Source organism: Arsenicibacter sp. R0_47 (genome assembly GCF_057652235.1).
In genome coordinates this window covers 1-57,671 of record NZ_JBYFCJ010000017.1, presented here as the reverse complement: position 1 = coordinate 57,671, position 57,671 = coordinate 1, and the positions used below count along the sequence as shown (strand labels likewise).

Genomic DNA, 57,671 nt, shown 5'->3' with positions numbered 1-57,671 from the left:
AAAAGCAGAGCAGAAGGTAGCTATTGAGTCTTATTCAGCTTTGGCATCCGTTTTGACGCTGCTTAATGCCGAAGAAACAGAAATTGAAATCGAAGAAACGCATGAACGGATCCGGATTCCGTTACGGGCTTTGCAGTTATTAAGTGAAATTCTCAAGGCAATGAGTGAAGGAAAGCCAATGTCTATTGTTCCGGTTGCGGCAGAGGTAACAACACAGAAAGCCGCTGAAATCCTTGGTTGTTCCAGACCTCATCTGGTTAAGCTCCTGGAAGAAGGGAAAATAGCCTTCACGAAAGTAGGTAAACACCGGCGAATTTTGCTGGAAGATGTGATAACGTATAAGCAACAGATGAAAGAAGAACAGAGGAAACACATTATCGATATAATGAATTTTGACGAAGAAATAGGGCTTTATGATTCATAGTGTGCGGTTTACGGCTGTTCTTGATACAAATGTGGTTTTTCCGGTTGTTATCAGGGATTTACTGTTTTGGTTTGCATATTATGATTTATATACGCCAAAGTGGAGCCGTACTATTTTTGATGAGTGGCAAGAGGTTATGATACGAAAAGGCATATCTGAGCCGGAGGCAGCTAAACGGGTAAATAAAGCTAATCTTGCATTCCCTGATGCCCTGGTACGGAATTATGAAAGCCTGATTCCCACATTAGCCTTACCGGATGAAAAAGACAGGCATGTGTTGGCTGCTGCTATTAGAGCGAATGCGAACATAATTGTAACCAATAACCTCAAAGATTTCCCGGACGAGTATTTAGCAACTTTTGATCTTAAAGCCGTTGCTGCAGATGATTTCCTGACAGACATTATTGATTTGAATCATGACAAGGCATTGCGGGCATTTAAGGAGTTAGTATTAAATAAGCGTAATCCGGCAATGGACGAGTTTGCGGTATTAGAAAGTTTCAGGCGTAACGGGTTGGTTAATACGGCAAATTATCTGCACGCACTTCTATAAGCCTAATGGCGATCATTTTTTTCAATAATTACCTCAATTGCCTTCACCGGCACAGGATCTTTCCGGGCCGCGATGTCTTGTCTGGTGTTGACGATGGTAATGGTTGCGGGAACACCCTTGTCTTCCAGCATTTGGTTGTCAGACGCGTTCAAACAGGTACAGCGTGCCGTTGTCGATGGATTTGGACCGGTTGCCGGTAAACTTCCGTTTGATCAGTTCCTGCTGCATAACCCGCATTACAAACCAGTGGCTAATGATCAGAATATTGCTGTTGGGGCGAGCCATAATGGTGTCCAGAAAAGCCCTGATGTTGTTCCGGAAAGCATCGGTATCCGGATTGGAAAAAAAAGATTTTACGTGCACAAGCGTACTCCAGAACAGGAACGGCAGGCGGATGCGGCCTGGTAACTGATGCAGGATGTTCAGCTCCTGTAGTGCCGTTATTTTGCTGATGGGACCGGTATAAATATGTTGCGCGGTGCTGACCGCTCTGTGCATCGGGCTGGCATAACAGTGTTGCCAGGGAATGCCTGCCAGATCAACATGTTTATACTCAAGGGTTTCGGTATGGTCGTATTCGGCAAACCATTGTATTACGTCATCCCTGGACAAAAGTTTCTTTTCCGGGAGCGGTTTCTGTACGTGAAAGTGTCTGACTAAGCCAATTTTCATAGAGCGTTATATAATTCAGCAACGGGTACCCGTAAGGCATGGTAAAACCATATAACAGGCAAGCGGCAGATAACGCATCAAATTCGACTATGTGGGATAGGATGGGGCTGGTTAGCCTCCATCCCGAAGACAGTTGGCTGGTAACGTGCCGGTTATCGGCCGGTCATCTGTTTAAATTTATTCAGGTCCAGATACATGATCCCCCAGGTATGCCCGTCTAAATCGTCAATGTTGCGGAGCTGCATAAAGCCTTCATCCAGCATGGGCGTGGGTTCGGTTCCGCCTGCTTTCAGCCCGTTTCCGACGATTTCATGTACCTGCTCAATACTGTCTACCGGCAGCGTGAAGGTGGCGATGGTATGGTTGGCCGGGTCAGCCAGAGGCTTGGGGTTGCCCGACGAAAACATATCATAAGCCTGTAGCATGACATAGATTTGGTCACTCCAGACCATGCAGGCCTGATCGTCGAAGGTAAATAACGGATTAACGGTAAACCCGAGCTTTGTATAAAAAGCCTTTGAGGCGCCGACATCCTTGACCGGCAGGTTGATAAATAGTTGTTTCATCAGACGTGTTGTTGTAAAATGACTCTGCTGTAAATTCGGGTAGGTATGGGTTTAGTCAATGGGTTCCCAAAGCTGTACTTTGTTGCCTTCACCGTCCAGAATATGCACGAACTTGCCATACGAATAGGTTTCGATGGCGTCAACGATGGTCACGCCTTCGTTTTTGAGCGTCTCAACCAGCGCTTCCAGGTTTTCCACCCGGTAATTAATCATGTAGTCCTTCTCAAAATAGCCGGAATCCTGTGGAAACGGTGTCCATTGCGTCTGTGCTTGTTGGGGGCTGTCCGGGCGTTCGTACCACGCAAATGTTGCTCCGTATGGATTGGTGTCGAGGCCGAGGTGTTTCTGATACCATTCGGTGGCTGCTTTAGGGTCTTTGCTTTTAAAGAAAATGCCCCCGATTCCTGTTACCTTTTTCATTGTATTGTTATTTCTGTTTGTTCGTGCACTGTTTTTTTTACGCCTGAAACGCCTGACTAAGCTACACCTTTTTGGGTAGACTCAGCTCTCCTCCGGACAGATACCTGGCGGTATTGTGCGGGGGCTTTGCGGTACCGTAGCCGGATCGATGTACGGCAACTTATAGCGGGGATGGGTGAAAAACGCAAACCAGTTCCAGAACTGCCAGGCGTCTTTCCGGAACGTGCGATAGAGGACCGTATCGGCCGTTGTCGGATGGCACTGCCTGTAGCGGTTGAAATGGGCTTCGATGGTAGCGTATTTTCGTTCTCCGGTTTTCCAGGATACTTCTTCCCGTATGTTAAATTCGGCCCGCCGCGTTGTGTACCTGAAGGAAACCGTGTTTTCAGGGGCAAACAGCGTGACCACAATCCGGCGATACATATAACTGTAGCTGCACAGGGCGAGCCATGCCATCAACAAAAGAAAGGCGGCGGTGATTTTGAGGTGTTTCATGTCTAAAGGTGTAAGATAATGGTTCGTTGCCTGGCCCACAAGCATCACATATGGGTTTCGCATCGGCACTATGCGTGGCAACGAGGCTTAAATCTATGCCAATCCGTTAATATGGAAACGTGAAATCTGTCCGGTTTTTATGTTCACAGTGATGGTAAAGTAACAATTGCCCCCGTCTTTAACCATTATCCGTTGTGTTTTCCAGTCATCGTTGTCGGGAGCCGAGCAGAAACAGTTTATTTCTACTTCTTTTTCTTTCTTGGCGTTTAATGTGGGAAAATACTGGCGTTTATATTTCGACAGGTCAATAAAGGATACTTTATCTGATTTGCGGTTGTGTGCGTCGATATGTCGTTGAAGTAGCCTGTCAATAAACTGAATCTCCTGTTCAGAGACCTGAAGATTGGTATTGTTTTCATCAATCACCGTCCGGAATGGTTGCCCGTCACTTGTATCTATGGAAACGTATGCAGGCGGTAGGCTGGCATCAGGTTTCGTTGTGGACAGCTTTTCAGATTTATGGCTGGTACAGCTCAATGGAATGGCTAATAAAAGTAGAAAAGGTATGTCTCTCATAATGAACCGTTTGCGTGTATAGCTGCATGCTGTGGACGATTCTCATGTGTAAAAAGCCCAGTGACTAATACGCCTTTTATGTTGTTTTGTGACAGGCCAACTTTCGGGCCGGAACGGTGCGCCGTAGCGAGCTCTTCCTTTTTAAGTCGTTGGCTAAACGTTCATAAGTGCATTCGTAAGCTCGTTGAGCCAAAGAATGCTCATTACGCTTTTCAGCAAACGTTTTAAATTTGAATAACTCCTCATAATCAGATACAATTTGCATAATAGTGTTTATTATTTAATCACCGCTAACGGTTTGCGTGTATGTGCAGTAGCGGATTAGAAGCACTTTGCTGTCCGTTTAGCACAAAGTATCTTAGAAGCACAGACCTTCGATTTACCACTTCACCCGCTATTGCCACATACCCGCTGTTGGCAGCTGCCCTTTTTTCTGTCGTCAATATTTTATTTGGTGTTAGCTTCATAAATTTCTCGTAAAAAGAACTGTTGATGAACCGCAGCCATTGTATTACAAAATTCTGCTGCAACTTGATTTTGTCCGTTAGCAAAAAGGAATGAAACCAAATCCTTAATAAAATCTTGGTCATAACCCGCCATATAATCCCTAAAGTTCAAAGACGAAAGTATTTCACCAATGGCTTTTGCTGTTGTGTTTGGATTCCCTTTTGTTTTTAGGGTAACTAGGTTTTCAAGCAATTCGTGTGTTGAATATGTTTTGTCAATATGTTTGCAAGATTTTAAAATTAAAGGAGTATAAACTTCATTTAATTCGGGAACAAACACAATCCAATTAGAAAGCGTTGCTAAATTTTTTTGTTCTTCTTCATTACTTGAGTTTTCATATTTATCTGTCAAGACTTTCCATAAGTCAATGATTATTTTCTGAAACTCTTGTTGTTCTATTTCCGATAAAGTTTTGGGGTAATTTTCTTGTTGCCAAATGAAGCGTATTAGCTCGTCAACTTGGTTGGGCGAAGCGTGATTTATAAATTTTAAAAGTAACTTTTCAGAAGAAAGTGATTCGTATTTCCAAAAATAAAACGCTGTCAAATGATTAACTAAATCATTATTAGTAAAGGATTTTAGCCTAATGTTATTGTCAATGGCTCTTTCGTAGTGCGGGTAAAAAATTGTGTAAAGTTCTTTGTTGTATGGCGGTCTTCCGAACGCAAAACCTCCCATAAAAGCGAGCCACTCTCTGTCTTTACTTTTGTAATGTTTTTTTACTTCTTCAATTATCCAATCATAGTCCAAAAAACAGAACTGTTCAAAATACATTCCCTCTAAGATAAAACCATCAATAATTCCTTTTTGTAAGGTTTCTTCAAATAACGATTTGATGTCTGATTCCCATTTTTCTTTGTCTTCTCGTTTAAAAAGATTTCTTGCTCTATGAAGCGAGTAATCAAACATTGCTCTTAAAGATTTACCTGCTGTTGAATTAAGTGAATATGTCGGGTAGTCCATATTCGTTTCTTTCAAATCATCTACACGTCTGAGATTACTTACAATAATTTGAACAATTTCCTTTGCAAGAGGAAGTAACTTAATGTCAAAAGTGTGTTTGTCATTTTGTAACCCGTCTGTAAGTAGATGTGCTATTGAACCTACAACCCAATCAGATTTAGCACGCCAATCATCATTTTCTATTTTTAGTTCTTCACTATAAAATTTTGGGCTTTTTAAAGTGGCCAAGCAATATTGAAGAATATTTTCCCAATCAAATGTTTTTTCTTTTTTCCACGCTTCGCCAAATGCGTTGAACATACGGTAAGAATAGATATAAGGTATATCTTGATATAATTCTATTTCTGTTGCAAATTTTTCAGGTTCTTCTTCAACTGCACCGCCAAATGTTTCAGATAAACCACTAATACTTGGCTCATCAAAACTTCTTTGAGGATTAAATGTTTTAATATATTCCGCAATTTCCTGATTACTTTTTTCAAGTAAATCATCTTTTGAAATAGGGGAAACAGAACCACTTCTAACACGAATTTCACCTAAACCTTCAAAGTGCTCGCTTGTAATGTTTAACTCTTTTGAAAGCGATAAGTATTTGTCTTTAAATGGCTCTAGTTCTTTTAAAGCAGAATACCAGCCAAGTTTCCAATACTCGTTTTCTTTTTCTCTTTGTTCTTCAACTTCAACCTGCTTTCCTTGTTCAATAATGCGTTCAATAATTTTAATTTCTTCATTATTGAACGCATTTTGATTTCTACTCAATAAGTCAAAAAGTTCTTTTTGATACTTGTAGTATGAGAAGATGTGTAATTTGTCGTTGTCTTTTACTAACTCCCAAAATAAAGATTTTGTCGTGTTCCAATTTTCGCAAATAACGTAAAGCGAAATACGTTTGTAAAACGGAATACGATATTTTCTATCAAAACAAATTTTTTTAAGTAACTCCAATGCTTTTTCTGGATTTTGCTTTGCTTGCTCATCAAGTAAATCACGAAATATTAAAGAGAAAACATTCAATACTTTTTCATCTCTTGAATATCGGTCGTCTAATTTTCTAATACTATTAAAGCCAAATGATGATGTAAGGTCTGTATTTAATGCAAAATACAATCGCTGAAAAGCATCATTGTTTTCATCATTCGGCGTGTAGTTAATGTTTTGCTGTTTTAAAATTGAAACGAATTCTTCCTTTAATTCATCTTCGTTTTTGTCTTCCCAATTTGAAATAGATGAATTTACTGACGTAACTTCACTATCTTTCAATTTTGATGAAATTGAAAGATTTTCTTTTTCAATCTGAACTTTAATTTCATATTCACTATTTCCGTCTTTTAATAAACTGTTTATTCCTTTCGAATAATCAAGAAGCAAGAACTTTAGTGTTCTGCCAAGGTTTAAAATAAAGTCGGAAGAACAATACTTAATGACTTTTGGTGTAATATTTCTTTTTTCAAACTTGTCGGCTAAGAAGTACAAATACAATCTTGAACGATAACTGTTGCCTTCGCCGTCCCAAACATCATTTTGAACAACAGTTTTTTCTACCTGAAAAAGATAGTGAAGAATTATTTCGGCTTTTTCTATGTCATCTTGCGTTGGTTCATCATTCAAAAATTTTGGAAGAAGTTTATCACACAATTCAGATGTTTGAATCATAGTGTCAAACTTGCCCGAAGTCCAAACAGGAATAAAGTGAAAAATTTCTTTTGGGATTCTGTCGTTAGGGATATTTGATAAAATTTTGATAAAAAAATACCAAGTTCTGTAATTGTCTTTTGGGTGTTCAGAAACATTTTTAATTACAGTCAACAATTCATCTATAAGCTCAGTTTCATTCCCCTGACTAATTTGTATAGATAATTTTTCCAAATATCCTAATGCTTCCCAATAGGGAATCTGAAATCCTTCTTTAACCTGAATTGGTTCGGGATTTTTTTCTGGGTCAAAATAACCCTCTGATTTTAAAAAGTTAAACCAAGCCATTGTTCCCGATATTATTGAAAAAATATTGTTTGTAGCTCTGGTGTCTGCCGATTAATGATTTGATAAGCTCTTGCTCAAAAGCCGTAGGCGTTTTTTTAGAAAGAATTAAATCAAGGTGTTTTATATTTTCAAGATAATCAGCATCAGGACTTGCTATTGTTATTGTTGTCATATCTTTTTTAGCAGCAAGTATTTTCGCATCTTCTTCTCGTTTCTTTTCTTTTAAATATTGTTGAAAGTTTGGAAGATCAGGTCTTAAAGAAGCTCCTATTAGCTTACTTGCAAATGGGTCTTCATCACAATAAATATATTGCAAATTTGCCTTTTTAAAATCATCAATTAATTGGTTATGTAAATCGTGTTTTTTGGTTTTTCCTTCACTAAAGTCTGCGTAGTTAATAGTTGAGAAAATACAGTCTGTGTAACCTTTATTTTTTATATAATTGATAATAGTAAGAATGTTAATTGTATCACGAAAACTGTCATCTGTATGATTCGGGGCTAAGCAATTAAAATTTCTTTCAATTGCTTCTTCATAAATATTTTGGTTTTCTTCAGCTTTTTCCGAATACACTTTTAAAATCGTTTCTACTCTGTCAATTCTTTTTGAAACTATTTCCTCAATTGTGTCAGGCTGATATGCAGAGACAAGGTCTGACGTTCCTCTAAAAGAATTAATAATGGTATTGTTTAGTTTTTTTATGTCATTGCTAATTTCAATTAGCTTTTTAGCTTTATTTCTATCCCACTCACGGATTATATTTTCAGGTGTTATATGTGTAAGATGTTTGTTCTCTATCCAATAGCAAATTTCTTCAAACACATTATTGTCATTGTGAAGGTCAATTTTTATTAATCCCAACCAAACGCAAGTATCTAAAGCTATATATATCATTTATCAATTATTTTCTTTGTAGTTGTCTTCTTTTAGGGTTGCTGCCAACGATTTGCCGCTTTGCGAAGGCGGGGATTTTTAGCACTAAACTTTCTTTAATGCATAAAGCTTGAATTTAGCACTTCACTGTCATAGAAGCACTTAACCCCCGCTTTTGCAAAACGGCTGTTAGCGGTTCGGCTTTCTATTCTGGTTGTTTCGTTTATCATTTTACAGAATTAGTAGGCAATAATATTTGTCATTTTTTTTGCATATAGGTTGTCGGACTGCATTGGGCGAACTTTGTTTTAGCAGTTAGAGAAAATTTGTAGTCTGAGATAAAAACATTCAGTAATCTTTGAAATTCATTTTCAATATTTTCAGCAGGTTTGTCTTCAGGTTTTCCAAGAAAATTGAACAGAAAATAATCTATTGTTCCGTCTGCGTTAAAGTATATTCTATTAAAGCACCTTGTCGGCTTTTCCCATTTAAAATTGTTCTCTGAAAGGAATTTACCAAAGTCTTGCAATAGTTTGATATATGCTTGCTGCATTGCTTCTTGTGCAGATTCAGTTTTGAAAACTGCGAGTGAAGTGTCAGTATGCACTGCACTCGTGTAAACACTGTCTAAATGCTTTATTGAAATTCCTTGTTTCTCTGCATTCTGAAAAGTTAATCCAAGATGTTGTCCAAATGTTTGGAATGAAATTGTCAGTAAAACCGTAATAATGAGATTTGCTTTAATCATAGTTCTATTTTTTAAATTGTGTTATGTGTCTGTGTCCTCTTTAAGTTGACCGCTAACTCCCAAATAGACGCAACTTACGCCTGTCTGAGATAAAAGTAAAAAATGTCAAAATACTTCAAATATTTAGTTTGTTTTCTGCATAAGCTGCTGGCATAGAAATCGGTATCCTGTTTTAGCTTCAGCAGCTTAGCTGAAACAATACAAAATGCGAATAGCGTATTATGTATTGTCAGGTAGTTTAATTCTCCATCAGCAATACAAAACGCGCACATCTTTTCCTGGAAAGAACACCTTCCCAACAGCAACATCCTATCAGCTATTCCAAAAAAACAGAACAGAAACCCTCGCCTGATTCAGGCGGTCGGAGAAGCAGACCTTGTGTGTCAATGGGTGCATTGTGTTTACTTAGTGGTGGTTAAGCGCAAAGAAAGTAAATAGATTTTAAAAACAAAATACCATTTTAAGGTATGGTAATACTTTCTTTTGAGGCGTGGCATTACGTCAGTCTCACCACGGGCCGCGCTGCTTTACCTGGTAGAATCGTTGGCCGTCGAAGCGGTAAAGCCCTTGCCCTGTGCCCCACCACATGTTGCCGGCCTTGTCCTGATACATGCTTTGCACACAGCAGGTTAAGCCGTCAGCGGGTGTGAAAACGGTAAAGGCCCCGGGGTTCGGCAAGGGCATAGTCGGGTCAAAACGCGTGGTACTGCCCCGCGCCGTTACCCAGATAATCCCCGAAGTTTCGATGTAGATGCCCCAGAATTCGGTGCCGCCCAGGCCGTCTTTGGCCGTGTATTCGGTCAGCGTGTGGCCATCGTATTTGCAGATGCCGTTTTTAAAGGTAAACCACAGGTTGCCGGCTTTGTCCTGCGCGATGCCGCCCGCATAGTTTTCGCCGAGTTCTTCCTGTTGTACCGGCGTGGTCATGGTTTGGCCGTCATAGCGGAAAACGCCTTTGTCCGAGGTCGCAAACCAGATTGCCCCGCTGCGGTCTTCCAGGATGCCCGCTACGTTGACCGGCGGCAATGCCTGAAAAGGGGAAAATGCCGGTGCACCCTTCTGGTCGGCAACCGGATCGTACCGGAATACACCACGGTGCGTACCTACCCAAACTGCTCCCGTCCGGTCGACAAGGATGCCTTTGCGGGTAATGTCGAGGTGGGTCAGCCCGTCTTTCTGCGCATAATTCCGGAAGGTTTTGCCGTCGTACCGGTAAACGCCCTGGTCGGTCCCGAACCACATGTTGCCCTGCCGGTCTTCGTTGATGGCAAAAACGGTGTTATTGATAAATCCGGCGGGACGGGCAAAATAGGTCAGCGTTTTGCCGTCGTACCGCACCACGCCTTCGCCAATGGTGCCGAACCATAACTGCCCTTTCGAGTCCTGAAAAATGCTCCGGATGTACTGACTGACGAGGGTTGTGTCGAAGTCCGGAGGCGCGGATGCCGCCTTAAACGGCCGGATGACGGTCGGGGCCGGTTTCGCGGCTTGCTGCGTATCGGTTTTCCGTTGCCCGTTGCAGGCGGCGCCCATCGTCAGCAGGCAGACGGAGAGCAGGGTGTTCAGTAGCTTCATGGGGATTGCCGGGTGACATAAACGGCTAAATACCACATAGCCACATAGAAAAACAAAGATTTTAACATGTTTTTGCCTCCTATATGGCTATGGTTAGCGCTCTTCTGGCATTCAGGCAGACAGACAATGGTAGCAGTCAGCCCCCAACGCGCTTACTTCAGCTTTCCTTTCAGCTCGTTCATCTCCGCGACGGGGGAGGTGCCTTCGTACAGAATCTGGTAGACGGCTTCGGTGATCGGCATCGACACGCCGTATTGCCGGTTCATCTCGTGGATGCTCTTGACCGCGTAATAGCCCTCGGCAATCATCTTCATTTCGGCCTGTGCCGACTGAATGGTGTAGCCACGGCCGATGAGGTTGCCAAAGGTGCGGTTCCGGCTGAACGGGGAGTACGCCGTCACGAGCAGGTCGCCGAGGTAGGCCGAACCGCTCAGGTCGCGGTGTTTGGGGTAGACCGCATCGACAAACCGCTTGATCTCCTGCATGGCATTCGACACCAGTACGGCCTGGAAGTTGTCGCCGTAGCCCAGGCCGTGGGTGATCCCGCAGGCGAGGGCAATGATGTTTTTCATCACCGCGCTGTACTCAATGCCGTAGATATCGTCGAGGGGGGAGGCCTGCACGAAGCGGCAGGTCAGCAGGTCGGCCACCGCGCCGGCACTGTCGGGACCGGCCGAGCCGATGGTCAGGTACGATTGTTTTTCAAGGGCTACTTCTTCGGCATGGCACGGCCCGGCAATCACCGCCACGCGGTCGGCCGGAACGCCGTATTGGTCGGTAACCCAGTCGGTAACAAGCTGGTTCTTATCCGGAATCATGCCTTTAATGGCCGAAATCACGCATTTGCCGGCAAAGTCTTTGGCCGTCAGGGGACTGAGGGCGTCGGCAATAAAGGCGGCGGGCACCGCCAGAATGACGTACTCCGACTGGCGGAAGGCGTCGCGGATACGGGTGCAGACACGGACTTTCCGGGGCGAAATCCGGACGTCGCTTAAATAACCGGGGTTGTGATGAAATTTCTTGATATGGTTGGCGTCGGCTTCATTCCGAAGCCACCACCGGATGTTGACGTTGTTTTCCGACAATATTTTGATGATGGCGGTCGCCCAGCTTCCTCCACCAACAACGGTAATGCGTACGGGTTGGTTATCCATGACGTAAAAAAACGGAAAAACCACGACATGGCGGGTGTCGTGGTTTGTTTTTCGCGCTGTTGGCCAATGTCATAAGGTGCAGACCAACAAGATACTAATTGGGTTTACCACATAGACACATAGGGCACATTAGCTAAAAGCTATGTTTTCTATGTGGCTATGTGGTGCAATAAATATTGATAATTAGCTTGTTATCAATACCCCGGATTCTGCGTCAGTATCCCGCCGCTGAGCTGGATCTGCGTTTGCGGAATCGGGAATACCTCGTTTTTGCCCTTCACGAAGGTCTTGCCGTGGGCCGCATAGGCCTGCACCGCGCGCCCCGACTGTACGTCTTCCTGCCGCACGATGTCGAAGAAGCGGTCCTGCTCCATCGCCATTTCAACGCGGCGCTCGTGCCAGATTTTCGTCAGGTCGATGTTCGTCTGCGCGGTCAGGCCAGCCCGCGAACGCAGGCGGTTGATGTCGGTCAGAGCGTCGGCACTGCGGCCGATACCGAGGGCTGCTTCGGCGTGAATCAACAGAATTTCGCCCAGCCGCAGCACCCGCAGGTTTTTCGGCAACCGGTCGTTGACGCCGCAATTACGCTCGGCCGTCCGGCTGTGGTAGGCTTTGTAGTTATACCGGTCGTTTTCCACCGAGTCGCGGCTCGGCAGCCGGTAGCCGTCCCACAACACCGTGCCGCGCGGGGCCGGATTGATGACGATGATTGTGGCGTCGCGGCGGCGGTCATTGGCCTCGTACTCGTTCAGCAGCGACTGCGACGGCGTGTTGAACCCGAAACCCAAGTCGGACCAGCCGCGTTTGCCACCCGCCCGCGGGCCCTGCGAAACCACGTAAATCGGAATGGCGGCGTTACAGGCCAGGTTGGTGCCGGTCTGCACCTCAAAGAGCGACTCCACGCTGTTGGCCCCGACCTCGCGCCAGATGTTGGCATAGTTCGGCAGCAGATCGTAGGTCCCGACCTGATTTTTAATGATCGAGTCGGTCAGATTATAAGCCTGCTGCCAGTTTTTCTGGTACAGATAGACCTTCGCCAGCATCCCCATCGCCGCTGCTTTGGTGGCGCGGCCGGTCTGGGTCTGCGCTTTTACGGGCAGGTTGTTGGCCGCAAACCGCAGTTCGCTGATGATGAAGTCGTAAACAGCCTGTTTCGTGGCCCGTGCCTGCAACTGATTGTTGTTGATCTCTTCGACCGGCGGCACGTTCGTAATCAGCGGTACCCCCCCGAAAAACCGGACCAGGTTGAAATAAAAGTATGCCCGCAGAAACCGTACTTCGCCTTCAAGGCGGTTGCGGGTAGTCTGGTCGGCAGGGCTGAGCGGAATGAGGGTCAGCGCCTGATTGGCCTTGGCAATGGCCCGGAAATAAGCCGACCATACGTTGTTGAGGTTGCCGACGCCCGCCGTCGGGTTCAGGTTGTCGAAGGTGCCGTAGGTGTTGGCGCCGTCGGTGGCGGTGCTGCCCTTATCGGCGTCGTCGGAGGCAATGTCGGTCATGCCCACATAGTCGAAGCCGTGCATGCTGCCGTCCCACATGGTATTGTATACGCCCGTCACGAGGTTTTGGGCGGCAGCAGGGTCGTTCCGGATCGCCGTTTCTTCGATCTGACCCTGCGGGGCGGCATCCAGAAAGTTTTTACAGGCTGTCAGCCCCGCCGCCGAAGCCGCAGCAATGGCCAGTATGCCCAGTATGTTTCGTGTATGATTCATGATAACCCCGCGAGGAAACCCCGTCCGTTTACGGCGGGAAGGAATCGCGGCAGGCGGGTCGCCAAAGCCAGTGCGCGGGTAAGCTCAATTCCTGTGTTAAACATTGGTTATTAGCGTGCTTTTGTGTATCTTCGTTTCTGTTCCGCTCCGGCGGCCCGGTTTGAGGTATGGTCTGTCGGTTAACCCCTAAAACGCGGGGTTGTAAAACCAAAGCGTGTTAAGGCACCCTCGTGGTAAACAGCTTCTAAAACACGTTCAAAATAATTTGAACTTCTTAAACTAGCTTCGGCTAGTCGGGGGTGTTTTGTAACTCACCCTGAAAATTCCCCGTTGGTTTGTGCGTACACCTACCAACGGTGAGGATTAAAGCCCCCTTGCTTTAGCAGGGGGATAGTTACGATGATGATGTCTTTGGATTAGAAGCCCAGGTTAAGCCCGACGGCAAATGTGCGGGTGGTCGGATACGCGTTCAGTTCGATGCCTGACTCCAGCGGACCGCCCTGCAATTCGGGGCTGAACCCGCTGAATTTTTTGGCCGTAAACAGGTTCTGCGAGGTCACGTAGAGCCGCGCCGTCTGAATCTTTACCTTGCTCAGCACCGACGACGGGACCGTATACCCGAGCGTGAGGTTGTTGAGCCGGACAAACGAGCCGGATTCCACAAAGTAGGTGGATGCCGGTGTCGCCGAGGTGATGATGCGCGGATCGGTCTGCGACGGGCGGTCCTGCTGCCAGCGGGCATCGGCATAGGCGGCTTCGATGTTGTCGGTGTTTTCGAAGCGGAAAGCCTTCTTGCCGTTATAGATTTTATTACCGGCGTTGCCGTATACATCGGCGGCCAGGTCAAAACCCATGTAACTCAGGCTCAGGTTGATGCCGTAGTAAAGTTTCGGCTGGTACGAACCGGCATATATCCGGTCGTCGGTATTGATGACGCCGTCGTTGTTGATGTCCTGGTATTTCAGGTCGCCCGGGCGAACGTTGGCGCGGGTACCAAACACCGGCGAGGCGTCGATTTCGGCCTGATTCTGGAAAATGCCGATGGCATTCAGCACGTAGAAACTACCCACCGGCTGCCCGTTGTCGGTCCGCGTTACGAGCCCCTGCTGCCCGACCGAACCGGCCAGAAGTGCCTGTCCGCCGTTAAGGCCGACGAGTTCATTTTTGTTCAAGGTCAGGTTACCGCCGATGCTGTAGGTAAAGCCCTTTTTGATTTCGTCTTTCCAGTTCAGCGAAAATTCAAAACCACGGTTCCGGAACGAGGCGATGTTGGTCAGCAACTGGTTGTCGGGATCGCCGAAAATGGCCGGGATGATGCGGTAGGCGAGGGCGTCGCGGGTAGTTTTACTGTAATAGTCAATTTCTCCCGAGAGCTTGTTGCCCAGCATCACAAACTCCAGACCGGCGTCGATCTGCTCAGTCCGCTCCCACTTCAGCTGCTGGTCCTTAATATCCTGAATGGCGGTGCCGAGGGTCAGGCCGTTGTTGAAGAAGTACGGAATGTTCACCGCAGCAGTCAGGATATAGGCGCTGCTTTCGATGTTATCGTTCCCCAGAATCCCCCAGCTGCCCCGCAGTTTCATGAAGTTAAAGAGCGACTGGCTTTTCATGAAGTTCTCTTCCGAAATAACCCAGCCGACACCCACCGTCGGGAAATAGCCCCAGCGCTCGCGGAATTTAGAGCTGCCGTCGGCCCGGATCGAGGCGTTGAGCAGGTAGCGGTCGTTGAGGCTGTAGTTGATGCGCGACACAAACGACTGCCGCGTCTGCAAATCGCCCCCGCTGTTGTTCGACGACTGCTGATCGGGATTACCCAGACCGAGGTACCACTGATTGGGGTTATTGGGTACATTGATGCGTGAGCCGCTGATAAAATCCGACGTAAACTGCTCCGTCACCGACCCGACGAGAAACGTAACGCCGTGTTTGCCAAACGTTTTATCGAATGTAACGGTGTTGTCGAAAATATACCGCAGTGATTTATTATCGGTCAGGCTCAGCTGGCTGTTCTGCCGTCGCTGGTTCCCGCCCGCCGTGATAAAGGTATTGGCATCGTTTTCAAAACTGCTCAGATACGTCCGGTCGCGGTTAAACACGAGGTCGGTGTTGAAGCCTGAGTGTAGCCGCAGCCATTCGACGGGTTTGTAGTCGAGGGCCACGTTGCCCTGAAATCGGTTATTCAGAATCCGCTGGTTCCGCGATTCGATGCCCAGGAGTGGGTTGCCCACGTTGCCGAATGCCGACAGGTTGCCGTATTTATCGCCGACTTTGCCCGGCACAATCGGAGAGGCCCGGTATACGCTGCGGTAGGTGTCGCCCAGCTCAACGGCCCGTTCGTTGCCGCGCGAAAACGACAGCTGGTTGCTGAACGTCAGTTTGTTTGAGAGCTTAACTTCGTTGTTGGCACGGAAGGTCAGCCGCTTGAAGTCGTTGGTATTCACCACCCCGTAATCGGTGAAGTAGCCGCCACTGATAAAGAACGTGTTCCGTTCGCCACCGCCCGAAATCGAGATGTTGTGGCTTGACTGCGGGGCATTCCGCAGTACTAGATCATACCAGTTTACGGTCTGATCGGTGGTCAGCGGCGGATTGCTGACGTTCTGGTTAGGCGCGGCGTCGCGCAGGTAACTGATGTACTGATCGCGGTTGGCCATCTGCACCAGGTTCGAGGCCTGCCGGAAACCGATATTGGCATCGTAGCGCACCTGCGTTGCCCCCGATTTGCCTTTGCGGGTCGTAATGATCACCACCCCGTTGGCGGCCCGTACCCCATAGATCGCGGCCGACGCATCTTTCAGCACCTCAATGCTGAGGATATCGGTGTTGTTGATGTTCCGGATGTCGTCGGTCAGTACCCCGTCAACCACATAGAGCGGGTTAACCCCCGCGAGTGCCGAACCGGTACCCCGTACGCGGATCTGGGGCTGGGAGTTGGGCTGGCCCGAGGCAATGATCTGCACCCCCGCCATTTTACTCTGGATGGCCTGGGTCGGCGTCTGTACGGGGTATTTAATGATGTCTTCGCCCTGCACTCTGGCGATGGAGCCGGTTACGTCGCGTTTCCGCTGGGTGCCATAGCCGACCACGACCACCTCGTTCAGGGTCTGGTTATCTTCGGCCATCGTGATGTTAATTACCGTCTGCGTGCCGACCACGATCTCCTGCGTGGTGTAGCCAATGAAGCTGAACACCAGCACATCTTCGGGGCCAGAAACGCTGAGCTGGAAGGTGCCGTCGACGTTCGACGTAGTGCCACGCGTCGTGCCTTTGATGGAAATACTGACGCCCGGCAATCCGCCCCCCTGCGCATCAACAACTTTGCCCGACACCGTGATGTCGGCAAGTACGTTCTGGCTGGCTGGCCGGCTTGCTTTGGCGTTAGCAACAAGGAATGCGGTTGACGAAGCGATGGCTGTGTTGTGGCTGACTGCCGGAACCGGGCCGCGGACGGACTGCCCCGAGCCGGTTTCGACGCACAGCACACTCAGGAGCAGTGGCAGCGAAGCAGGCTTCGACCAGTGCCGGAAGGAGTTGGATAGAGTTTTGCTGTTCATAACGCTTGAAACAATTTCCGGGAAAACCACCGTTTTACCCGGACTGTTCAGCCATTCCAGCGTGTGACTCTATCTCCTATACCACATAGACACATAGAGCACATCAGAAACTGTACTCTTTGTTTTTCTATGTGTCTATGTGGTAAACTATTTAGTATATGGGCGGACCGTTCAGAAACTTAATCAGGCCTGACCGTAAATCTGCTCTACTACCTGCATGAGCCGCGCACCCTGTTCGGCGGTACAGACATTCGACGCTTTACCGTCGCAGGCGTCCACAAAGGCTTCCGTATTTTTGAGCTGAATGTCGGTGTCGGGCAGGTAAGGGAAATGTACATCGGCCAGTTCGCCGGCCAGTTCGGTATGGAGCACAAACGGAAAGAGCCGGACCCCGCCCTTACTGCCGAACAGTTCCAGATTGCGGTCGATGTCGGCCTGCTGGTTCAGCGCAAACGATGCCGAAAGGATGATCGACGATTTATCGGCAAACGACAGGTAGGCCATGCAGGCATCTTCGACCCCGAAGGTGGCAGGGTCCCAGCTGCCCATCAGTCCTTTGCCGCCCGCTTTGCCGATGACATCGTAGGTGTTACCCAGAATCTGCGCCGGTAGTTCGTAATCAAAGGCGAGCAGGGCCAGATCGAGTACGTGTACGCCGAGGTCCATGAGCGCCCCGCCGCCCTGCATCTCCTTGTCGGTGAAGTAGCCCCAGCCCGGAATGCCGCGCCGGCGCAGGAAGTTCGCTTTAATGTGATACAGCTCGCCCAGGCGGCCTTCGGCCTTACAGCGGCTGAAGAGCTGCCATTCGGCGGTCTGCCGGAGCTGGAGGTTATAGCCCAGCATCAGTCCTTTCCCGGCGGCTACGTCGGCGAGGTGGCGGGCTTCCCGTGCGGTCAGGGTCGGTGGCTTTTCACAGAAGACGTGGCAGCCGTGCTCAAGGGCCTGGAGCGCAAAGGGGTAGTGCAGTTTGTTGGGCGTGCAGATCACCACGAGGTTCGGGGCGGCAGCCGCATACATGGCGGCGGCATCGCTGAAGGCGTGGGGGATGGCATGCCGGTCGGCAAGGTCACGCGCTTTGGTCAGATCGCGGCTGCAAACGGCCACTACGTCGACGCGGCCGGCCAGCGCCTTCAAGGCAGGAATGTGATTGTTGTCGGCAATACGACCGCCGCCGATGATGGCGGCCCGGAATGGTTCAGGTATCATGTAACAAAGATAATGGCTGACAGTTTGCACCGCCAGCCATTTATACCTTCGTTCGATATGATAAGATTAGAAAGAGTAGACTCGTTTAGCGACACACCTTACAACCTTCCTGTGTGCCTTACAATAACAAGATAGAAAGCACTGGCAAATGGTTGTGTCAACTTGTAAAAAAATGTAAAAAATAGCTAGGGGTATTTGCAATATGCTGATATAGTGCTAGTTAATACCCTGATTTTTTTTGTTTATGTGTTTCGGTGATGATTTTGGCAGCAGCGGTGCCAGATAATCAAACATCCGGAAGGCCGGCCATCCATGTGACTGTACACCTGCACGCTGCGGAGCAGCCATACCTTTCGGCTGGCCCGGACCGGCCTGCGGTTCATTCACGCTCCGCATCGGAGCCATCGGATACGCACCGGCCGGAGCCTGTGGCGTCAGCACCGGCTGATAGGTTGTGTTGCTGCCGTCGGGCTGATGCAGCAACTCCGACTGGCTGTTGATGATCAGGTTATTCTCCGACTCGGGCGCTATTGGAAACATCTCACTGCCGTCAGGCATTTCTTCATCAGCCCGGTTTTTGGTCGGGGCCAGGGCCGGTTCGGCCGTGCGTTCAGAGTCGTTGCTGCTTTCAATAGCTTCTTCCAGTGTCTGGGCCGACAGGTTTTCTGACAGTTTGCCTTCGGCGCGGACTGCCGGCAGGGTGGCTGTTGTCTCCTGTACCGGCTGTGCGGCCTGTTTTTCCATGGCTGCCAGCCGCTCATGCGCGGCCGTCATGCCCAAAGGTAAACCGGCCCGTAACTGGGGCTTGTCCGGGGAGTCCGTACCGGCGCTGGTCTGTGCAGTTGCCGGATTAAGGGACTGCTGTTTCGACGCTGCGGCCATTGATTTTTCGCCCGTTGCCGGACTAACCGATTGCTTTCCCAGAAAATACAGTGCCAGGGCCAGACAAGCGGCCAGCAAGGCAGTGGCCCCCCTTAGCCAGTTGTTGAGTATGCGTGTTTTAATCAGCTGTTTCTCCAGTGCAGTTGCCCGTACATTCGACCAGACAGCCGGTGGAACAGGCATGCGCCGGTCGTCGAGGGCCGACCGGAAAGCCTTATCCAGTTCATTGTCGTCAAAGTTGTTCGTGGTGTTCATGATTAAGATAGATCAAACATTACTTTCGTAATACGCTCCTGTAAGATGCGTCGGGCCTGAGCCAGATTTGACTTCGAGGTCCCTTCGCTGATGCCCAGCTGCGCCGCGATTTCGTGATGTTTCATACCTTCAAAGACATAGAGGTTGAAAACCATGCGGTAGGCGGGCGTCAGTTGCTGAATCATCCGGAGCATGTCGTCAAACGCAATCTGAGCCGTAATTTCTTCGGCCCGGAATGGCTGATCGTCGTCCGTAAATTCAGCAGACAGACTTTTGGTCTGGCTGCGTTCAGCATAATGGCGCTGATAATTAGCCAGAGCAACGGATACAATCACGCGCCGGATCCAGCCTTCCAGCGAGCCTGCACCCTTAAACGTGTGGATTTGTTCAAAAACACGGATGAAACCCTCCTGAAGGAGATCATGCGCTTCGTCGCGGTCGCGGGCATAGCGCGAGCATACCACCAGCATTTTTGGCGCATAGCGGTGGTAAAGCCGGTCGAAAGCAGCGCTGTCGCCCTCGGCACAAGACAAGGCCAGTAGTTTATCGTCTTCCGGAAACATTGTATCAGTTCTACTTATAAGATAGAAAATGTACGTAAATGGTTGTGTGGCGGATGGGGTAAAAAAAGAAAAAACGCCTAGAATCTCCCGGCGTCTTTTAACCAATTGTCCGTTATTATTAATCTGAATTTTTGTACTGTATATGTTCCGTTTACCACATAGCCTCACAGACAGGCAACGATGACTGAGGCACCCTGTATGACCAGGTGGTAATTGATATTGGCTCCTTAGCGGTTAGTTATCTTTTTCGGCCGGTTTCTGCTGTTTTTTCGGATCGCGCTTCACCACCAGGTCGTTCGGTTTCAGTTTTTTGGACACCACCAGGAACGGGCCCGAAATAATTTGTTCGCCGTCTTTCAGCCCCGACGTAATTTCAATGTTTTCGAAGTCGCTGATGCCGGTTTTCACGACGCGTTCAACGGCTTTACCTCCCTCGTTGATGAAGACGATTTCTTTCACGGCTTCTTCCTTCTTCGGCTGTTTTTGATTCTGGTCCTGATTGCTGTTGTTGTCCTGACCATTGTTATTATCAGCATCCGGAGCCGGGGTGTTGCTGCGGGTCGTTACGGCAGCAATCGGTACGGTCAGGATGTTGTTCCGGCGGTCGGTGATGACCTCAACGGAAGCGGTCATACCGGGTTTAAACGGATACCCTTTCTTGCCTTTCAGTGCCGTCAGGTCGCGGTATGAACTGTTAAGAATCTTGATTTTGACCTCAAATTCTGTCACGGCGTCGGTCGACATCGACGCGCCGGTGGCCGAGCTGGTCAGGCCGTTGGCGGTGTTGGCAATTTCATAGACTATGCCTTTGAATTTCCGCCCGGCAGTCGTGTAAGAGTCGATTTCAATATCGGCCGTATCGCCCATGCTTACCCGGACAATGTCGTTTTCGTTGACATTGACCCGCACCTCCATGTTGTTGAGGTTGGCCAGGCGCATGATTTCCGTACCGGCCATCTGCGATGTACCCACCACGCGTTCGCCCTGCTCGACATTCAGTTTCGACACTGTACCGTTGACCGGCGAGTAGATCGTGGTTTTACGCAGGTTTTCTCTGGCGTCGCGGAGACTGGCTTCGGCGCTCTGGATGCTGAACTGAGCAGCCTTCACATTGGCACGGGCAGCTTCTACTTCCTGCCGGGCCACGTTGAAATTAGCTTCTGATTGTTCGAAGTCAGTGCTGGCGATTACTTTATCGGCGAGGAGTTTGCGGTTCCGTTCATAGTCGGTTTTTGCACGGATCAGCCGTGCTTCCGATTGAGCAACGGAGGCTTTTGATTGTTCGAGCTGCGCACGGCTTTGGTTTACCGTAGCTTCAGCCCGAGACAGCAGCGATTCGTAGTTGTCAGGCCGGATTTTTACCAGCAGCTGACCGGCTTTCACCGAATCCCCTTCATTAACGTATAAGCCGATGATCTCCCCCGATACATCGGGACTGATCTTTACTTCGACCTGCGGCTGTACGCGGCCCGAAGCGCTTACGCGTTCAATGATGTTTGTCCGTTTTGCCGTAGCAAAATCAACCTCTGTCGTTTTCGGCTTTCCAATCCAGCCAGCCTGTTTAGCGGCCACTAAGCCACCAATCAACACCACAACCACACCCCCCAGTATCCACCAGATACGGTTTGACTTCTTTTTCATATTGATCATTAATGAGTGAATGATCGGCGGAATGGTTGATTGACTAGTTGGTTATTCACTCAATCACTCAATCACTCAATCACTCAATCATTCAAAATGTGAGCGGTTTATTCTGAAAGAAATCTAAGATTTTCGTTCTGAACACGTAATCGTATTTTGCCTGCACCAGACTGGCCCGCGCGCGGTCGAGGTTGGTTTTGGCAATGTTATATTCGGTGGCATTCAGGGCACCGGCGTTAAAGCGGCTTTCGGCAGCCTGAAACGCCCGTTCCAGCGATGTCACCTGTGCCTGCGTAGCGAGGTAACGGTTTGCACCGGCCCGCATATTGGTGTAGGCTGTTTCGATCTGCTGACGGAGCTGCAGGCGGATATTCTGTGAATTCAGTTCGGCGTTCTGCTGCTGAATCCGGGCCGTTGTCACCCGGTTACGGGCCTGAAAGTTACCGAAGATCGGCACCCGCAGGAACAGCGACACTGATTCGTTCAGGTTGTTCTGCAGCTGTTCGAAATATTTAAAGCTCGAATACGATCCGTCGGGTGATTGTGTCAGGACCTGAAACTGCGTACCGTCCGGCAGCGGAATAAAATACGAAGTTGGTACAGTGACCTTTTGTCCGTTGGCAACAAACCGCTGACGGGCTGCGCTCGAATAGACCGTCGACAGGTTACCGTTGATGGACAAAGACGGATACAGACTGCCTTTGGCGGCCTCTACCCCGAATGCGGCGCTCCGCACCCGTAAATCGGCACCCTGCACATCCGGCAGGAAGGAGGTCGCCGTTTCGTAGATCTGCTGCACGCTTTCCATGTAGGGCGCTGTGCTCGGATTCGGTACATTGATCGGTTCGACTTCGATATTCTGAATCGGTACGTTCATCGCCTGCTGAAGGGCTACCTTCGCCAGTTCGAGCGTATTCTGCGCATTAACGATGTCAACCTGATTCTGTGCCAGCTGTGCCCGGAGGTCATACAGGTTGGCTTCGGGCAGAGTTCCGGCCGTTACTAGGCGCTGCGTACGGTCGAGCTGGGCCTGGGTTACTTCGGCCTGCCGCTGGGCAATCGCATATTGTTCCTGACCTGTCAGTACGTTCAGGTAATTCTGCGCCACGGTAATGGCGGTATTGTTCTGTGTGGCTTTCAGTTCCTGCTGTGAGGCCTGAAGCGCCAGATCACTTTGCTTGATCTGATTTTTCAGCGCGAAACCGTTGAAAACGGTGACGGATGTTCCCAGCTGGTAGTTGCTGGAATTGATATTCTGCTGAACGGCCTGGTTGGTAAACGGATCGACGTTACGGCCGGAGTTAAACGCCTGGCTGCCGCTGAAGTTAGCCGTCGGGTATTGGTTCAGCCGTGACTGGCGTAATTGCAAGGCGCTGTTTTCGACCTGCAACTGGCCCTGACGGATGGTTATGTTATTCTTAAGAGCAATCTCAATACACTGCTGTAGACTCAGCCGGTTGGCTGCCGCCGTACCCGGCGAAACCGCATTCGCTGCGGTTTGCGCAAACGAAGCCGGAGCAACAGTATACATAGACAGGGCGACGGCCCAACAGATTCCTGCACGCACAAAATTCATACGTTGGCGTTGTTTAATGGTTCAATGTTACGAAGTTAAATCTGGCGCTTCTACCGATTTGGGATAAACGGTAATTTTGGCATATGTATTTGGTCTATAACTCGGACATAGTGCCGGAAACCGGTTTTGTGGCAAGCTCCCACAACCGGGCATTTCAATATGGAGACGGGCTGTTTGAAACGATCCGTTACGAACAGGATACCGTCTGGTTCTGGCCGGATCACATGGAACGGCTTAATGAGGGCTTACAGGCACTTTACCTGAACCGCCCTGCCGGCCTGGCGCCGGAGGCCCTGTATGAGGCTGTACTGCGGTTACTCGACGCAAACCGGCTGACGGATCAGCCGGCGCGGATTAAACTACAGGTCTGGCGGCAACCGGGCGGGTTATATACACCGGCGACCTGCGAAGCTGACTGGCTGCTGACAGCACGATCCGGAGCCGCGTTTGCGGTTACAGCGAAAGAACGGTTCTGCTTTTTTCCGGATGTCCGGCTCAGCCACTCGGCTATCTCGTCCTGCAAAACCCTGAATGCGCTGCCGTATGTTCTGGCGGGGCACTACCGGCAGCAGCAGGGAGCCGATGAGGCCATTTTGCTGGACACGGCCGGTCATCTGGCCGAATGCGTGGCGTCGAATCTGTTCTGGGCAAAACGTGGCGGCTGGTACACGCCGTCGCTGCAATCGGGCTGTATCAACGGCGTTATCCGGCGGCAGTTGCTGCGAAGCGGCATTCCGGTTCAGGAAGGACTGTTTTTACCGCATGAGCTGGATGATGCCGATGTGATTTTCTGTGCGAATGTGGCCGGTATCCAGCTTTACAAAGGCACTACTGCTGACATTCTTCCGCTGCTTACCCGCGCCGGTGTTATCGGTTGACAGGATTACAGGGTTAACATGGTTGGTTGTTGTTTCATCCTGTAATCCTGTCAGAAAACCTGTCTACAGCGTCGGGACGGGTGTCGATTCGAGCCAGCCGTCCTTGAGGTTCAGAATGCGGTTGCCATAGGCCGCATTTACGTCGGAGTGAGTTACCTGCACAATGGTAACGCCGTCTTCCTGATTCAGTTTCTTAAACAGCTCCATAATTTCCTTTGCCTGATCGGAGTGCAGGTTGCCGGTAGGTTCATCGGCGAAAATCACCCGGGGGCGTGCGGCTACTGCCCGCGCAATGCCGACCAGCTGCTGCTGACCACCCGACAACTGATTCGGGAAAAGGTCTTTTTTGCCCACAATGTTGAACCGGTCGAGCAGATCGGCCACGCGGCTTTTACGCTCCGACGACGACATACCTTTGTAGAGCAGCGGCGTTTCAATGTTTTCGTATACGGTCAGTTCATCGATCAGGTGGTATGCCTGAAACACAAAACCGATGTGGTTGCGGTGCAGATCGGTCCGGCGTTTTTCGGACAGTTTCTGGATCGGCGTATCCAGAAAAAGGTATTCGCCTTCAGACGGCTCTTCGAGCAAACCCAAGATATGGAGCAGCGTCGACTTGCCGGAACCCGATGGCCCCATGATGCTAACAAACTCACCTTCAGCAATGTCGAGGCTGATGTTGCGCAGCACATATACCCGCCCGAAGCCGGCCGGATAGTATTTGGAGATATTTTTAAGCGAAATCATAATGAAGTATAGTTGATCGTATAACGGCAATTCAGTGATACCAGCATGCAATATAAGTTACCTTTTTCTGGAATGGTAACCAGGCTGTACATACTGATGCTATGTAGTTCAAGCACAGTGCCAAACTGCTTTTGTGGTTGATAGTCAGTAGCTTGGATTACGTGCAGGATGGACGCTGTCCGCTTTCGGACAAGGCTATGACCATTAGCGGACGGGTAAAACGGACCTAATTCGATCAGGGAGTAGTAAAAACGTTTACCGTGTTGTTTATTTGAATTATCATGATTCAACCTAAACTCTCGGTATTTGACCTGATGATGATTGTTGTCAGTCTGGTCATTGGCATTGGTATTTTCCGGACGCCTGCCATTGTGGCGCAATCGGCCGGTTCGCCCACGATTTTCTTTGCGGCCTGGATTGCCGGTGGCCTTGTCAGCCTGTGCGGGGCCCTTACCTACGCTGAAATCGGAGCGCGCTACCATTTCCCCGGTGGTTTCTACAAACTAATTTCAACGGCTTTTCATCCCGTTTTTGCCTTTATGCTGAACTGGGTGATTGTGCTGACCTACGGCGCCGGCAATGTCGGGGTAGCCCTGATCGGTGCTGAGTACGTGAATCCGTTTCTGCCCGAAGACCTGCATACGCGGCTGGGTATCAACATGACAGCCATCGGTATGGTGCTGTTCTTTTACGTGGTTAATATGCTGGGTATCCGCTCCGGTGCCCGTACGCAGAACATCCTGAGCAGCCTGAAAGTGGGGCTGATGCTGGTGCTGTGCCTGGGTATTTTTATGTCGGGCGCTACGGATACAGGATTGATTGATCCGGCCGAAACGGCTTCGGATCGCGGCGCGGCATGGCATTTTTTTGCGAGCCTGATTGCGGTCTTTTACACCTATGGCGGCTATCAGCAGGTACTCAATTTCGGGGCGGATATCAAGGACCCGATCCGGAATACCCCACGGGGAATAATCGGCGGTATGGTGCTGATCATGGCGCTGTATCTGGGACTTAACTACGCCTATTATCACCAGCTGGGTTTTGCCGGACTGACCAATAGCAAGCTGGTGGCAGCCGATCTGGCGCGGGCTATGTTCGGCGAATGGGGCGGGAAACTGGCGTCTGTCGCAATTTTTACGTCGGTGCTGGGCTATCTGAATGCCAGCCTGTTGTCGTTGCCACGGGTCTACTACGCCATGGCCGACGACGGGATTCTGCCACCGGCCTTCAAACGGGTTAATGCCCGCACACAGACGCAGGAGTTCGCACTGACGTTTTTGCTGGCGATCATGCTGATTTCGCTTTTTTTTCTTGGTACGTTTGAAAAAATTGTGAACTATGTAATGTCGATTGACAGCATTGCGCTGGCGAGTGCGGCGGCCACGCTGTTTATTTTCCGCCGGCGGGTGGCGGGCAACGATACGCATACCGGATACAAAGTTTGGGCCTATCCGGTTATTCCGCTGCTGTTTATCCTGTTTCTGGTGGTTGTGTCGGTCAATGTTGTCATCAGCGACCCGTTGACGGCTGCCGTGGGCTGGGGCCTGTTTCTGAGCGGCTGGCCACTGTATTATCTGCTAAAGCGAATCTTTTAACTTATGGACCTTTCATACATCCTGAACGAACTGGGCGAAGAGCGCGCAAATTACTTTAATGCCATTGCGCCGCCGGTTATCCAGTCATCCAACTTTACGTTCCCGAGTGTCGATGCGATGCGCAACGACATGCATTACGAGTACGAAAAGCATTTTTATACCCGCGGCAACAACCCGACCGTTGAGATTCTGCGGAAAAAGCTGGCTGCGCTCGAAGGCGCTGAGGATGCGCTGGTGGTGTCGAGTGGCACCACGGCCATGTCGACCGCCATTCTGGCCAACGTACAGCAGGGCGATCACATCGTTTCGGTGAGTAAACCGTATTCGTGGACTTACCGGCTCATGACTGACTGGTTACCCCGCTTCGGGGTGACGACCACCTTTGTCGACGGTACTGATCCGGCAAACTTCGAAAACGCCATTCAGCCGAACACGCGGATTATTTACCTCGAATCACCGAACTCGTTCACATTTGAGTTACAGGACCTGGCGGCCGTAGCAGCTATTGCAAAGGCCCGGAAAGCGGCCGGTCAGGAGATTGTGACGATGATTGATAACAGCTACTCGACACCGCTGTATCAGCAGCCCCTTGCGCTGGGCATCGACCTTAGCCTGCATTCGGCATCGAAATACATCGGCGGGCATTCGGACCTGATTGCCGGTGTGATCTGCGGGACAAATGCCATGATGAAGAAGATTTTCCATGCCGAGTACATGACCTTCGGCGGCATCATTTCGCCGCAGAATGCGTGGCTGATGATCCGTGGTTTACGGACGCTGGAACTCCGGCTGGAACGAAGCAGTCAGAGCGCGATGCAGGTGCTGACGTTTCTGGAAAACCACCCGAAAGTAAAGCATGTGTATTTCCCGTTCTCGAAGCTGCACCCGCAGTATGAACTGGCCAAACGCCAGATGAAAGCCTGTGGCGGTTTGCTGACGATTGCGCTGAATACCGATCAGATTGACCGCGTCGATGCGTTTGCCGATGCCTTGCAGCGGTTTCTGCTGGGGGTATCGTGGGGCGGGCATGAATCGCTGGTATTTCCGGCGAGTGTGTCGTTTTCCCGTACAACCGACACGCCGAATGCCAACCCCGATAACTTCAATAAAGTCCGGCTATACATTGGTCTGGAAGACCCTGCCGTGCTGATTGCTGATCTGGCGCAGGCACTGGAGAAGGTCTGAATTTCAGTTTAATAAAAATAATATGGCTTTGAAACGGGACGATTCACTCTGGAAGGGCATTCTTGAAAGTGTCTGTGATGACTTTTTACGATTTATGTTCGCTGAAGCTGAGAATCTTTTTGATTTTCAGCGAGAGTTTGAATTTCTGGATAAGGAGCTGGAAGAACTGTTTCCTTAAAAAAGTCAGCGATCTGTTGACGTTTTTACAGTATTATGTTCGGTTTGCCGATCCGGCCTATAGTGTTAAATTTGAAGAGTCAATAGCAAGTTTAAGTGATAAATCAGCAACTATGGGTATTCAGGAAATGATTATTGACCGGGCGAGGAAGGAAGGTTTGCAGCAGGGTTTAGAAACAGCAAAAACGAGCATTGTAAAAAATCTGATTTTAACGATGACTGTATCAGATAGTCAGATTGCTGCTATTGCCGAAGTTCCTGTCGCTTTCGTGAAAAACATACGACAGGAACTCGGCAAATAGCCTTGCTTTACCCCTCTGCCCGTAGTACCTCCAGCGGCGGGCGTACCACCACATCGCGGCTGTTGAGCAGACCGATGATTGTAGTCAGTATGCTGATGATCAGGATAATCAGCAGCAGCGGCACTACATCGGGGCGGAACGGCGATTCGAAGACAAAATATGCTAAGGCCCAGCTACCAAAGACGGACAGCAGGATACCTGATAACGCAGCCAGAACGCCCAGAAACAGGTATTCGATGGCCGTAATGTTCAGAATCTGGCGGCGGCTGGCCCCGAGCGTCCGTAGCAGGACACTTTCCCTGATCCGCTGGTAGCGGCTGATCACCACTGAACTGCCCAGCACCAGTAAACCGGTGAAAATGCAGAACAGGGCCATAAACCGGATCACAAACGATACTTTATCGAGCAGTTCGTCCACGGTTTTCAGAATCAGACCAAGGTCAATGGCCGATACATTGGGATATAGCCGGACCAGATCCCGCTGGAAGGCCGCCGATTGTTTGGTGTCGGCCACGCGGGTCATCAGCACATGGAACTGGGGCGCCTGTTCGAGTACCCCTCCCGGAAAGAGCACCAGAAAGTTGGTTTGCACCCGGTTCCAGTCAATCTGCCGGGTACCGCTGACGATGGTCTGAATCGGAGCCCCCTGCACGTTGAACGTGAGCGTATCGCCTAATTTGAGCTTCAGGCGGGTGAAATAATCCTTTTCCACCGAAATATGCGGAATACCGTCCTGAAGCGAAGGCGCTTTGCCCGTCATCAGTTTCTCAGAGTCGATGAGCGAATCGCGGTAGGTGACCCGGTATTCGCGGGTGAGGGCTGATTCCGGAATTTTTGACGCCGTATCCTGCCGGATGCTTTCTACTGTCCGTCCGTTGATGTCAGCCAGCCGCATCGTTACCACCGGCACCGACTGAATCACCGGCAGGTTATGCTGCTTCACCAGTTGCAGTACCCCGTTTTTCTGCTCGTTCTGAATGTCGAACAACACCATATTGGGCCGTACGCTGCCTTCGCTGCCGTTGGCCGAAAACGCCACGCGGCTCAGCAGCAGGTTCTGGGTCAGGTACAGTGTACTGATCAGAAATGCGCCCAGCCCGATGGAAATAATCAGAATCAAGGTCTGGTTGTTGGGCCGGTACAGGCTGGCCAGACTCTGCCGCCAGACAAAACTCCACGATACCGGGAAAAACCGTTTAACCGCCCACATCAGCAGTTGCCCCATGCCCGTCAGTACGCCAAAGGCCACGAGCAGACCGGCCGTGAAGCCGAGAGCGGTTTTCCAGCTCATGGTTTGTAAAAAGGAAAAACCGAAAATAAACAGCAGAATCAGCACATAAACACCCCACCGCAGCGGGTCGCGGCCGGTATTGGTTGCGCTTTCGTCGTACCCGGCCCGCAGGGTCAGCAGCGGCGAAACGGTGCGGATGCTCAGCAACGGCAGCAGTGCAAACAAGACCGCTACCAGTAAACCCGTACCGACGCCCTGACCGATGGCTACCCACGACAGTGATGTATCGACGGTGACGGGCAGGAAACTGCCAAACACATCGGGTAGCACGAGCTGAACAACTGAACCCAGCGCGGCTCCCAGCATGGCCCCGACAAAGCCCATCAGTGAGGTCTGAATGAGGTAGATCAGGAAGGCCTGCCAGCCGCTGGTACCGAGGCAACGAAGAATAGCCACCGACGCAATTTTTTCTTTGGCGTACAGGTGTACGGCGCTGGCTACACCCACACATCCGAGTAACAGCGCCACGAACGCTACCAGATTCAGAAACTGGCCGAGGTCTTCAAAGGCGCGGCCGGTCTGCCGTTTCCGTTCGGCAACAGTATCGTAGTTAATGCCTTGTTTGTCGAGGATCGGCTCAAGGCGTTTGACCAGCTTTTCGACGTTGGTTGTATCGGAGAAGCGGTAGTGGAACCGGTAAGACACACGGCTGCCCCGCTGAAGCAGGCCGGTTTCGGGTAGGAGCAGGGCCGGAATAAAGACAGTAGGGGCCACGGTGGTGGCTACGGCCGATTGCCCGGGTGTTTTCAGCACACGGCCTGCTACCAGAAACGACAGGTTACCGACCCTGACTGAGTCGCCGGGTTTGGCACCAAACTGGATGAGCAGGGCATCGTCGACCAGGGCAATGCGTTGCCCTTTGGTCATGCCTTGCCGGAAGATATCCGGTGCGTTGGCCGGTTCCGTTTCCCATGTGCCGTAATACGGAAAAGCACCTTCCAGTCCTTTAACCTGCGCCAGTCGGACGCCGCCGGTACGGGGAAACAGCACCATCGACGCAAATGCTATTTCCGTGCTGCGTTCAGACCCGACCTTATTCAGCAGGGTGGACGAAACCGGTTTGCTGGCCGACAGCGACAGGTCGGATCCCAGCAGTTCGCGGGCCTGATCGTCGATGCTTCGGGCCAGATTGTGGCTGAATGAATTAATGGCAACCAGCGCCGCGATGCCCAGCACAATGGCCGACATAAATAAAAATAACCGGTGACGACTCCGGCGGCTATCCCGCCACGCCATCCGAAAAAGCCATGAGGTATTCATAATGAGTGATTGAGTGAAAGAGTGATTGAGCGGAGCACAGGGCGTGAAAACACGCAATCGCTCAATCACTCAATCGCGCAATGGTATTTGTGTCTCCTGTTGCATGTCCCCCCTTGATCCGGATGACGCGCTGGGTGCGGGCGGCGAGGTCGAGGTCGTGGGTGACGAGAACGAGCGTGGTGCCGGCTTCGCGGTTGAGTTCGAACAGCAGGTCGACGACGGTGGCGCTTGTATCGGTGTCGAGGTTGCCGGTTGGCTCGTCGGCAAAGAGGATTTTGGGGCGGTTGGCAAAAGCACGGGCGAGGGAGACACGTTGCTGTTCGCCGCCCGAAAGCTGGGTCGGGTAGTGGTGGCCGCGTTTGCCGAGGCCGACGCGTTCCAGCAGTTCGCGGGCGGTTTGTTCGATGCTGCGGCCGTTCTGACGGCCTTGTCCGCTGAGCTCCAGAGGTACCATCACGTTTTCGAGTGCCGTTAAGGTGGGTAACAACTGAAAGTTCTGGAAAATAAAGCCCACGTACTGGTTCCGGACGGCGGCCCGCTGGTCTTCGCTCAGGTTGTCGAGCTGAACGCCGTTGAGGTAAACGCTGCCCGAGGTCGCACGGTCGAGGCCGGCACAAAGACCGAGTAAGGTTGTTTTTCCGCTGCCCGAGGGGCCGACGATGGAAAACGTATCGCCGGCTTCGAGTGAAAAACTGACACTATGTAAAACGGTAAGCGTCTGGCCACCGCTTTGGTAAGATTTTGTTAGATTGTCGACACGTAAGATGCTCATGGATGATAAAATGGCAGTGCCGGCAAGGCAATGCGAACGATGATCTGTTGGGTAACACCGATTTGGTCCGGATTCTTTCCATCTTTGCCGGAAAATCGGATGAATGGACCAAAAGAACTGTTAAAGGGTAAAACCTCTGTTTAATTTCGTTGTTCAGATAAGAAAACTAATGATTTTTATGCGAAACAAAGCGATGCCATATCTTCGTTGGAAACAGATAGTTAGCGGGTTAACCGGTGCAGCACTGGTGTGTACGTTGCTGGTTGGCTGTAACTCTAAATCATCGGGCGACGCGGAGACTACGTCCGGCGAGAAGCAGGCATCAGCACCGGCCGCTACATCGGCGGCGGCAGCGGCTAAAAAGGTGATCGTATTTTACGGAAACAGTCTGGCGGCGGGCTATGGCCTTGACCCTTCGCAGGCATTTCCGGCCCTGATCGGTAAACGGATTGATTCACTCGGACTTCCGTATAAAGTCGTCAACGCTGGTCTGAGCGGGGAAACTTCGGCAGGCGGCAAGAGCCGGATCAGCTGGGTACTGCGTCAGCCGGCCGATATTTTTGTACTTGAACTGGGCGGTAATGACGGGCTGCGCGGTCTGCCGCTTACGTCAACGCGGGAGAATCTACAGGCGATTATGGACACCGTGCGCCGTAAAAATCCGGAAGCGACGATTGTCATTGCCGGCATGCAGATTCCGCCCAATCTCGGCACAAACTATACCAAAGAGTTTCGTGAACTGTTTAAGCAGCTGGCCGACAAGAATAAGGCCATCCTGATACCGTTCCTGCTCGAAGGTGTAGGCGGAATTCCGCGTCTGAACCAGGCCGACGGCATTCACCCCACCGCAGAAGGGCACCGTATTGTGGCCGAAAACGTCTGGAAGGTACTGGAACCGGTTGTGCGTAAAGCCGAAACTAATCCGTAAGGCAAGGTGTTAATAAATAAGGCCCTTTTGGGTCGCCACATGAATAATAGTGTATTAAAGCGATGTTTTCGATGTGGCAACCGTAAGTAAAACTACTACATGATCGAAACACATAAACAACCCGAAACGGCCGTATTAGTGGCCTTAGTCACCCAGAAACAGACCGCCGATCAGACGAAAGAGTATCTCGACGAGCTGGCGTTTCTGGCGGAGACGTCGGGGGTGATTACCAAAAAAACATTTACCCAGAAGCTGGACCGTGCGGATACCCGTACGTTTGTCGGTAAGGGTAAACTGGAGGAGATTCAGCTCTATATTGCTGATAATCCGGTTGATACCATCATTTTTGACGATGACCTTACCCCGGCTCAGGTACGTAACCTGGAAGCAGAGTTTAAGGAAATTAAGGTGCTGGACCGGAGTCTGCTGATTCTGAACATTTTCTCGATGCGGGCGCAGACCGCTCAGTCCCGCGTACAGGTGGAGCTGGCGCAATACCAGTACATGTACCCGCGCTTAACCCGGATGTGGACGCACTTGAGCCGCCAGAAAGGGGGCGTCGGGATGCGTGGTCCGGGTGAGAAAGAGCTTGAAACGGACCGCCGGATTGTGCAGGACCGGATTGCGTTCCTGAAGGAAAAGCTGGTCAAAATTGACAAGCAGAGTCAGACGCGCCGCAAAGAGCGTGACCGGCTGGTGCGGGTAGCGCTGGTGGGTTACACGAACGTCGGGAAATCGACGCTGATGCGGACAATGGCCAAGGCCGATGTGTTTGCCGAGAACAAACTGTTTGCCACGGTGGATTCGACGGTCCGGAAAGTGGTGCTGGGCAACATTCCGTTTTTGCTGACCGATACGGTTGGGTTTATCCGGAAGCTGCCGACGACGCTGATTGAGTCCTTTAAATCGACGCTGGATGAGGTTCGGGAGGCCGACATTCTGCTCCATGTCGTTGACGTGTCGCATCCGTCGTTTGAGGAGCACATTGAAGTGGTAAAGTCAACGCTGGCCGACATCAAAGCCGCTGACAAGCCAACGGTGCTGGTCTTCAATAAAATTGACGCCTTTGTACCGAAAGAGGAGTGGTTGCCGGAGCCGGTGTACGAAATTCACGATGAAGAAGGCGGACCGGTTACGGAGGTGGTGACACCATCGGCGGCCGAGCAGAAGAAGACCGCCCTCGACTACCTGAAGCGCACGTACCTGACGCGTCAGTCGGACCATGTCGTGTTTATTTCGGCGCAGAACCGTGAGAACCTCGAGGAGTTGCGGGACACGCTTTACAAACTGGTAAAGGAGAAGCATTATACCATTTATCCGAACTGGACCTTTATTCCGCTCGGGGATGAGTTTGAAGAAGATGCGGCCCCGCTTGGGTAGTTGCCGGATTTTAGCCAATTTTGTAATCAGAAACCTATAGGGTCGATACGACTCTATAGGTTTGTTTTTGTTGGGATAGCCTTTCCTGATATGGGTGACTATATGGAGCTGGGCGACCACACGGGGTCGCCCGTACGGTTGGATAGTAATCTCAACTTCCCGAAAGTTTTAAACTTTCGGGAAGTTCCGGCAACGGATCATTCCGTTTCTTAAATGTTAGCTATGGCCGGGTCGGCGCGTTCGCCTTCGATTCCCGTCGGGGAGTAGTAGCAGTAAATAGATTGGTCCCGTAGTTCAACGGATAGAATAGACGTTTCCTAAACGTTAGATATGGGTTCGATTCCCGTCGGGACCACAAGGGTGCAAATTGGAGTTAACTGATTTTGATTTAATTGTTCGGAAAATCAATCAGTTAACTCTTTTTCTTTGCTAGGCTTAACCTGGAATAGTTAAAGGAAATTCAGAAAATCCGTCACCCGATCCGTCACCCTGTCACCTTTTTTTTCGTATCTTTGGTTAGAGAGACCAATAACCTTCGATATTATGCGAGCGATAGCCGATAAGGATGTGAAGTTTTTGCTTAAAGATCCTGATGCCACACAACCCACCTCAATTCGCCTGTTCTTCCGTTTCAACAATCAGCGCCTTGTTTACGCCATAGGTAAGAACATCTTACCTATACAATGGGATAAAACCGCACAGCGGGCGGTTGCCAATCATAAGATGAAACGGGATCGATTGCCTTTTGAGGAAATCAACAACTGCATCGGTGATCACATTCGGATGCTCAAAGTTGTCTGGAACCGGTTTGTACTGGCAGGAACAGAGCCATCCGTTGATGAACTGCGGCAGCAACTTGACAAGGCCATGGGAAAGGCAACGGTGGTGAAGCCCAAAGAGAAGGAAAAGTTTCTGCCGTTTATCGAGCGCTTTGTAGAAGAGGCTAAAGAGGGTAAAAGACTGACGGCTCTGAATAAACGCTATTCAATTGCGACAGTTAAAGACTACACCAAATTGTTAAACCACCTGAAAGCATATGAACCGGTTATCCGAAAACCGATCAATTATGACACCATTACACTGACGTTTTACAATAAATACAAAAACCACCTGACCAGGCAGGGGTATGCCCTGAATACTGTAGGGGCATTATTCAAGAACCTGAAAATACTGCTCAAGCAGGCGTACCGTGAAGGGCTGCATGAGAATATGGTTTTTGAACATGAGGATTTCAAAAAGTTTCAGGAAGAGACAGACAGCATCTATTTGTCAATGGATGAACTGAATATGGTCTACACCCTTGATCTGAACAATAAGCCGCGTCTCGACAGAGTCCGAGATATATTTCTGGTCGGGTGTTATACCGGCCTGCGTTGGTCTGACTTTTCTCAGTTGAAACCAGAGAACATTACAGACAAAGGGCGTTTACTGACAGTAATGACACAGAAGACCGGAGCGCGGGTGTCAATTCCGATTCAACCTAACGTACTGGCTATCCTGGCGAAATATGAGAATACACTGCCAAAAGCGATAAGCAATCAGAAGTTTAACGTTTACCTGAAAGAAATAGCAAAGCTGGCGAAGCTTACTGAAAAGGTACAGTCGACAAAAACAAAGGGTGGGCTCAAGACCATAACCACTCATGAGAAATGGGAATTGGTAAAGACGCACACAGCCCGGCGTTCATTTGCGACAAATGCTTATTTGATGGAGGTCCCTACAATCAGTATAATGAAGCTGACAGGACATAAAACGGAAACTTCCTTTATGCGCTACATCAAAGTGACGCAGGAAGAAACGGCCAGAAAACTTCTTGACCATCCATTCTTTACGGGTCAAAGCCAATCTACAGAGCGTAAATCGGTATTTACCAAAGTGGCCTGATTAATTGTATGGAGTTTGACGCCAACGGATATTTAAAACCTTACGGGCCTATTCCGGCCGACCTAACAACACTCGAAGAAGTTTTTGTACGAGCATTCCCCCAATCAGCTACCCGACAACCGATCTTTGAACGATATCAGGAATACATTCAGCGATTGAGCGAGTTAGTACCAAGTGGGTTTTTACAATGGATTGATGGGAGTTTTGTTACACAGAAGCAAAATCCGAACGATATTGATGTACTCACATTCGTTGACGCATCATTGTTCTTACAAGATGAAAAAAGATTTAGGGAATTGAAAGACGAATTTGCCAGGGGTGTCGGACGGGTAGATGCTCATTTTATTCGGGTGTACCCCGAAGGCCATCGCTACAGAAGCCATTACGAGTCTGATCGAATACAATGGCTGTTTGACTGGAGTCATACAAACACCCGGCCACGTCGAAACAAAGGATTAATTGAACTCAAAACCTATTAAGCCATGCAGATAGAAGATATTTTAGATGAACTACCCAAAACACCGCAAGAACGGGCCGAATTGATTGAATACCTGCTGGAGATGATTGAGCATTGGAATGCGGGTATTAAACGCCATGAGTCTTATCCGGAACGAGATACCTTTACGATTGAGCAGTTTACCGAACGCCGGGACAAGTACATTGGTCAGTTAGCCTTATTGCTCAATCAGTACGGGCTAGTTGTACAGATGCCAGGGCAACCAAACGCAGGCAAGTTAGTAGCCTAATTGTTGTTATATAAGAGCTGATATATGAACTAGTCAACGGGCCGAAACGATCGAGATTGCTCGTTGTGTCGAACTATTTGAGCAGAACAAAGATTCGCTGGCGTTTCATCGTCAGTTTGATGAACCAAGTGTATTGGCAATTAATCAATATACCGTACTACGAGAACGCTACATCCGTGAATTCGCAGAACATCTACAAGAAACAGGGTGATTTTTCAAGTTCAGCAGTAGATGTTTTACTTAGCTACCACTAAATTTTAACTTAATACGCCATTGACTATTAGTGGTTTATCTCAATTGTTGTCCTTGTAGATTTACTAAGTGTTTTACACAATGCAATGTGAGTTTTTAAATAAATAAGAATCTTTTATCTATTTCGAAGATTTTTGTCTACAAATATTTTATTACAGTAACAAATTATAGTGTATATGGACCTATTCAGATAATACATTTTGAATTCAATACTAGACTTTTTTATCTGACAAAAAAAATTATATTAATTCGTGCTGGATTTAGTCGTACTTAACTATGGTTCAGTATACTCTTCAGTTCGATCTTAATTGTGAGCAGTTAAATAGAGTTGACAAAGAAATCAATAATTCATTGACAGCTAATGGTGTAGGGTTAAATAACTCTATTGAGCAGCTACTTTTTAGAGAGATTTCAAGCCAGGTTAAATACATGCTGACGTCAGATACTCCAATACTAGATTTAATTCAGACACGACTAACGGACTGTCTAAAAGTCGCCGAAGATTTTGTAAAACATATACTCTCACCAGTCTTTGCCAAAGAGGATATTCAGCCACTAAGTCAAAGCTTCCATATTCAGTTATGTAAAGAGTTTTCCAGTAAATACACTTCATTTTATAGAGGAAATTTAGAAATAGCCACAGTTATCACTGAATTTGAAAACTCCATTAATGAACTTGATTTGCTTTCATCTGCTAAAAGCCTCTATCATGAAACAGATTTAGTGTTTAAGGCTCGCGGGGAATTAGAACGTCATGCAGATATGATTAGCACTAAGCTTAAACATCAATACCAACTACTTCGCGAAATACGCCACTATCTCACTCCTATTGTCGAGTACGTAGATCAAAATATACTACAAGAATTTATTCGGAATGAGGAAAGCCAAATTGATCAATTGGAAGTAGAATCAGCAGACTGGGCAGCATCTGATAGAAGAATAGTTCGGCGGCATAATAATATTCAAAGGATCAATGCGGTTATTCAATTCATTACATTTTGCCAGTTATTAAAAGATAAAATTAACAAGTGGCAATCGGTTTTAGAAGAATACTTAAATCCATCTTCTCAACAGCCAGAACCTAAATTAAAGGCCCCCCTTGAGAATTTACCTCAAAAGATACTACTACTTGATAAGTTGGGATTTTTCAAATTACCAGAGGTAGAAAAACTTACTATAAAATCAAAAGGCAAACTGATTAGTGCATTATGCGGAGGGAATGTCAAAAACGCTGAAGATTATATCCGTCACTGTGACCCTGATAGGCATGCGCTAGAAAATAACCCATATCGAAATCCAGAAAACTTAAAGGCGATAAATGATCTATTGAGAGAACTTAATAAGATAAGAAATGTATAATTGACATAAACTATGGAGTACTCCAAGTACTACTCCATAGCGTTAACTCCAGCAAAATTTGCATAAACCAAATCAGAAAAGGTTTATGCATCAAACTTTCGTATCATCCCAATCCCTCGTGGTCATTTCCCGTGAAGAGTTAGCGGACCTGATTGAAACACACAGCCGCGCTGCCGTGCGCGCCGAACTGGCGGGTTTTCAGCCACAAAACCAGCATCCGGAACTACCGGAATTATTAACCCGTCAGGAAACGGCCAAACTTCTGCGTATTTCGCTGGTGTCGATTCATGACTGGAGTAAACAGACCGACGACCGGCCGGCCTTGCTTACGCCCATCAAAATCGGCACCCGTACCCGCTTTCGCCGTGAAGAAGTGCTGGCGCTGGTAAATCAGTCACCAAAATACCGTCGTCGGTAGAAAGGAGGACATATGCAGAAACAGCGACCAAAAGTTATGCTGGAGCTTGAAAGCAGCGATTTACGGATTCTTCAAAAGTGCGTATATACATATCAGATGAATTTTGACATTCAGATAGAAGATATTCGCAGCCTTCCAGGACCAATTGAAAGACACGATCTTGAGGAGGCATTTACTGAGCTGGCAGACGATTCGGGTGACATGGTCAAGCTCCTGTTAAAGGTGACTAATGCGGTGAATACGTACATTTCGTGCCATACGCCTGTTGATTAGGCATCACCTTCTCTAGTTCCTTTCTTTTGATCATACAAGGCCGTAATTGACTTTACGGCCTTTATACCAACACGTATTTATGATATACGATGGCTTCAAAACGCTGAAGGCCATAGTGGCTGACTGTTGCCTGATCGATCGGCTCGATCTCAAATATCAGATTTCAGGCAATGGTGAGATCTGCTATGATTTGCCGTTGCACCCGTTAAAATATAAAGGCTTATACATTGCAGGCTTTCCGGAAAGAGGGGCTCCTGGCTCTTACTATTTTAAAATCAGAGGAAGTCTGATCCGGTTTGCTAATCAGGGCATACATAACGACGATTTCAAAGGCCCGTTTGAGTTGCTTGATGTCATTAATGAATTAGTGACTGATCTTCGGATCGATCCATTCAGGACCATGCTGAATAACCTTGAACTTTCAGTCACGATTCCGGCGGAATCCCCGCTATATGTAGTACAGAATATACTGTCATACCAGAATAAACGTCCTAATCTGACGGATTTCAGGGTAGACCGGATCGGGATGAAATATGCTGAGGTGACAAGTGGCCAACATACGCTGAAGCTCTACCCGAAGTCGAGAGAAGACCTGCGGTTTGAAATGAAAATCAATAAAATGCAATCGATTAAGAAGGACGGACCTCTGACATTAGCCGATTTGGCCAACCCCGCTTTTGCGGGGCCAATGGCCTCAAAACTACTGAAGGCCTTCGGCCAGATTCTGTGGTACTGTACTGACATGGACATCGATGGACTGCCGGCCGGAGAGCGGGATCTGATTCTGCGCGGGCGGGATTATGCATACTGGAAGGTTGACGGTGGGTTTAGTCATTCATATCATGCCGTTAGAAAGGCCCGACAGCGGGAGAAAAAGCACTTCAAACGAATCAATGCCCGTGAATGGCGCAGGGGAGAGACCCCGGAGAAGTTGAGGGACCGAATGACCGACCGACTGAATGAATTTAAACGTATTATGCAAAGCCTTGCTTACCGGGAAGCTTACAGGCAATGCCTGGACCGATGGGAAGGGATCGTTGCCCGACCGAATGGCGCCCCGAACATCATATCAGCGCCGCCGATGTCGCAATCTTACTGTTTATCTACGGGTAACATTGCGACATCCCGCTTTCCGGCGCAGTGAAACCGGTAATAGCAGATCATATAATCAGTTCATGAATAATGCCTGTCCGGCTAAGCAATATGCGCGATTTACAAACCTGAGTTGTTACGTTCTATAGAGAGGGGGCGAATTGTATCCCGATTTTAAGCTAAATGGTTTATTGTCTGATATTTAGTCTGTTTTTTGTCGGTACCGGAGTAGTAGTAGCAATATCGCGTTATCAGGGTGGTCCACGTCTCCCGAATTTGTAATACCGTAGTGCTTGTATTGCGCTACTTTTACAGCCGTTTATTCGTGAAAGTTGTACGTTTACATGAAGGTAGCCATATCGGGTGTGACATGGCATCAGCCCTCCACTTACCCGCTCGACGGGCGTTTGGCTACCACTTATTTTCCCGGAGTCTTTCAGACAAAGTGACGGGACAGACGATCCAGGGCGCGCTCCTGAAACCGTGTTTTTTGTACCCCCCCTATGTGATGCTGTAATTGGCGTAAGGAATCCCTTAGAGAAATAGGACGATTTGTCAGTTCGGTAAAAATTGTAAAGGATATAGTCTTAACATTTTAACGAGGGCCATTCATTAGGGCCGAATAGACTATTCGATACATATTTGGGTGGAGCACTATCAAATGGGTTGGCAAATGGTAATGCACTATTGACAAGGATGGATGAAACCGCCTGACTTCATGGTGGTTCTTGGAGAGCCGGATGCATAACGAAAGCGGACGCCGCGGGTGCACGTCTGGTTCGGGGAGAGGACAAGCAAAACCTGTAGTTGTAAAACTACCTAGGGGCGCTTGCTCGACTTTACCCTATGTGCCCATGCCGGTGGATACCCTGGGATATTAAATAAAGTATTCCTGATTACACTTCCTTTATCTACCTCAGCTAGCAGCAAAAGGATTTTTTCTGAAAAGAGGGCACTACTCGATGATTAAGCAGGTCGGCTGTCACCAAAGCGGTTTTGCAGTCATAAAATTTAGTAAAGATCTCTTTAGAGTATCTATCCACAAAAGTCTGTTGATGAACGAGGACCATGCCTCTGCGCAACGCCTTGGAGCGTCAGCGTCGGCAGGCATTTGTCAAGATCGATGTATTCTCGGCGGTTACGCTGGATGAGCTGCTGCTCATTTACGTGGTGCAGTTAGCCGATCTCCAGCAAAATAAAGCCGACACCGAGCCTGTGAGTGCATTGTGATTACGGGCAGCCTGGGCATTACAGGCGTGGGAGTAGAATTCTTCTTGTGGCAGGACGGGCTAAAACTACGTATCACTGGGCGGGTGCCATACCGCAACAACATCACTCGTTCGGAGTTTTAACGGCTGTTTACACGCTAGGACTCGGATTATAGGCGGGTATAAGGATTATTTTTTGAAGGTCTAAATAGTCTGAGTATTGACGAAATTGTTGCTGAATATCAATATGTTAACTTACTGCAAGCTTGCAGGGATTTCGTGCCGTGCGAACCGTGTGCTACGTTTGTATCAGGTTTCCAACGCCGGAAGCCACTAACCAAACAAGCTATGCAAACGGTTCACCCAAGCCCCGTATTTAACCTCATCCTTCTGGACGAAAGCGGCTCCATGAGTCCACTCAAAGCCGCTACCCTCAGCGGCTTCAACGAGATTGTCCAAACCATTACGGGTAGTCAGCAGCAGTTTCCCGACCAGCCCCAGTTTATTACCCTCGTAACGTTCAACGGACTGGGCATTAAAACCCTGCTCGATAAGCAACCCGTAGATCGACTTCAGGCGCTCAGTACTAGGCAGTACCGTCCTGATGCCAGTACACCTTTGTTGGATGCGCTGGGCCGCAGTCTGTTGCGGCTCGATTTGCAACTGGAGTCCGAGAGTAAGCCAAGCGTGCTAGTTACTATTCTGACCGATGGCCAGGAGAATGCGTCACGTGAATTTACGGCACCTACCGTACGTGCCCTTATTCAGCGGCTCCAGGGCCAAGGCTGGAGTTTTACGTACATGGGTGCCAACCATGCCGTCGAGCAGGTGGCAGCCTCGCTGTCGATCCAGACAACAGTACGTTTCGATTACTCCGAAGCGGGCCTGCAAACCCTATTCGAACGCGACCGTAAAGGGCGCACGGCGTACTACGAGAAAAAAAGGCAAGGTCTATCGAGCTGTGAGGCCGAAGCGGGGTATTTTGAACAGCCATGATACCAAGAACGCATAATTAATTACAGGATTATTTATATTAGCCGTTTGTACTCCTTACTACTAACACACTACTACCTTGACTGCCCATCTGCTCCGCGCCCCCGACTACTGGCCTACGGACTACTTCGAAGTCTGTACGTTGCTTCAAGCAATGAGTTTGCCCGGCTGGACCTTTATTATTCCCGAAACAGAGATAGACCCCGAAAGCATCAACCCCCAATGGGGCGGCAATCGGCGCAATCCTGAAGATGTGCAGTTTGCGTATCATTCCCCCGTCGAAAAAATCATGTACGATACCAATCGACAAATGCCTTTGTCATGGCAGGAGTTGTTTGAGGTGTGTCAGTTTTACCGTCGTCACCAGGATGTTAGCCCAACCGATGTGGTCATTTTACTCACACGAAGGCCCAATGCTCTCAACTGGTTCAGTGGGTTCGACGGGGCGAAAAACGTATTTATTCACACAGCAGACTGGGAACGATACATAGTAGGTGAACCTAAGTATGCGATTGCCTACGAGGTGCTGGCCAATACTCTTCAACTAAGCATGGGACTTAGATTAGACACTAAACAAGTCTTTTTGCATGAGCGCGCTATTGGATGCATGAATGATTTGTGCGTAGACAAAACTCAGATTGCCTTTAAGCTGCGCACCGCCGACATCTGCGGAACGTGTTTGGAAAAACTCAAGCAGGCAGAAGTGCCCGACCTAGTGGTTGCGGGTGCATTAAACGGTTTTGATCAGATCAGAACTCAGCTGCTTTTCCGGCAAGGGTTTCGACGGTCGGCTCAGCCCGGGCCGATGCTCATCAATCGGCATTATCAGATTGTATTTCCAGAACAGGGCTATCTAGCTGTGTCCCTGACTCCGCTCAGCCGTACGGTGTATATCTTTTTTCTCCGTCATCCTGAGGGCGTCCGGCTAGCCGACCTATGCGATTATCGGACTGAATTACTCAGTATATACGAACGCCTGAGCCGTTCAGGAAGCCGTACAGCCATAAGCAGTAGTATCGAGCGGCTGGTAGATGTTCGGCAGAATACGCTGAACGAAAACCTGTCGCGTATTCGCCGGGAGTTGCTTAAAGCCCTTGGTGAAACACTGGCAGCGCCGTATTTGATAACGGGTGAATCGGGTGGGGTCTATCGCATCGGGCTTGCCCCTCACCTGATTCGGCAGGAAAACGAAGCGTAATCAAGCGTATCCATACCCTATACCATCATGCTATCCTTACCCGACTATTTACAGCGACTAACCAACCTAGCAGTAGCTGCGTATCAGACAAATAGCATCATTCGGCCCGATGCAGACTTTTATCAGCGCCATTGCTCATCCGTACTCCAGCAGGTTGATACAAGCCTGCTATTACAGGCATTACAGATGACCGACGCCCAGCGACTACACCTGCGTTGTGACGACTGGCAGCAGACCGACGAGTTTTTCGGCACGTTTCTCACAACACTCTGCTTTTATAAGTTTGCCCAGAACCAGACAGAAACCCCCTTAACCGAACTATATAAAACCGGAACGGTGCTTTACCATCCTGGCAAAGCCGAGGCAAGGGTAGTGGTCAGCCATCATGCCACGGGTATTATTACCCGGCCTGTTAAAGAAGAAACCGTTCGTGTCAAGGGTGACAAACATACACAATTGAAAAGGTTTAACCCAAGCTTTGAGCAGGCAGCCCGGTATATACCACTGGCTAACGTAACCGAACATGCTTACAAGCGGAACGCGCTGGGCAACCTGATCGATTATTTTAACCTATTTAACGACAACCTGCGCCACCATCGCGCCCTGACGCAGTTTTCACGCCGGTTGCTGGTAGTGGCACCATATACAACCATTCAGCAGTTACCTTCGGAACTTCAGCTTCCCATTAGGTATGAGTTCAGTAGGCACTACACGGTTCCGGTTGTCAACCCGCTGGTTGAGGTTGTCAATCGCTACGCCGATGCTCGGCCTGCGCTCCGTAGAACCGACAACACCATTGATGAAGTGGTAGTGTTAGGCAATATAGGGTATCGAGAAAGCCTGAATGACCTAATAAATGACATTGACGATGGGTATATCAAACGGGTTGTTATTTTAGGTAGTCAGCCCATTCAACCCGAATATGGCTTTCGGTGCTGGTCCTGGAGCCAGACCGAACGTAGCTGGCTCCGAATGGGTCGGACGTTTCGCATGAACCGCGTTTTACTCTCCTCAGAGAGTCTGCTACCGCTCAGAGACTTGTTTTTGCCGTGTGCCCACCAGTTAATGGCCTTGGGTCTTCCCGAAGCCGAGGCCTTTAGTGCTATTAACCGGCTCATTAGTCAGCATTTGCGCGATGCCCTCACCGACACTGAGGCCCTACTCAATTACCAGCAAGCGTTGCTCGATGAGCCCGATTCTGTTTGGCGTTCGTGGTTTGTCGAGGCCAATCAGTCAGATCAGTACCTGACTTTCTGCATAACCTTGATGAAAGGATTACGGGCGGTGGCCGATCATATAACTACAAACCAAGCTAAACTGACAAAAATTAAAGAACTAGCTGGCCAGTACAACGGCCAAACTTGGGTTGTGGCCCGGCCTAAACAGGCAGATGCCCTCAATCAGCATTTAGCAACCCTTACCTCCCTGCGGGCCATTTCATACCGAGAGCTGAAAAGCCTCTTAAATAAACCAACGGGTGAGGCATCCGGACAGTTTATCTTTCCGGCACTTTCGCTCAACTATCAGCCGGGAGGCAAACTACTGCGTGATTACTGCCTTTATCAGCGAGCCCTGGAGCGTGGCCCTGGCTATGTCCTGGCCTACGAAGGGCTGGAAGATGGGCTGGCAAACCTTTGCGAATGGCTTTATCAGCGCGACGAGAACCGCTGCCTGACCCACCCCGACCGGAAGTATTGGGTAGATTTTAACTACAAGCCCACCAACCAACAGACATCGGCCGATTCCTTCTCAACGGGCCTGCTCAAACCTCTGCCCGCCAGCGAAGCCGAAGTAATCGATCACTTGGTGAATGAATTAGCCTTGCTCGACGACAACACCGCTCAGCAGCATGTTGAGACAACCGACCTGTTACTACAGATCAACGAGTCATTTACAAACTACTTTGGGGTCTGGAAAGATATCCGAAGCAGCAGAAAAAAAATTAAAAACAAAGGGAGCGTGCTACGGGTAGCCGAACCTGTCTCATCCGGTAGATCAACCTACCCGGCAGATATGTCACGGCGTTATTTGATTAGTTTTGACGATCATACAGAGTACGAGTACAAAGGTAGTCAGGTGTTGGGTAGAGTAGAGGGCACTACAGTAAACCTGATCAAAGTTGCCAATACACAACCGGGAGACTTGATCGTTAGGTTTTCCATACGGTTTGATACTTGCTTTGATACCCTGCGGACCATACCTGCAGCAAGGGAAGCCCTAGACGAAGTAAAATGGGCCAGCAAAGCATGGCGAAATTGGCTTAGAAAGTCAATTGAGGTTATGGCAAGCACCCATAAACTAACGCCCACTCAAGCCCGCCTTGCCCGCTACCGGAAACTATTAGACCTGGTGCAGGCTTCAGGCTCTTCCATTGAATTTGTACGATACCAACGTTTCGAACAATGGCTTGATAATGCCGATGATTATATTTTCCCGCGGGCTATTAGTCATTTACAACTCATTCTCGAGACACACCTTAATCAGGCTCTTCCCGCCGATAAGCCCGCTAAACAACAGGAAATGCAACGGATTATAGCTGCCCGTGATCAATCAACTAGTTTCCGCGAGATGGTCACGAAGCTGCATAATGAGTTAACCCAGTACCTGATTACCAGTCAGGCAGGGCCTCTGCTTAGAAACATGCCCCAAAGCAACCTGAACACATTGCTAACTACCCGTACCGACCGGTACATTCAACGTATTAAGGCTTTATGATACACAATTACCGAGACGCGTTTATTGATCGACTTCAAACGGCTCTCATAGGGCCCGGTGCCGACGTATACGGACTGGATGACCAAACCGAACTGGTCAGTACTTCCCCGCTACAACTCTATTATTCAGGGATTCTGTTTCCTACCCGAAGTAAGCCGCTTACTACAGAGGAGCAAGCCCAGGATGAAGTATTGCAAACACAACTGACCGGGGCGACTTCGACGGCCGATGAAAGCGATGAGTCGGACATAACAGATGGCGGTCGAGAAGCCGACGCTATCCTGACCGACGCCGGTTCTGACCTGCCTCAGGCCGATTTGCGGAGCGATACCGCTCGGGATGTGAGCGAAAATAACCACTTTTACCCTGCCAATCTGGGCCTTACCTGCTGCGTAGAGACTAGCGTTCGATACCTGATGCTGCACGTAGAGTTGGCCCGTTACCGCGACTTATCTGAGAACTGGAAAGATCGCCGTATCCGGTTTGCCAGACACCATTTTGACGCAATACAGAATCACCCGCAATTTCCAGTTGACCTCAAAACAGCTATGGTGTACGAACCCCTGTCGGAAATAGAAGGAGTGTTGTCGCTGGGGGGACTATCAACGAAAGTTTCGCCTAAAGAGGCTCGAAACAAACTCAAAACGTTCCGGCAACATGCTGACGACAAACTACCCGAGGCCCTTAAACGGTTCGAGCTTCTGCTGTCCTCCAAAATGTATCAGCGCGTCCCGTTAAGCGAAACCACTACCATCGATCTGCACGCATCAGAGAACTCGTTTCCCCTTTTGATTTCTTCGGAAACTGGTGTCAACCTACTAACCTGCCACTATAAAGTGGTACGACAGCAGGACAGGCAGTATGTGAAAGTTTTAATAGCCAACGCAGCGACACCCCACCCTCGCACTAAATTCGTATTATCAAACGAAATACTTAACCAGAAAGCGCTTTTCCAGGTAAGACTTCGTATAACGGCTCCAGCCTTATGCCCCTATAAAGACCTGGTACGGCAAAATCCCTATGACCCAGAAGGGCAAACGATAGCCTACCAATACCGTCGTGTACACGCCTTTGGTATTGGCCATGGTTGCGCCGTTCGGTGGGAGCCAACTAACTTGCCTACCTGGATTGAAACTACCTTTCTGCCAGTTACAGACATACCGGGAGTTAGTAACGACTTCAGGCAAGGCCAAGAGCATCTGTTCGAGGTGGCCCGCCTGCGCAATTTGTCCGTGTGGTCGGCATGGTCACAAGCCGAGACCTGCGACAGGCTCAGTGAATTTGTACAAGGCTACGCCGACTGGATCGAAGCGCAGCAGGTAATGGCAGCTACCGAACCGCCTGAATGGGCCTCTCAATCGGCTGCTCTCATCACCCGTCAGCAATACAATCTCGACCGGTTGCGTATGAATGTACAGGTACTACGCACTAAAAAAAACGCATTCGAGTGCTTTCGGCTGACCAACACGGCCATGTACATCCAGATGATTATATCGCAGGATAACCGGTTTGGCCGACTCGAAAAAGAAGCAACAGATACCAACCGGCTACACGAATACTTTACGGATTTGTATGACAGCCTGACGTTTTTTGAACACTACAATGAAACCACCGACAACACATACTGTACCAGCCGCCCCATAGCGTATCGGCCCTTTCAGTTAGCTTTTTTACTGCTCAATCTGGAGAGCACGTTGAACCCTCAATCACCCGATCGCACGGAAATAGTGGACTTACTCTGGTTTCCGACGGGCGGGGGTAAAACGGAAGCCTATCTGGCGCTAACGGCTTTTACCATTCTATGGCGACGGCTTCAGTTTCCAGAACAAGGTGAAGGGGTATCGGTCATCATGCGTTACACTTTACGGCTATTGACGGCGCAGCAATTTGAACGCGCCAGCCGCCTGATTGTCGCGCTGGAGTTTATGCGTCGACAGGCCGATACGCTTGGTGTGTCACTTGGAACGAGTCCGATCAGTATTGGGATGTGGGTGGGAGCCGCTACTACGCCAAATAAGCTCACGGGCGTAGGTAGTGCGCAGGAAAAGCTAGGAATCAACAGCGATGATTATAATACCCTCGACTTTCAGGTTCGTCTTTTAAACAAAAACAAGTCCGACAAATCTGATCCGGCATACGAAAAGAATCCATTCCAACTGGTAGCCTGCCCTTGGTGCGGCTGTAAACTCATCACACGAAACGAAACGGGTGAGTATCGTCATGGCTTTAGTATTCGGAATAAACAGTTTACTATTGAGTGTCGCAATAAACACTGCTCGTTTCATAAACAGGCAATACCGCTCGACGTGATTGATGAATCGTTATATCGTCAACCGCCAACGCTATTATTCGCTACAGTCGACAAATTTGCGCAGTTGGCGCATGTCGAAGAAGGGCACCAGTTTTTTGACTCTATTAATCGGCAAAATCTGCCCCCTGATCTGATTATTCAGGACGAATTACACCTGCTCAATGGGCCACTGGGTTCGGTAGTGGGATTGTTTGAGCTGATGGTTGAACTGCTTTGCACCAGAAACGGGCGAACACCCAAAATAATAGCATCTACGGCCACAACTCGAAACACAGCTAACCAAATCAGTAACTTGTATGGCAACCGGGCCGTCAATATTTTCCCCGCTCCGGGTCTTACGCACGAAGACAGTTATTTTTCAGTATCCATCCCGACGCAACGCCGACGGCACGTAGGGTTTATGGCTACAGGAAAAACGCAGCTGGATACACAGGTAAAAGCACTGCTTCCTAATCTGCTCTTCACCCGCGCTCAACTTTATAACCAGCATCCGGATGCCAACCAGCTCAACCCATACTGGACCATCGTTTCGTATTACAATACATTGCGGGGTGTGGGGCGTATATACAATAAAGTGGGCGACGAGGTGCTCGCCGAACTACGTCGGTTACACAACTACCACAATTTGCCTGCTTCGCTCAGCTTTAATTACCGGGGCTTAGTGTATCGTACCAGCGAACTAACCAGCCGGGTTGATAGCAAGCAGATAAAGCAAACACTGAGTCAATTGGAAAATCCCCTCGAATTAACGGAACAGAGCGACGGGCAACTACAAGTCAGTAACAACACTACTGATCTTGTTTTGGCTTCCAACATGTTTTCAGTGGGTATCGACATTGGGCGACTTAACATAATGCTGATGAACGGGCAGCCCAAGAATAGTGCCGAGTATATTCAGGCCTCTAGCCGTGTAGCCCGTCAACAAAACGGACTCGTTATTAATTTACTGGACGCGAACGTGGCCCGCGAAAAATCCTATTTCGAGAACTACGCAACGTTTCACCAAGCCTACTACCAGTATGTTGAACCACTAACCATAACGCCCTTCACCGAGACCACATTCGAGAAAGTATTGAATAGCTTACTGGTATGCTATGTCCGGCACTTGCGAAAACTACCCCGAAAGGGCGACGCGCACGATTTTGACGGAAACATTGATGAGCTGATAGACCTGGTACGACAGCGCGTCCCGGAGGACACTGCTGCCCGGGAGTTTGCCGACCTGTATCTGCGTAGACTGGCTAAAGACTGGCTGGAGAAGATACGCGACCACAAGCAACAACAGAACAGACTTACCTATAAAGATGGCTTAATTACGCCCACAGAAAGCATGGATGAGTGGTCGCTCATGCAGTCTATGCGGGAAGTTGATACGACCAGCTTATTATGCATCTCCTTCAATACATTACCCACTAATTTTAATGAAAACGATGTCCCACAAGAAATTCCCCAGGAATAATTCGCAACCAACCTCATTGGTAAACGCCAAATATGAAGAAATACCCACCCGCAAGCTCCTGACGGCCTATGGTGGCCCTGGTTCTATTGTAGAAACGAGGGGTGGGTCAGTTCTTGTTGAACCATTCAGTGACTGGGAGGCATTCAGGAAGAAACCCGCTGCCGAAATAACCATCGAGGACGAACGATTAGTACAGCGGCTACGCAACTGGTTCCCTGCGTTGGAGAGGTTAGTAAAGATGCCTATCAATGCACTGAATGAAGGCCATAGGCCTAAATTAAAAGACCAAACCGTAAAAGTCCGCTGTTTTCCGGAATGGATGTTTTCGCCGGTAACCCGTCGGTTCGATAAGGTAGCAAACTGGCACCGGCATTGGGTGAGTGTGACCGATAAGGATGAGTCGGCTAAAGCGAATTTTCATCCGCCGAAGTGTTACCAGCAGTATCAGGCCTATAAAAGCGGGGCCAAAAAACGGAAATATACCGACCTAGAACAGGTGCGTTTTATTATGATTTCGCCCAGCGGACACATCGCTGATGTGCCATGGGATCGGTGGGTATTTGCCCGTGTAGATTCAACACCAGAGGGTCAGGAGATACCTGCCGACGACCTGCCTGCCGGAGAGGCTGACAACCAGCAGGGAAAAGTATGGCTTGATTTTAACAAGGAGATTCCAAAAGATGTGTACTACCGGTATGTTGTTTCTGATGAACGGAGCGACTTAAGTGGAATTGCCATTTTTGCGTATCACGTAGATGATACCGAAGCAAAATATCCCATTGCCCGCCAATCACTTACGGGTCTGTTTAACCTACGGGTAGCCCAGAAACACTTGGTTCCCTACACTTATCCCCACGGAAACGACCTCATGAAAGTTGTTATTCGTAGTAGTAACAGTGTGTACTATCCGAATATTGTTCAGAGCCTCTATCTGCCAGCCCTGCTTGAAAACCTGTGGCCTTCTGAAGCGATAGAGTACATCAAAAAACGTTATGCAAAAGGAAAAACTCCCGAAGATATTGCAGACGAACTGGAAGATGCGCTACAACTGAAACGAACTTCGGCGCAGGTGGGTCAACTTATCAGCAATGCATTTGAGCCAATAAATGAACACAGTATAACTGACGATGAAGAAGCGTATCGACAGGGCGAATACACATTTATTACCCAAAAAACACAGCGCTTCCAAGACGAGCAAAACCGTCTTTCGTTGACCCCCATTCAGGAGTCAACAAAGTTACTGCCTGGCCTGAAGACAATTTATCGCATTGACCGATTGAAACTAACTGCGGTTCAAACATCCTATACACGTCAGGAACCACTCGACCGGTCATTCTTTTTGAATGAAGATGACATGGAACGCACCGATGGCATTGTTATTAGGAAGCGGTACACCTCAAAATGGCGCAAGGAAACAATCCGGTATTTTCCGGCTATTGAAAGCTATGGCGAAGGGTTATTCTTCGACTTTGACGAGGCCAGGCTCACTACATGGGCAGCTGATCCGGATGTGGTGGCTCGCGCCAACATTATAAATGACAACTACGAACAAAACCGGATGGGTCATGTTCCCCGCAACATTGACGCTAAACTCATTTTAATTCATACAGTCAGCCACCTGCTTATTAAGGAACTGGAGTTTTTATGCGGTTATCCGGTCAGTTCATTACAGGAAAGACTCTATGTGGGGCCTGCCATGCAGGGCTTACTAATCTATACTATAGCTGGCGCAGAGGGGAGCTACGGGGGCCTGACCTCACTAGCAAAATCCGGAGCCTTGACGAACGTGATTAAATCGGCTTTACTACGAGCCCAGGATTGTGCATCCGATCCTATCTGTTACCATACCGGCAATGATGGTCTGGGACAGGGGATAGGGGGGACGAATCTGGCAGCCTGCTATTCGTGCGCTATGCTTCCCGAAACGTCTTGTGAAGAGTATAATCGCTTTCTGGACCGAAAATTAGTCATAGATGAAGAGCTTGGTTACTTCCGTTCCTAGCTAGGTCTCTTGCAAAGAATTGCCGACGCTCTTGCTGTGCAACAGGTGTTTGCGGAGCGATTTGGGTATATTATTACAGACACCAATTTTAATTTAAAGCAAATGATTTCGACCACAGTAGAGGAAACCCTAAAACGATACTGGAAAAGTAACGATATGCTTTTGGTAGCCGAATACCAGCAATCTGAAAAGAATCCAAAGTTTGGCTACTTTAAAAACTTCCTGGCAAACGACCGTAAAGTAGTCTACCCCAAAACTGATGGATTAGAATATAGTCGACATTTACTGCTTCACATTTCACATAACCAAAATCTGAAAAGTGGACAGAATTACGGGGTTAGAGTAAGGCCTGCCACAACGAACAATACGCCGAATCCTTATTTAGTTGAAATAGACGAAGTATTTGAGGTAGAATACGATAGCCCCCGCGAGTTTATTCGAAAGTGGTTCAGCCGAAAAGGCGAGAATCCAGGTGATGCAGCCACAATTGCTTCGCAACTGCGTCTTAATGAACTGGAGTTATACACACAAACGGAGCGATTTGTGTTTGAACTGCTTCAGAATGCTGATGATATGCCAACAGCAGGCAAAAAAGTAAATGTCCGCATGGAGTTGTTAGACGATTACTTTCTGTTCATGCACGATGGTAAATTCTTTGACCGAAACGACGTTCAGGCTATTGCTGATGCTGCTCAAAGCAATAAAACCCGCGATAAAACCAAGACGGGTTATAAAGGAATAGGCTTTAAATCCGTCTTTACTGATTCAACACGGGTCTTTATCCGGTCGCATAGCTATTCGTTTAAATTTGATAAGCTAAACCCAATCTATAGCGATTTCTGGCAACTTTACGGCAATTACCTCGAAGAATCATCTCCGGCTAAACAACGGGAAATCAGAAGAGAATACACTGGCCGGGAGACTGAATATACACAAATTGAGCGTATACCTTGGCAGATTAAACCTATCTGGGTAGATCCAAGTGATTACCCGGAGGAGTTAAAGAACTCGGACTTTCGGTCGAATCAAAACGTAGTAATTGCCCTTGAAATTGGGCAGATTACGTTAGTAGAGAAACAGTATCACCAGAAAATAAGCAATTTGCTCAGCGAGCCACGTTTTCTACTGTTCTTGAGAAATATAATTTCAGTAAGCTACAAGCATGGTAAACAGGTTAGTACACTAACATTAGAGCATAACTATGGGCAATTCAACATTCTGCTCAACGGTAATCCCAACTCGACCTTTAAAAAATGGGAAGCTGAGATTAAGATTTCAAATGAGAGTTTTGCAGAAGCCGGCCTACACTTTCAGAAACGAGCTTTACAAGAGGGTAAATACGAATTCATTACTCAGGATGGACAGCAGATCAAGAATATTCCTGAAAAGCTCTCTGTTCTCGACCATACTACGCTTACATTTGCTGCTCAAATTCAAAGCAATACCATCAAACGTGTTCCTGAAGAAGAAGCTATTCTTTTCAACTACTTGCCTACTTCAGACAAGCGCTTCGGCTTCCCTTTCTTGGTAAATGCAGATTTTATTACCAAAACAGACCGAGAATTTATTCTTCACGAAAACGTCTGGAATCAGTATCTGTTTTTTCATATTGGTTATTTGCTCGTTGATTGGTTGAGCCAGCTATCTCAGCAAATAAACTTACAGACCTCCTATCTAAACGTGTTAATTAGTGAGTTAAAAGACGAAACGCATAAATCAGAAGGAGAAATAAACGCAGCTTTCAACCGAGGATTCAGGAAAGCTATAGCCGAAATTCCCTTCATTCGTTCCGAAGCAGGCTCGAATGAATTATGTAAAAACGTAATTCTCGATGAAACAGGATTAAGTGGAATAGTTGGATCGGATATATTCTACAAGTTGACCGGAACAGAAAAAAAGTTGCCATTATCTAAAATCAAACCAACAATACTTCGTCGCGATTTTTTAGGTATTGAACGGTTTGAAGTCAAGGAGCTTACGGAACTACTATGCTCTGAAGACACGATTACCCAATTTACGGAAGTGATTAGGGGAGGGAGTGAACTGAAGTACTTGGCATTTTTACTGTGGCTAAATACACTTTGCGAAGAGCATACAAATCATTTACAGCCATTATTACATACCTTACCTTTCCTTCGCTTTGGCAATGAAATGTTATCCTGGTCTGCCATTGTTACTCAGGAGCATTACCTTCTGCTTGACGACCGGACTGAGTTGTTACGTCCTGAGTTGACAGCCTTGGGCTTCCTGCTTTCAGACGTCAGCATTGATACAATTCCGGCCCTCAAATCGGCATTACAAGCAAAAAATACCTACCTCGATACTGATTCGCTGCTATACGATAAAGTAAGTACAAAGTGCGGGCAGCAAGCTCTTGAACCGACGCAGAAAGCCAGCCTGTTTACCTTTTTTAAAGGGCTAAACGGAGTGGGCGAAACAAAATATGCGCAGACACTTTGCCTGTTCACCGACGAGTCGGACGTTTGTCGACCCTTAGACAAGTTATTGAGCCGTAACATTGATGGGTTACCTGACTGGTTATTGCCTTTTCGGATTACCGAAGCCGAATTTGATATTCTTCCCCAGGCTGCAAAGGGGTATCTGGTAAAAGCCACCAATTTGTTTTCACAACTTCTCTGTGACCCGGCTTTGCTGGCTGAGTGTACACAATCCCTAAGCAGTACGCACCTATCCGACTGGGTACATCATTTACAGCTCTGGCGCAATAAAGACAGCGTAACGCCTTCTGTAAGCTGGAACGCCTTACCCTGGCTATACGTTGATGATACCCGACGGTTTAAATCAGCCCGGGAACTTTGGAATCACCAGGCCTTGGATACCGTACCGGCTCAGGCTGTCATCGAGTCATTGACCGGTTGGCTCATGCCACATGCCGAAAGCAGGCGGCTTATCAACCACTTTTCGCTGCTGCCCCAAACTGATACGCTCACTAACAAACTGGTGCCTTCGAGTATGTTGCTGACCGAGACAGACGCCCGGCTGCTTATACGCTTTCTCGTTGAGGCCGGTGAAAGTTTGTTCTTCTCCAAATTTCAGTTTGTATCCGTCGAGGGTGGTTATCAGCTAAATGCCCTGGGAAAAGAGCAGCGGCTTTATGTAGCAGATAAAACGTTACAGGCTTTTATTTCGGAAAACGGGCCGCAAGAATCGTTAATCGCAGTTCCTGATACCCTGGCTGATACCGAAGCCTGTGCTGCTTTGGGTGCCTTAACGGACGACGCCCTATTAGCACTTCTAGCCGAAAAATCTGCTGTACTTTCGCTGGCTTCCCTGATACTAAAACGGGCCGATACTAAGTTATATGAAGTTTTTCTCAAACACCTGCCTGTCTTACCACTACTGTCAACAGCGGTATATACAGATCAGTCGGCTGAAGTGCAGGTACTGAAGATTGCTCACGATTTACCTGACCGGGACAACATACACTTGTTTAATGCCCTGCTAAGCAAAACAACCTTAGATGGGCTGCCGCTGAGCGAGACCAACGACTTTCTTCCTGTGGTTGTTGTCAGAAACATAGCCGGAAAAGAGCCATATACATTCTCAACAGCTGAATTATTACCAAACAACGCTGTCCGCATTGAGCGTATTCAGCAAGCAATAAGCGCGTTTAGTGACTGTAAGCGTATTTCAGCAAAATTTCTACGCGAGAAGATATTTTCATCAAAAGAGCTTAAAGCGGACAATGCTGAGTCGGAAATTTTCAGGTCAGCGCCTGAGTATCTATACCCGGCCCAATTAGTCTTTCTACAAATTTATAGACAGTCGAAAGGCGAATCCAATCTGGTATTTAAAACTAAGGATTTCTATAATTATTGGATTGAAAAAGGAGAAGAGGCAAAAGCTTGGGAGGATATAGGGGATTACTTAAACCTCCTTTACGAGAAACAGTTCAGAAACAGCTACTTTACGTATGGATTGAATAAGTGCGTACTTAATACTGATTACTGTCTGGCACCTGACGAACTGTTACCCGATTTTTTTGCTAAATGGGCTAATACAGAAGAAAAAAAGCAGTTCCTGACTGATTTGAACGATGGTGCCCACGGTTCAGATTCGGATGTTGTGAAACTTCGTATGGCGCTTTTACAGCGGGATAACTCAGGAGCCGAAGTAAAGATGCGGAATGTTAACAACACGCTTCTTATCAATACGCTCAAATGGCTATGCGTAAAACAGGATGATTCGGCTGTTACGGTGTGTATTGATAGTATTGGGAAAATGCTCGCTAAAATAGTCTGGCCATCTGGTCAAAGCCCAATTGTTCCAATTATTATTTCAATCGATGAAGGAAATAAAATATATCGGCTTAATGAGTTTGCGGGCCAGATTGTTCATACATGGGCAGAAAACTGGAAGCCTTTTGAGGTTGAGATACATAAACTACTGACTTCACAGAAAATATGGATTGTTGAGAATTCATTTCCAATAGCACTGGATGAACTAATTGGCAAACTGAGTAGCCTAACTCCTGTCAGAAAACTGGCTATGGATATCCTGAAAGGGGCAAGTCACCCCACAGAGCCATTCTATCAAACGTGGGAGTCAAAAAATGAATACCCTATATATGTTATCCAAGCTAATCGGATACCGTGGCAGGTCTGGTACAACGATCAACTTGTATTGGACGTGGAAGAAGGCGAAAGCTACTTTGACGAAAGTACAAAAATCACATATCTGACCCCAAAAACAGCTAAAAGTTTTCCGCTTTACCTTCCTGATAGCTTCCCACGTGATCTTAAGCTCAGATTATTTGAGTTAGCCATGGAACTACATCAAAGCGATGACACCAACACCAACAGCGAACCCAAACTCTCGTTTGCTGAGACTCGAAATCATAATGCAGTAGATGAATCTATACAGTCGGGTCGTGAGCTGAGTGACGAACAACAAATCAAGATTTATGGCGAGGCAGTACAGCGGGGTAAACAGTCTCTGGAAGATGATGGGTTTGACTTTAGCGATGCTGAACAGGCAGAAATAGGCTATTTCAAAAATGTAAGGCGGCCTGATTCTTTTGAACCGATTGAGGTCTATTTCAGAAGTGCCAAAAAAGGGCTTCTCTATTTAAATCCGAGCTTGTGGTTGCGATTAGATGAGCCTGACCTTCTGTTAGTCGTCATTTACGGCGATGGGAAACCCAGGTATATTACTTCTAAAGAGGCACTGTTAAGGGGTAAATATAACGATTATCTGTTATTCAGAACTGTCAATACGATTGACCCGGAAAAGACGGATACGATGGCCAGACAAATGGATGACGAGACGGGGCATCTGTTGTTTATCACCAGTCCGGAAATGTACAGGGCCATCAGTCAGGATATTGAGAACAGACGTTATAATCCATCAATAGAATCATCTTTGGGCGATAAATATGATCTATAACAATGACTAGCAGAGAAACCCAGATTCAGTTCTATGAACACGAACTACGCGAGATAGAATTAAATATCAAACAGACTTATGAGGCTTTGCCCGTCAGTCTTGTGGCCAGTGAAGAACTCTTTAGGGGACTTTATCAGGGCTATGATTCACTTCGAGGCAACATCTTTATCGACTTCCGGCGCGATAAGCCAACTCCCCGACTCGATCAGCTATTTACGGCTTTTGTGGTAAGTGCTGAAAACAAATCATTAGAACGGTGGAAGCAAATTCGATATCGGGATCTGCTCAGTTCACTGAATAGTGAGACCGATCTGTCAGAATTAAAAGTCATCAATTTTATGCCTGCTGATGACCCGGATTTAATCAGAGCCATTTGCCGGGACGTTTCGCTGTCCTTTATTGATCGCAGGCAGCGAAATGAAATGATTTGTCTGGGTCCGGCCGAACCACCTCTAGAGTATCTGATTAACCTTCGACGCCTTACGGAATCTTTACCTACCGATAAACCTCGTCGACCATGGGAAAAGCTATTACTCAATTCCCCGGTTCTAGAGCCGGATCGACTTCCGATATTAATAACAGAAGCTGAGGATATTCCTCAAGTACTGGAAGACGCTGTCCATGCCTATCGGCTCATTGTATTACAGGGACCTCCAGGGACAGGAAAAACCCATCAGGTTGCTGGCCTTATCGGACGTTTATTGATGAATAATCAATCCGTTTTATTAACCGCCCAGACGAACCGATCAGTTGTTGAAGTCTGTGCCAAACCTTTTTTAAAACCATTGTTAGTGGCTGGCAAGGTTAGTAAAACAAGCCTGTCTGGTTCTGAAAGAGCAGCTTATCCAACGCTACTACCAGCGAAGGTGAGTATTTCGGAGTAAACTGACCCACCTGTTACGCAGGAAATTGACCCGGGTATTTCGGTGCAAACTGACCCACCT

44 protein-coding genes and 1 tRNA gene (1 of these 45 running past the window's edge) are annotated in these 57,671 nt (G+C 48.5%); 24 read left to right on the top strand and 21 right to left on the bottom strand.

Features of this window, described 5'->3' with window-relative positions:
- Together AC23NW_RS23430 and AC23NW_RS23425 are read left to right on the top strand one after the other, a co-directional pair.
- A protein-coding gene (locus AC23NW_RS23430) for an excisionase family DNA-binding protein (RefSeq protein WP_487452489.1) crosses the window boundary here: on the top strand, positions 1 to 424 show its 3' portion. The gene continues 32 nt to the left of window position 1, outside the view; 424 of the gene's 456 nt are visible here — the last part of the coding sequence; the start codon falls outside the window, past its left edge; the stop codon is at positions 422 to 424.
- Entirely contained in the window at positions 414 to 977 is a 564-nt protein-coding gene (locus tag AC23NW_RS23425) for a VapC50 family PIN domain-containing toxin (protein ID WP_487452487.1), read from the top strand. The genes AC23NW_RS23430 and AC23NW_RS23425 overlap by 11 nt, the downstream gene beginning before the upstream one ends.
- A gap of 2 nt (positions 978 to 979) precedes the next feature.
- On the opposite strand, the gene AC23NW_RS23420 is transcribed toward AC23NW_RS23425, so the two are convergent.
- From AC23NW_RS23420 to AC23NW_RS23335, 18 genes are all read right to left on the bottom strand, one after another.
- Positions 980 to 1,108: a hypothetical protein gene (locus tag AC23NW_RS23420; RefSeq protein WP_487452485.1), complete on the bottom strand. Its 129-nt coding sequence runs from the start codon at positions 1,106 to 1,108 to the stop codon at positions 980 to 982.
- Positions 1,109 to 1,115: 7 nt separating this feature from the next.
- A complete protein-coding gene (locus AC23NW_RS23415; protein ID WP_487452484.1) occupies positions 1,116 to 1,649 on the bottom strand; it encodes a histidine phosphatase family protein in 534 nt (177 codons plus the stop codon).
- 152 nt (positions 1,650 to 1,801) lie between these two features.
- Positions 1,802 to 2,215: a VOC family protein gene (locus tag AC23NW_RS23410; RefSeq protein ID WP_487452482.1), complete on the bottom strand. Its 414-nt coding sequence runs from the start codon at positions 2,213 to 2,215 to the stop codon at positions 1,802 to 1,804.
- Between the two features lie 51 nt (positions 2,216 to 2,266).
- Positions 2,267 to 2,635, bottom strand: coding sequence for a VOC family protein (locus AC23NW_RS23405; protein WP_487452480.1), 369 nt, complete (start codon positions 2,633 to 2,635; stop codon positions 2,267 to 2,269).
- An 81-nt stretch (positions 2,636 to 2,716) separates the two neighbouring features.
- Positions 2,717 to 3,130 (bottom strand): hypothetical protein, encoded by a 414-nt coding sequence (locus AC23NW_RS23400; protein ID WP_487452478.1) that lies wholly within the window; start codon positions 3,128 to 3,130, stop codon positions 2,717 to 2,719.
- 93 nt (positions 3,131 to 3,223) lie between these two features.
- Positions 3,224 to 3,706, bottom strand: a complete 483-nt coding sequence (locus AC23NW_RS23395) for a hypothetical protein (protein WP_487452477.1) — start codon at positions 3,704 to 3,706, stop codon at positions 3,224 to 3,226.
- A 447-nt stretch (positions 3,707 to 4,153) separates the two neighbouring features.
- The gene (locus AC23NW_RS23390; RefSeq protein WP_487452476.1) at positions 4,154 to 7,156 is read right to left on the bottom strand and encodes a hypothetical protein; all 3,003 of its coding nucleotides are present in this window, start codon (positions 7,154 to 7,156) and stop codon (positions 4,154 to 4,156) included.
- A complete protein-coding gene (locus AC23NW_RS23385; RefSeq protein WP_487452474.1) occupies positions 7,143 to 8,051 on the bottom strand; it encodes a PIN domain-containing protein in 909 nt (302 codons plus the stop codon). Before AC23NW_RS23385 ends, AC23NW_RS23390 begins: the two co-directional genes overlap by 14 nt.
- Before the next feature lie 238 nt (positions 8,052 to 8,289).
- Entirely contained in the window at positions 8,290 to 8,778 is a 489-nt protein-coding gene (locus tag AC23NW_RS23380) for a hypothetical protein (protein WP_487452472.1), read from the bottom strand.
- Positions 8,779 to 9,285: 507 nt separating this feature from the next.
- Positions 9,286 to 10,353: a ligand-binding sensor domain-containing protein gene (locus AC23NW_RS23375; protein WP_487452470.1), complete on the bottom strand. Its 1,068-nt coding sequence runs from the start codon at positions 10,351 to 10,353 to the stop codon at positions 9,286 to 9,288.
- 152 nt (positions 10,354 to 10,505) lie between these two features.
- On the bottom strand, positions 10,506 to 11,507 hold the full coding sequence (locus tag AC23NW_RS23370; RefSeq protein WP_293844772.1) for an NAD(P)H-dependent glycerol-3-phosphate dehydrogenase: 1,002 nt from the start codon (positions 11,505 to 11,507) through the stop codon (positions 10,506 to 10,508).
- A gap of 194 nt (positions 11,508 to 11,701) precedes the next feature.
- Positions 11,702 to 13,219 (bottom strand): RagB/SusD family nutrient uptake outer membrane protein, encoded by a 1,518-nt coding sequence (locus AC23NW_RS23365; protein WP_487452468.1) that lies wholly within the window; start codon positions 13,217 to 13,219, stop codon positions 11,702 to 11,704.
- 416 nt (positions 13,220 to 13,635) lie between these two features.
- The gene (locus tag AC23NW_RS23360; RefSeq protein WP_487452466.1) at positions 13,636 to 16,773 is read right to left on the bottom strand and encodes a SusC/RagA family TonB-linked outer membrane protein; all 3,138 of its coding nucleotides are present in this window, start codon (positions 16,771 to 16,773) and stop codon (positions 13,636 to 13,638) included.
- A 183-nt stretch (positions 16,774 to 16,956) separates the two neighbouring features.
- Positions 16,957 to 17,979, bottom strand: coding sequence for a Gfo/Idh/MocA family protein (locus AC23NW_RS23355; protein WP_487452464.1), 1,023 nt, complete (start codon positions 17,977 to 17,979; stop codon positions 16,957 to 16,959).
- Between the two features lie 216 nt (positions 17,980 to 18,195).
- Complete coding sequence (locus AC23NW_RS23350) at positions 18,196 to 19,116, bottom strand: hypothetical protein (protein ID WP_487452462.1); 921 nt, start codon at positions 19,114 to 19,116, stop codon at positions 18,196 to 18,198.
- 2 nt (positions 19,117 to 19,118) lie between these two features.
- Positions 19,119 to 19,679: an RNA polymerase sigma factor gene (locus tag AC23NW_RS23345; protein ID WP_487452460.1), complete on the bottom strand. Its 561-nt coding sequence runs from the start codon at positions 19,677 to 19,679 to the stop codon at positions 19,119 to 19,121.
- 234 nt (positions 19,680 to 19,913) lie between these two features.
- Positions 19,914 to 21,320: an efflux RND transporter periplasmic adaptor subunit gene (locus AC23NW_RS23340; protein WP_293844611.1), complete on the bottom strand. Its 1,407-nt coding sequence runs from the start codon at positions 21,318 to 21,320 to the stop codon at positions 19,914 to 19,916.
- A 91-nt stretch (positions 21,321 to 21,411) separates the two neighbouring features.
- Entirely contained in the window at positions 21,412 to 22,896 is a 1,485-nt protein-coding gene (locus AC23NW_RS23335; RefSeq protein WP_293844614.1) for a TolC family protein, read from the bottom strand.
- 83 nt (positions 22,897 to 22,979) lie between these two features.
- On the opposite strand from AC23NW_RS23335, the gene AC23NW_RS23330 reads away from it, so the two are divergent.
- Positions 22,980 to 23,774, top strand: coding sequence for an aminotransferase class IV (locus AC23NW_RS23330; protein ID WP_487452458.1), 795 nt, complete (start codon positions 22,980 to 22,982; stop codon positions 23,772 to 23,774).
- Between the two features lie 63 nt (positions 23,775 to 23,837).
- Here the strand turns inward: AC23NW_RS23330 and AC23NW_RS23325 are convergent, their stop codons facing one another.
- Entirely contained in the window at positions 23,838 to 24,521 is a 684-nt protein-coding gene (locus tag AC23NW_RS23325) for an ABC transporter ATP-binding protein (RefSeq protein ID WP_487452456.1), read from the bottom strand.
- A 281-nt stretch (positions 24,522 to 24,802) separates the two neighbouring features.
- On the opposite strand from AC23NW_RS23325, the gene AC23NW_RS23320 reads away from it, so the two are divergent.
- From AC23NW_RS23320 to AC23NW_RS23310, 3 genes are all read left to right on the top strand, one after another.
- On the top strand, positions 24,803 to 26,116 hold the full coding sequence (locus AC23NW_RS23320; RefSeq protein WP_487452454.1) for an APC family permease: 1,314 nt from the start codon (positions 24,803 to 24,805) through the stop codon (positions 26,114 to 26,116).
- Between the two features lie 3 nt (positions 26,117 to 26,119).
- Positions 26,120 to 27,301 (top strand): trans-sulfuration enzyme family protein, encoded by a 1,182-nt coding sequence (locus tag AC23NW_RS23315; protein WP_487452452.1) that lies wholly within the window; start codon positions 26,120 to 26,122, stop codon positions 27,299 to 27,301.
- A 74-nt stretch (positions 27,302 to 27,375) separates the two neighbouring features.
- Positions 27,376 to 27,780, top strand: a complete 405-nt coding sequence (locus tag AC23NW_RS23310) for a hypothetical protein (RefSeq protein ID WP_487452451.1) — start codon at positions 27,376 to 27,378, stop codon at positions 27,778 to 27,780.
- A gap of 7 nt (positions 27,781 to 27,787) precedes the next feature.
- Here the strand turns inward: AC23NW_RS23310 and AC23NW_RS23305 are convergent, their stop codons facing one another.
- Both AC23NW_RS23305 and AC23NW_RS23300 read right to left on the bottom strand, forming a co-directional pair.
- On the bottom strand, positions 27,788 to 30,331 hold the full coding sequence (locus AC23NW_RS23305; RefSeq protein ID WP_487452449.1) for an ABC transporter permease: 2,544 nt from the start codon (positions 30,329 to 30,331) through the stop codon (positions 27,788 to 27,790).
- Between the two features lie 61 nt (positions 30,332 to 30,392).
- Entirely contained in the window at positions 30,393 to 31,103 is a 711-nt protein-coding gene (locus tag AC23NW_RS23300) for an ABC transporter ATP-binding protein (protein ID WP_487452447.1), read from the bottom strand.
- Positions 31,104 to 31,296: 193 nt separating this feature from the next.
- On the opposite strand from AC23NW_RS23300, the gene AC23NW_RS23295 reads away from it, so the two are divergent.
- The 18 genes from AC23NW_RS23295 (at position 31,297) to AC23NW_RS23210 (ending at position 57,611) form a co-directional block, all read left to right on the top strand.
- Positions 31,297 to 32,031, top strand: coding sequence for an arylesterase (locus AC23NW_RS23295; protein WP_487452445.1), 735 nt, complete (start codon positions 31,297 to 31,299; stop codon positions 32,029 to 32,031).
- Between the two features lie 99 nt (positions 32,032 to 32,130).
- Positions 32,131 to 33,411, top strand: a complete 1,281-nt coding sequence (gene hflX / locus AC23NW_RS23290) for a GTPase HflX (RefSeq protein ID WP_293840541.1) — start codon at positions 32,131 to 32,133, stop codon at positions 33,409 to 33,411.
- 283 nt (positions 33,412 to 33,694) lie between these two features.
- Positions 33,695 to 33,766, top strand: a tRNA-Arg gene (locus tag AC23NW_RS23285).
- Positions 33,767 to 33,954: 188 nt separating this feature from the next.
- Entirely contained in the window at positions 33,955 to 35,295 is a 1,341-nt protein-coding gene (locus tag AC23NW_RS23280) for a tyrosine-type recombinase/integrase (protein ID WP_487452443.1), read from the top strand.
- Between the two features lie 8 nt (positions 35,296 to 35,303).
- Positions 35,304 to 35,774, top strand: coding sequence for a DUF6932 family protein (locus AC23NW_RS23275; RefSeq protein ID WP_487452441.1), 471 nt, complete (start codon positions 35,304 to 35,306; stop codon positions 35,772 to 35,774).
- Between the two features lie 3 nt (positions 35,775 to 35,777).
- The gene (locus AC23NW_RS23270) at positions 35,778 to 36,041 is read left to right on the top strand and encodes a hypothetical protein (RefSeq protein WP_487452439.1); all 264 of its coding nucleotides are present in this window, start codon (positions 35,778 to 35,780) and stop codon (positions 36,039 to 36,041) included.
- Between the two features lie 528 nt (positions 36,042 to 36,569).
- Complete coding sequence (locus tag AC23NW_RS23265; RefSeq protein ID WP_487452438.1) at positions 36,570 to 37,652, top strand: hypothetical protein; 1,083 nt, start codon at positions 36,570 to 36,572, stop codon at positions 37,650 to 37,652.
- 85 nt (positions 37,653 to 37,737) lie between these two features.
- Positions 37,738 to 38,070, top strand: coding sequence for a helix-turn-helix transcriptional regulator (locus AC23NW_RS23260; protein WP_487452436.1), 333 nt, complete (start codon positions 37,738 to 37,740; stop codon positions 38,068 to 38,070).
- A gap of 36 nt (positions 38,071 to 38,106) precedes the next feature.
- On the top strand, positions 38,107 to 38,343 hold the full coding sequence (locus tag AC23NW_RS23255) for a hypothetical protein (RefSeq protein WP_487452434.1): 237 nt from the start codon (positions 38,107 to 38,109) through the stop codon (positions 38,341 to 38,343).
- Between the two features lie 79 nt (positions 38,344 to 38,422).
- Positions 38,423 to 39,487: a hypothetical protein gene (locus tag AC23NW_RS23250; RefSeq protein WP_487452433.1), complete on the top strand. Its 1,065-nt coding sequence runs from the start codon at positions 38,423 to 38,425 to the stop codon at positions 39,485 to 39,487.
- A gap of 1,034 nt (positions 39,488 to 40,521) precedes the next feature.
- A complete protein-coding gene (locus AC23NW_RS23245) occupies positions 40,522 to 40,665 on the top strand; it encodes a hypothetical protein (RefSeq protein ID WP_487452432.1) in 144 nt (47 codons plus the stop codon).
- A gap of 326 nt (positions 40,666 to 40,991) precedes the next feature.
- A complete protein-coding gene (locus tag AC23NW_RS23240) occupies positions 40,992 to 41,639 on the top strand; it encodes a VWA domain-containing protein (protein WP_487452431.1) in 648 nt (215 codons plus the stop codon).
- A 76-nt stretch (positions 41,640 to 41,715) separates the two neighbouring features.
- Positions 41,716 to 42,834: a hypothetical protein gene (locus tag AC23NW_RS23235; RefSeq protein WP_487452430.1), complete on the top strand. Its 1,119-nt coding sequence runs from the start codon at positions 41,716 to 41,718 to the stop codon at positions 42,832 to 42,834.
- Between the two features lie 27 nt (positions 42,835 to 42,861).
- Positions 42,862 to 45,549 carry a hypothetical protein gene (locus AC23NW_RS23230; protein WP_487452428.1) on the top strand — a complete coding sequence of 896 codons (2,688 nt, stop codon included), beginning with the start codon at positions 42,862 to 42,864 and terminating at the stop codon, positions 45,547 to 45,549.
- Positions 45,546 to 49,319, top strand: a complete 3,774-nt coding sequence (locus AC23NW_RS23225; protein WP_487452426.1) for a helicase-related protein — start codon at positions 45,546 to 45,548, stop codon at positions 49,317 to 49,319. The genes AC23NW_RS23230 and AC23NW_RS23225 overlap by 4 nt, the downstream gene beginning before the upstream one ends.
- Positions 49,282 to 51,321 (top strand): Zn-binding domain-containing protein, encoded by a 2,040-nt coding sequence (locus AC23NW_RS23220; protein WP_487452424.1) that lies wholly within the window; start codon positions 49,282 to 49,284, stop codon positions 51,319 to 51,321. The genes AC23NW_RS23225 and AC23NW_RS23220 overlap by 38 nt, the downstream gene beginning before the upstream one ends.
- A gap of 9 nt (positions 51,322 to 51,330) precedes the next feature.
- Positions 51,331 to 56,727 (top strand): sacsin N-terminal ATP-binding-like domain-containing protein, encoded by a 5,397-nt coding sequence (locus AC23NW_RS23215; RefSeq protein ID WP_487452423.1) that lies wholly within the window; start codon positions 51,331 to 51,333, stop codon positions 56,725 to 56,727.
- 2 nt (positions 56,728 to 56,729) lie between these two features.
- Positions 56,730 to 57,611, top strand: coding sequence for an AAA domain-containing protein (locus AC23NW_RS23210; RefSeq protein WP_487452422.1), 882 nt, complete (start codon positions 56,730 to 56,732; stop codon positions 57,609 to 57,611).
- The last annotated feature ends 60 nt before the right edge of the window (positions 57,612 to 57,671 follow it).

Coding starts and splice junctions, on each gene's coding strand:
- AC23NW_RS23395 (WP_487452477.1), bottom strand. CDS start 3,706: ATGAGAGACATACCTTTTCTACTTTTATTAGCCATTCCATTGAGCTGT.
- AC23NW_RS23240 (WP_487452431.1), top strand. CDS start 40,992: ATGCAAACGGTTCACCCAAGCCCCGTATTTAACCTCATCCTTCTGGAC.
- AC23NW_RS23220 (WP_487452424.1), top strand. CDS start 49,282: ATGAAAACGATGTCCCACAAGAAATTCCCCAGGAATAATTCGCAACCA.
- AC23NW_RS23380 (WP_487452472.1), bottom strand. CDS start 8,778: ATGATTAAAGCAAATCTCATTATTACGGTTTTACTGACAATTTCATTC.
- AC23NW_RS23370 (WP_293844772.1), bottom strand. CDS start 11,507: ATGGATAACCAACCCGTACGCATTACCGTTGTTGGTGGAGGAAGCTGG.
- AC23NW_RS23360 (WP_487452466.1), bottom strand. CDS start 16,773: ATGAACAGCAAAACTCTATCCAACTCCTTCCGGCACTGGTCGAAGCCT.
- AC23NW_RS23260 (WP_487452436.1), top strand. CDS start 37,738: ATGCATCAAACTTTCGTATCATCCCAATCCCTCGTGGTCATTTCCCGT.
- AC23NW_RS23375 (WP_487452470.1), bottom strand. CDS start 10,353: ATGAAGCTACTGAACACCCTGCTCTCCGTCTGCCTGCTGACGATGGGC.
- AC23NW_RS23420 (WP_487452485.1), bottom strand. CDS start 1,108: ATGCTGGAAGACAAGGGTGTTCCCGCAACCATTACCATCGTCAACACC.
- AC23NW_RS23320 (WP_487452454.1), top strand. CDS start 24,803: ATGATTCAACCTAAACTCTCGGTATTTGACCTGATGATGATTGTTGTC.
- AC23NW_RS23335 (WP_293844614.1), bottom strand. CDS start 22,896: ATGAATTTTGTGCGTGCAGGAATCTGTTGGGCCGTCGCCCTGTCTATG.
- AC23NW_RS23365 (WP_487452468.1), bottom strand. CDS start 13,219: ATGAATCATACACGAAACATACTGGGCATACTGGCCATTGCTGCGGCT.
- AC23NW_RS23280 (WP_487452443.1), top strand. CDS start 33,955: ATGCGAGCGATAGCCGATAAGGATGTGAAGTTTTTGCTTAAAGATCCT.
- AC23NW_RS23225 (WP_487452426.1), top strand. CDS start 45,546: ATGATACACAATTACCGAGACGCGTTTATTGATCGACTTCAAACGGCT.
- AC23NW_RS23330 (WP_487452458.1), top strand. CDS start 22,980: ATGTATTTGGTCTATAACTCGGACATAGTGCCGGAAACCGGTTTTGTG.
- AC23NW_RS23350 (WP_487452462.1), bottom strand. CDS start 19,116: ATGAACACCACGAACAACTTTGACGACAATGAACTGGATAAGGCTTTC.
- AC23NW_RS23425 (WP_487452487.1), top strand. CDS start 414: ATGATTCATAGTGTGCGGTTTACGGCTGTTCTTGATACAAATGTGGTT.
- AC23NW_RS23265 (WP_487452438.1), top strand. CDS start 36,570: ATGGTTCAGTATACTCTTCAGTTCGATCTTAATTGTGAGCAGTTAAAT.
- AC23NW_RS23325 (WP_487452456.1), bottom strand. CDS start 24,521: ATGATTTCGCTTAAAAATATCTCCAAATACTATCCGGCCGGCTTCGGG.
- AC23NW_RS23250 (WP_487452433.1), top strand. CDS start 38,423: ATGATATACGATGGCTTCAAAACGCTGAAGGCCATAGTGGCTGACTGT.
- AC23NW_RS23345 (WP_487452460.1), bottom strand. CDS start 19,679: ATGTTTCCGGAAGACGATAAACTACTGGCCTTGTCTTGTGCCGAGGGC.
- AC23NW_RS23390 (WP_487452476.1), bottom strand. CDS start 7,156: ATGGCTTGGTTTAACTTTTTAAAATCAGAGGGTTATTTTGACCCAGAA.
- AC23NW_RS23210 (WP_487452422.1), top strand. CDS start 56,730: ATGACTAGCAGAGAAACCCAGATTCAGTTCTATGAACACGAACTACGC.
- AC23NW_RS23230 (WP_487452428.1), top strand. CDS start 42,862: ATGCTATCCTTACCCGACTATTTACAGCGACTAACCAACCTAGCAGTA.
- AC23NW_RS23340 (WP_293844611.1), bottom strand. CDS start 21,320: ATGAAAAAGAAGTCAAACCGTATCTGGTGGATACTGGGGGGTGTGGTT.
- AC23NW_RS23275 (WP_487452441.1), top strand. CDS start 35,304: ATGGAGTTTGACGCCAACGGATATTTAAAACCTTACGGGCCTATTCCG.
- AC23NW_RS23300 (WP_487452447.1), bottom strand. CDS start 31,103: ATGAGCATCTTACGTGTCGACAATCTAACAAAATCTTACCAAAGCGGT.
- AC23NW_RS23355 (WP_487452464.1), bottom strand. CDS start 17,979: ATGATACCTGAACCATTCCGGGCCGCCATCATCGGCGGCGGTCGTATT.
- AC23NW_RS23315 (WP_487452452.1), top strand. CDS start 26,120: ATGGACCTTTCATACATCCTGAACGAACTGGGCGAAGAGCGCGCAAAT.
- AC23NW_RS23295 (WP_487452445.1), top strand. CDS start 31,297: ATGCCATATCTTCGTTGGAAACAGATAGTTAGCGGGTTAACCGGTGCA.
- AC23NW_RS23270 (WP_487452439.1), top strand. CDS start 35,778: ATGCAGATAGAAGATATTTTAGATGAACTACCCAAAACACCGCAAGAA.
- AC23NW_RS23410 (WP_487452482.1), bottom strand. CDS start 2,215: ATGAAACAACTATTTATCAACCTGCCGGTCAAGGATGTCGGCGCCTCA.
- AC23NW_RS23385 (WP_487452474.1), bottom strand. CDS start 8,051: ATGATATATATAGCTTTAGATACTTGCGTTTGGTTGGGATTAATAAAA.
- AC23NW_RS23415 (WP_487452484.1), bottom strand. CDS start 1,649: ATGAAAATTGGCTTAGTCAGACACTTTCACGTACAGAAACCGCTCCCG.
- hflX (WP_293840541.1), top strand. CDS start 32,131: ATGATCGAAACACATAAACAACCCGAAACGGCCGTATTAGTGGCCTTA.
- AC23NW_RS23400 (WP_487452478.1), bottom strand. CDS start 3,130: ATGAAACACCTCAAAATCACCGCCGCCTTTCTTTTGTTGATGGCATGG.
- AC23NW_RS23255 (WP_487452434.1), top strand. CDS start 38,107: ATGCTGGAGCTTGAAAGCAGCGATTTACGGATTCTTCAAAAGTGCGTA.
- AC23NW_RS23405 (WP_487452480.1), bottom strand. CDS start 2,635: ATGAAAAAGGTAACAGGAATCGGGGGCATTTTCTTTAAAAGCAAAGAC.
- AC23NW_RS23305 (WP_487452449.1), bottom strand. CDS start 30,331: ATGAATACCTCATGGCTTTTTCGGATGGCGTGGCGGGATAGCCGCCGG.